Annotated in this window: 55 protein-coding genes (2 of these 55 only partly in view); 27 read left to right on the forward strand and 28 right to left on the reverse strand. The window is 69.6% G+C overall.

All coding sequences use genetic code 11. The features are described 5' to 3' along the window. Together ASD43_RS03570 and ASD43_RS03575 are read right to left on the reverse strand one after the other, a co-directional pair. Positions 1-264 carry the 5' portion of a hypothetical protein gene (locus tag ASD43_RS03570; RefSeq protein WP_056413686.1) on the reverse strand. 195 nt of this gene lie to the left of the window's left edge, so 264 of the gene's 459 nt are visible here — the first part of the coding sequence; it begins with the start codon at positions 262-264; its stop codon lies off the left edge, out of view. A 66-nt stretch (positions 265-330) separates the two neighbouring features. After that, on the reverse strand, positions 331-1,152 hold the full coding sequence (locus ASD43_RS03575; RefSeq protein WP_056413690.1) for an SDR family NAD(P)-dependent oxidoreductase: 822 nt from the start codon (positions 1,150-1,152) through the stop codon (positions 331-333). 59 nt (positions 1,153-1,211) lie between these two features. On the opposite strand from ASD43_RS03575, the gene ASD43_RS03580 reads away from it, so the two are divergent. Beyond that, positions 1,212-1,799, forward strand: a complete 588-nt coding sequence (locus ASD43_RS03580; RefSeq protein ID WP_056419008.1) for a TetR/AcrR family transcriptional regulator — start codon at positions 1,212-1,214, stop codon at positions 1,797-1,799. Here ASD43_RS03580 and ASD43_RS03585 read toward each other — a convergent pair. The 8 genes from ASD43_RS03585 to ASD43_RS03620 form a co-directional block, all read right to left on the reverse strand. Beyond that, entirely contained in the window at positions 1,783-2,472 is a 690-nt protein-coding gene (locus ASD43_RS03585; RefSeq protein ID WP_056413692.1) for a hypothetical protein, read from the reverse strand. The two genes, ASD43_RS03580 and ASD43_RS03585, sit on opposite strands and share 17 nt — an antisense overlap. A gap of 84 nt (positions 2,473-2,556) precedes the next feature. Then, on the reverse strand, positions 2,557-3,513 hold the full coding sequence (locus tag ASD43_RS03590; RefSeq protein ID WP_056413695.1) for a siderophore-interacting protein: 957 nt from the start codon (positions 3,511-3,513) through the stop codon (positions 2,557-2,559). Next, on the reverse strand, positions 3,503-4,303 hold the full coding sequence (locus ASD43_RS03595; protein WP_056413698.1) for an ABC transporter ATP-binding protein: 801 nt from the start codon (positions 4,301-4,303) through the stop codon (positions 3,503-3,505). The genes ASD43_RS03590 and ASD43_RS03595 overlap by 11 nt, the downstream gene beginning before the upstream one ends. Then, on the reverse strand, positions 4,300-5,352 hold the full coding sequence (locus ASD43_RS03600) for a FecCD family ABC transporter permease (protein WP_056419013.1): 1,053 nt from the start codon (positions 5,350-5,352) through the stop codon (positions 4,300-4,302). The genes ASD43_RS03595 and ASD43_RS03600 overlap by 4 nt, the downstream gene beginning before the upstream one ends. A gap of 26 nt (positions 5,353-5,378) precedes the next feature. After that, on the reverse strand, positions 5,379-6,428 hold the full coding sequence (locus tag ASD43_RS03605; RefSeq protein WP_396654953.1) for a FecCD family ABC transporter permease: 1,050 nt from the start codon (positions 6,426-6,428) through the stop codon (positions 5,379-5,381). 26 nt (positions 6,429-6,454) lie between these two features. After that, positions 6,455-7,486 (reverse strand): iron-siderophore ABC transporter substrate-binding protein, encoded by a 1,032-nt coding sequence (locus tag ASD43_RS03610; protein ID WP_056419015.1) that lies wholly within the window; start codon positions 7,484-7,486, stop codon positions 6,455-6,457. Between the two features lie 774 nt (positions 7,487-8,260). Further along, positions 8,261-8,464 (reverse strand): cold-shock protein, encoded by a 204-nt coding sequence (locus ASD43_RS03615; protein WP_042538190.1) that lies wholly within the window; start codon positions 8,462-8,464, stop codon positions 8,261-8,263. Positions 8,465-8,668: 204 nt separating this feature from the next. After that, entirely contained in the window at positions 8,669-9,124 is a 456-nt protein-coding gene (locus ASD43_RS03620; RefSeq protein WP_056413705.1) for an SRPBCC family protein, read from the reverse strand. A 119-nt stretch (positions 9,125-9,243) separates the two neighbouring features. On the opposite strand from ASD43_RS03620, the gene ASD43_RS03625 reads away from it, so the two are divergent. Then, positions 9,244-10,278 carry an FUSC family protein gene (locus tag ASD43_RS03625; RefSeq protein WP_056413708.1) on the forward strand — a complete coding sequence of 345 codons (1,035 nt, stop codon included), beginning with the start codon at positions 9,244-9,246 and terminating at the stop codon, positions 10,276-10,278. 174 nt (positions 10,279-10,452) lie between these two features. Here the strand turns inward: ASD43_RS03625 and ASD43_RS03630 are convergent, their stop codons facing one another. Continuing rightward, complete coding sequence (locus tag ASD43_RS03630; protein ID WP_056413712.1) at positions 10,453-10,638, reverse strand: hypothetical protein; 186 nt, start codon at positions 10,636-10,638, stop codon at positions 10,453-10,455. Between the two features lie 134 nt (positions 10,639-10,772). Here ASD43_RS03630 and ASD43_RS03635 point away from each other — a divergent pair, with 134 nt between their 5' ends. From ASD43_RS03635 to ASD43_RS03645, 3 genes are all read left to right on the forward strand, one after another. Then, entirely contained in the window at positions 10,773-11,441 is a 669-nt protein-coding gene (locus tag ASD43_RS03635; RefSeq protein ID WP_056413714.1) for a DNA alkylation repair protein, read from the forward strand. Positions 11,442-11,475: 34 nt separating this feature from the next. Next, a complete protein-coding gene (deoD, locus tag ASD43_RS03640) occupies positions 11,476-12,189 on the forward strand; it encodes a purine-nucleoside phosphorylase (RefSeq protein ID WP_056413716.1) in 714 nt (237 codons plus the stop codon). Positions 12,190-12,317: 128 nt separating this feature from the next. Then, positions 12,318-14,861 carry a DEAD/DEAH box helicase gene (locus ASD43_RS03645; protein ID WP_056413719.1) on the forward strand — a complete coding sequence of 848 codons (2,544 nt, stop codon included), beginning with the start codon at positions 12,318-12,320 and terminating at the stop codon, positions 14,859-14,861. On the opposite strand, the gene ASD43_RS03650 is transcribed toward ASD43_RS03645, so the two are convergent. Genes ASD43_RS03650 through ASD43_RS03660 form a run of 3 tightly spaced genes read right to left on the reverse strand, consistent with a single transcriptional unit; the run spans position 14,858 to position 18,080 of the window. Next, positions 14,858-16,183 carry a glycosyltransferase gene (locus ASD43_RS03650; RefSeq protein ID WP_056413722.1) on the reverse strand — a complete coding sequence of 442 codons (1,326 nt, stop codon included), beginning with the start codon at positions 16,181-16,183 and terminating at the stop codon, positions 14,858-14,860. The two genes, ASD43_RS03645 and ASD43_RS03650, sit on opposite strands and share 4 nt — an antisense overlap. After that, positions 16,180-17,154: a hypothetical protein gene (locus ASD43_RS17295; protein WP_056413725.1), complete on the reverse strand. Its 975-nt coding sequence runs from the start codon at positions 17,152-17,154 to the stop codon at positions 16,180-16,182. Before ASD43_RS17295 ends, ASD43_RS03650 begins: the two co-directional genes overlap by 4 nt. Further along, positions 17,151-18,080 carry a WcbI family polysaccharide biosynthesis putative acetyltransferase gene (locus ASD43_RS03660; protein ID WP_056413728.1) on the reverse strand — a complete coding sequence of 310 codons (930 nt, stop codon included), beginning with the start codon at positions 18,078-18,080 and terminating at the stop codon, positions 17,151-17,153. The genes ASD43_RS17295 and ASD43_RS03660 overlap by 4 nt, the downstream gene beginning before the upstream one ends. Between ASD43_RS03660 and ASD43_RS03665 the strand changes: the two genes are divergently transcribed. Genes ASD43_RS03665 through ASD43_RS03680 form a run of 4 tightly spaced genes read left to right on the forward strand, consistent with a single transcriptional unit; the run spans position 18,080 to position 22,270 of the window. Then, a complete protein-coding gene (locus ASD43_RS03665; protein WP_082539227.1) occupies positions 18,080-19,264 on the forward strand; it encodes a glycosyltransferase in 1,185 nt (394 codons plus the stop codon). The genes ASD43_RS03660 and ASD43_RS03665 overlap by 1 nt on opposite strands. Further along, positions 19,261-20,436, forward strand: a complete 1,176-nt coding sequence (locus tag ASD43_RS03670) for a glycosyltransferase (RefSeq protein WP_056413734.1) — start codon at positions 19,261-19,263, stop codon at positions 20,434-20,436. The genes ASD43_RS03665 and ASD43_RS03670 overlap by 4 nt, the downstream gene beginning before the upstream one ends. Beyond that, positions 20,433-21,449 (forward strand): hypothetical protein, encoded by a 1,017-nt coding sequence (locus ASD43_RS03675; RefSeq protein ID WP_056413738.1) that lies wholly within the window; start codon positions 20,433-20,435, stop codon positions 21,447-21,449. Before ASD43_RS03670 ends, ASD43_RS03675 begins: the two co-directional genes overlap by 4 nt. Continuing rightward, entirely contained in the window at positions 21,446-22,270 is an 825-nt protein-coding gene (locus ASD43_RS03680) for a galactosyltransferase-related protein (RefSeq protein WP_056419021.1), read from the forward strand. The genes ASD43_RS03675 and ASD43_RS03680 overlap by 4 nt, the downstream gene beginning before the upstream one ends. Before the next feature lie 15 nt (positions 22,271-22,285). Here the strand turns inward: ASD43_RS03680 and ASD43_RS03685 are convergent, their stop codons facing one another. From ASD43_RS03685 to ASD43_RS03700, 4 genes are read right to left on the reverse strand one after another with little or no spacing between them, the layout of a single operon-like run. Beyond that, on the reverse strand, positions 22,286-23,344 hold the full coding sequence (locus ASD43_RS03685) for an acyltransferase family protein (RefSeq protein WP_056413741.1): 1,059 nt from the start codon (positions 23,342-23,344) through the stop codon (positions 22,286-22,288). Further along, entirely contained in the window at positions 23,341-24,297 is a 957-nt protein-coding gene (locus ASD43_RS03690; protein ID WP_056419028.1) for a D-alanine--D-alanine ligase family protein, read from the reverse strand. Before ASD43_RS03690 ends, ASD43_RS03685 begins: the two co-directional genes overlap by 4 nt. Then, on the reverse strand, positions 24,294-25,430 hold the full coding sequence (gene alr, locus ASD43_RS03695) for an alanine racemase (RefSeq protein ID WP_056413744.1): 1,137 nt from the start codon (positions 25,428-25,430) through the stop codon (positions 24,294-24,296). Before alr (ASD43_RS03695) ends, ASD43_RS03690 begins: the two co-directional genes overlap by 4 nt. Further along, positions 25,427-26,026, reverse strand: a complete 600-nt coding sequence (locus ASD43_RS03700) for a M15 family metallopeptidase (RefSeq protein WP_056413746.1) — start codon at positions 26,024-26,026, stop codon at positions 25,427-25,429. Before ASD43_RS03700 ends, alr (ASD43_RS03695) begins: the two co-directional genes overlap by 4 nt. Before the next feature lie 103 nt (positions 26,027-26,129). Between ASD43_RS03700 and ASD43_RS03705 the strand changes: the two genes are divergently transcribed. Beyond that, entirely contained in the window at positions 26,130-26,801 is a 672-nt protein-coding gene (locus ASD43_RS03705) for a response regulator transcription factor (protein ID WP_056413749.1), read from the forward strand. Further along, complete coding sequence (locus ASD43_RS03710) at positions 26,788-27,906, forward strand: sensor histidine kinase (protein ID WP_442922195.1); 1,119 nt, start codon at positions 26,788-26,790, stop codon at positions 27,904-27,906. Before ASD43_RS03705 ends, ASD43_RS03710 begins: the two co-directional genes overlap by 14 nt. Before the next feature lie 100 nt (positions 27,907-28,006). Here the strand turns inward: ASD43_RS03710 and ASD43_RS03715 are convergent, their stop codons facing one another. After that, on the reverse strand, positions 28,007-28,660 hold the full coding sequence (locus ASD43_RS03715; protein ID WP_056413750.1) for an FMN-dependent NADH-azoreductase: 654 nt from the start codon (positions 28,658-28,660) through the stop codon (positions 28,007-28,009). A 77-nt stretch (positions 28,661-28,737) separates the two neighbouring features. Between ASD43_RS03715 and ASD43_RS03720 the strand changes: the two genes are divergently transcribed. Further along, positions 28,738-29,076 (forward strand): winged helix-turn-helix transcriptional regulator, encoded by a 339-nt coding sequence (locus ASD43_RS03720; protein ID WP_056413753.1) that lies wholly within the window; start codon positions 28,738-28,740, stop codon positions 29,074-29,076. Next, positions 29,073-29,570 carry a hypothetical protein gene (locus tag ASD43_RS03725; RefSeq protein WP_056413756.1) on the forward strand — a complete coding sequence of 166 codons (498 nt, stop codon included), beginning with the start codon at positions 29,073-29,075 and terminating at the stop codon, positions 29,568-29,570. The genes ASD43_RS03720 and ASD43_RS03725 overlap by 4 nt, the downstream gene beginning before the upstream one ends. 146 nt (positions 29,571-29,716) lie before the next feature. On the opposite strand, the gene ASD43_RS03730 is transcribed toward ASD43_RS03725, so the two are convergent. Then, positions 29,717-31,234 carry an SDR family NAD(P)-dependent oxidoreductase gene (locus ASD43_RS03730; RefSeq protein WP_056413759.1) on the reverse strand — a complete coding sequence of 506 codons (1,518 nt, stop codon included), beginning with the start codon at positions 31,232-31,234 and terminating at the stop codon, positions 29,717-29,719. A gap of 340 nt (positions 31,235-31,574) precedes the next feature. Between ASD43_RS03730 and ASD43_RS03735 the strand changes: the two genes are divergently transcribed. The 4 genes from ASD43_RS03735 (at position 31,575) to ASD43_RS03750 (ending at position 33,644) form a co-directional block, all read left to right on the forward strand. Then, the gene (locus ASD43_RS03735; RefSeq protein ID WP_056413761.1) at positions 31,575-32,639 is read left to right on the forward strand and encodes a M4 family metallopeptidase; all 1,065 of its coding nucleotides are present in this window, start codon (positions 31,575-31,577) and stop codon (positions 32,637-32,639) included. After that, entirely contained in the window at positions 32,614-32,925 is a 312-nt protein-coding gene (locus ASD43_RS03740; RefSeq protein WP_056413764.1) for a protealysin inhibitor emfourin, read from the forward strand. Before ASD43_RS03735 ends, ASD43_RS03740 begins: the two co-directional genes overlap by 26 nt. A gap of 72 nt (positions 32,926-32,997) precedes the next feature. Beyond that, complete coding sequence (locus ASD43_RS03745) at positions 32,998-33,336, forward strand: hypothetical protein (RefSeq protein WP_056413769.1); 339 nt, start codon at positions 32,998-33,000, stop codon at positions 33,334-33,336. Between the two features lie 59 nt (positions 33,337-33,395). Continuing rightward, complete coding sequence (locus ASD43_RS03750) at positions 33,396-33,644, forward strand: hypothetical protein (protein ID WP_056413774.1); 249 nt, start codon at positions 33,396-33,398, stop codon at positions 33,642-33,644. A 34-nt stretch (positions 33,645-33,678) separates the two neighbouring features. Here the strand turns inward: ASD43_RS03750 and ASD43_RS03755 are convergent, their stop codons facing one another. Continuing rightward, positions 33,679-34,734, reverse strand: coding sequence for a mechanosensitive ion channel family protein (locus ASD43_RS03755; RefSeq protein WP_056413777.1), 1,056 nt, complete (start codon positions 34,732-34,734; stop codon positions 33,679-33,681). A gap of 81 nt (positions 34,735-34,815) precedes the next feature. Here ASD43_RS03755 and ASD43_RS03760 point away from each other — a divergent pair, with 81 nt between their 5' ends. The 4 genes from ASD43_RS03760 (at position 34,816) to ASD43_RS17490 (ending at position 43,719) form a co-directional block, all read left to right on the forward strand. After that, entirely contained in the window at positions 34,816-35,553 is a 738-nt protein-coding gene (locus tag ASD43_RS03760) for a ribonuclease H family protein (protein ID WP_056413779.1), read from the forward strand. Positions 35,554-35,596: 43 nt separating this feature from the next. Next, positions 35,597-36,016: a DoxX family protein gene (locus ASD43_RS03765; protein WP_056413782.1), complete on the forward strand. Its 420-nt coding sequence runs from the start codon at positions 35,597-35,599 to the stop codon at positions 36,014-36,016. Between the two features lie 483 nt (positions 36,017-36,499). Then, a complete protein-coding gene (locus ASD43_RS03770; protein ID WP_162247484.1) occupies positions 36,500-42,034 on the forward strand; it encodes a DUF7927 domain-containing protein in 5,535 nt (1,844 codons plus the stop codon). Positions 42,035-42,144: 110 nt separating this feature from the next. Continuing rightward, a complete protein-coding gene (locus ASD43_RS17490; protein WP_056413788.1) occupies positions 42,145-43,719 on the forward strand; it encodes a helix-turn-helix transcriptional regulator in 1,575 nt (524 codons plus the stop codon). A 131-nt stretch (positions 43,720-43,850) separates the two neighbouring features. On the opposite strand, the gene ASD43_RS03780 is transcribed toward ASD43_RS17490, so the two are convergent. After that, positions 43,851-44,828 (reverse strand): SRPBCC family protein, encoded by a 978-nt coding sequence (locus tag ASD43_RS03780; protein WP_056413790.1) that lies wholly within the window; start codon positions 44,826-44,828, stop codon positions 43,851-43,853. A gap of 1 nt (position 44,829) precedes the next feature. Next, entirely contained in the window at positions 44,830-45,246 is a 417-nt protein-coding gene (locus ASD43_RS03785) for an ArsR/SmtB family transcription factor (protein WP_056413794.1), read from the reverse strand. A 404-nt stretch (positions 45,247-45,650) separates the two neighbouring features. Here ASD43_RS03785 and ASD43_RS03790 point away from each other — a divergent pair, with 404 nt between their 5' ends. The 3 genes from ASD43_RS03790 to ASD43_RS03800 all read left to right on the forward strand — a co-directional run bounded on the left by ASD43_RS03790 (position 45,651) and on the right by ASD43_RS03800 (position 47,376). Then, entirely contained in the window at positions 45,651-45,968 is a 318-nt protein-coding gene (locus ASD43_RS03790; RefSeq protein WP_056413800.1) for an ArsR/SmtB family transcription factor, read from the forward strand. 13 nt (positions 45,969-45,981) lie between these two features. Next, positions 45,982-46,191 carry a hypothetical protein gene (locus ASD43_RS03795; RefSeq protein ID WP_056413802.1) on the forward strand — a complete coding sequence of 70 codons (210 nt, stop codon included), beginning with the start codon at positions 45,982-45,984 and terminating at the stop codon, positions 46,189-46,191. Positions 46,192-46,584: 393 nt separating this feature from the next. Then, on the forward strand, positions 46,585-47,376 hold the full coding sequence (locus ASD43_RS03800; protein ID WP_056413804.1) for an IclR family transcriptional regulator: 792 nt from the start codon (positions 46,585-46,587) through the stop codon (positions 47,374-47,376). Positions 47,377-47,379: 3 nt separating this feature from the next. On the opposite strand, the gene ASD43_RS03805 is transcribed toward ASD43_RS03800, so the two are convergent. Genes ASD43_RS03805 through ASD43_RS03815 form a run of 3 tightly spaced genes read right to left on the reverse strand, consistent with a single transcriptional unit; the run spans position 47,380 to position 50,774 of the window. Next, a complete protein-coding gene (locus ASD43_RS03805; protein ID WP_056413807.1) occupies positions 47,380-48,132 on the reverse strand; it encodes an IclR family transcriptional regulator in 753 nt (250 codons plus the stop codon). 36 nt (positions 48,133-48,168) lie between these two features. After that, entirely contained in the window at positions 48,169-49,299 is a 1,131-nt protein-coding gene (gene alr, locus ASD43_RS03810; RefSeq protein WP_056413809.1) for an alanine racemase, read from the reverse strand. Further along, positions 49,296-50,774 (reverse strand): amino acid permease, encoded by a 1,479-nt coding sequence (locus tag ASD43_RS03815; protein ID WP_082539231.1) that lies wholly within the window; start codon positions 50,772-50,774, stop codon positions 49,296-49,298. Before ASD43_RS03815 ends, alr (ASD43_RS03810) begins: the two co-directional genes overlap by 4 nt. Positions 50,775-51,064: 290 nt before the next feature. Here ASD43_RS03815 and ASD43_RS03820 point away from each other — a divergent pair, with 290 nt between their 5' ends. Then, the gene (locus ASD43_RS03820) at positions 51,065-52,120 is read left to right on the forward strand and encodes a homoserine dehydrogenase (protein WP_056413812.1); all 1,056 of its coding nucleotides are present in this window, start codon (positions 51,065-51,067) and stop codon (positions 52,118-52,120) included. Continuing rightward, positions 52,117-53,526, forward strand: a complete 1,410-nt coding sequence (locus ASD43_RS03825; RefSeq protein ID WP_056413814.1) for an aldehyde dehydrogenase family protein — start codon at positions 52,117-52,119, stop codon at positions 53,524-53,526. Before ASD43_RS03820 ends, ASD43_RS03825 begins: the two co-directional genes overlap by 4 nt. Before the next feature lie 54 nt (positions 53,527-53,580). Here ASD43_RS03825 and ASD43_RS03830 read toward each other — a convergent pair whose 3' ends face one another. Further along, a complete protein-coding gene (locus ASD43_RS03830) occupies positions 53,581-54,024 on the reverse strand; it encodes an Lrp/AsnC family transcriptional regulator (protein WP_056413816.1) in 444 nt (147 codons plus the stop codon). Positions 54,025-54,138: 114 nt separating this feature from the next. Between ASD43_RS03830 and ASD43_RS03835 the strand changes: the two genes are divergently transcribed. Then, positions 54,139-55,353 (forward strand): trans-sulfuration enzyme family protein, encoded by a 1,215-nt coding sequence (locus ASD43_RS03835; RefSeq protein ID WP_056413821.1) that lies wholly within the window; start codon positions 54,139-54,141, stop codon positions 55,351-55,353. A 37-nt stretch (positions 55,354-55,390) separates the two neighbouring features. Here ASD43_RS03835 and ASD43_RS03840 read toward each other — a convergent pair whose 3' ends face one another. Next, positions 55,391-55,638, reverse strand: partial view of a class I SAM-dependent methyltransferase gene (locus ASD43_RS03840; RefSeq protein ID WP_056413824.1) — the 3' portion only. The gene runs 439 nt beyond the window's last position; 248 of the gene's 687 nt are visible here — the last part of the coding sequence; the start codon falls outside the window, past its right edge; its stop codon occupies positions 55,391-55,393.

Consider the following 55,638-nt stretch of genomic DNA (forward strand, 5'->3'; position numbering starts at 1 on the left):
GGATCCGGTCACCTGCGCGGCGAGCTCGACGATCGCGCTCTCTCCGGTCGGGTCGCCCACGCCCACGATCCGATGCGGCAGATCGATACGACCGTCTTCGCGTCTCGGCACGCAGAAGACCCGGTCATCCTGTCGCAGGAGCAGCCGGACGATGCTCATCGGGCGAGGAGGGGTGCGGCGGCGAATCACCTCGGCCCTGCCGTGGCGGGGCAGCCACGCGGCATCCGATGTCACGTGGATGACGGTCTCGTCGTCTGTGGTCACCCCGCGAGCGTAACCGCAGGATGCGGAGCGCGCGGCGAGCGCGCACGGTGAGCGAGAAGCAGCGCGTCAGGCGGTCGGGAAGCGCGGGTCGAGAGCGTAGTCCTTCTGCCGCAGGTCGAGCGCCGCGGCGACCTGGGCGGGAGCATCGTCGCCGACGAGCACGCGCAGGCGTGGGTCGTCTGCTGCGGCGACTCGGACGAGGATCACCCCCGCGGCATCCTCGGGTGCCGTGCCGCCGCTCGACTCGCCCGCAGGCCAGGGAACTTCCGTGGTGCCGAACATCTCGATCCGCTGCGCGTCGTAGGCATCCAGAGGCGAACTGAACCGCATGCTCGCATCGGCCCACTCCGTATCCAGCGCCCCCGGCTCGATCAGGGAGACGCGGATGCCGAATCTCTCGACCTCCGCCGCCATCGCCTCACTGAACGCCTCGAGGCCCCATTTGGTGGAGTTGTAGAGGCCGAGCATCGGCATCGTCCCGACGGCTCCGACCGTCGAGATCTGCACGATGTGTCCGCCACCCTGGCGGCGCATGATCGGGATGACGGCCTGGCTCAGCCACAGGGGGCCGAGCAGATTCGTGTCGACGATCGCCCGGGCGTCCTCTTCCGACGCCTCTTCGAGCGCTCCGATCATGCCGTACCCGGCATTGTTGACGAGCACGTCGATTCCGCCGAGCAGGTCAGCAGCACGTCGAACGGTCTCGTGCGCCGCATCGCGATCGCGGACGTCGAGGGTCAGCACGGTCAGCCGGTCGTGGTCAGGCAGCGCGTGGTCACCCCTGACCGTCGCCACGACGGCGTGACCCGCGTCAAGGGCGGCAGTGGTGAGCGCTCGCCCGAGGCCCCGGCTGCCGCCGGTGATGAACCATCTCTGCGGTGAAGTCATGGGAAGATCGTAGCGCGAACTGGACGCTCCGTCTCGTTTGCTCGAGTATCGTTGTGAACATGGCCCGTGAACGAACCCGCACCAAGGTGCACGCGGCTGCGCTCTCTCTGGCCGGCGAGCGTCCGGTGGCGGCGATCACGATGGAGGGGATCGCCGCACGAGCAGGAGTCAGCAAACAGACCCTCTACCGGTCATGGTCCTCGACGGGCGAGATCCTCTTCGACGCGCTCCTGGCTCGCAGCCTCGACGAGAACGGCAGGGTCACCGTGCCGAACTCCGGCGATCTCACACTCGACCTCGCGGCACTGGCGACCGGCATGATCGACGAACTGTCCGACCCCACGCAGGAGCGGCTGCTCAGAGCCGTCACCGCTGAGCTGCAGTCGGACGACGCCCTTGCCGCGCAGTTTCGAGACGCGCTGCTCGAGCCGCAGCTGAGCGGGATCTCCGAGCGCCTGCGCCAGGCGAGAGTGCCGGCCCCGGAAGACGTGGCAGAGCTGTTCGTCGGACCGATCTTCCACCGCTGGTTGCTGCGCAGCCGACCGTTCGATGCGGAATGGGTCGCCGCTCACGTCGAGCGCGTCCTGCGAAGCGCCGGCGCGCAGGGACAGTCGCCGAAGATCGGTCGACTCACTCGTAGGTCGTGAGGGCGAGGTCGATCAGAGACAGGCTGTCTCGGGGAACGACCGTCGTGCAGACGACGTTCTCCTCGACGCGGAACCCGACCGCGTAGACCAACGGATCGGTGTCGATCTGCACGCCCGGCCGACGCTCGCCGTCTACCGTGACGACGGCATCCCACACCGCCGATGGCTTCGCCTCCCACCCGCCGTCGCCGTCACTCGGCCCGTCGGGGAGCCCGAGCTCCTCGCGGAAGCCATTGCGCAGCACGTGGCTGGTGTGGTCGACGAGCTGCTGCGCGAGCGAATGCCGTTCGGGATCCGGCGATGCCTGCCAGCTGGTGCGCACCGCCTCCCACAGCATCGGGTACTTGAGAAGCTGAGCCTGCTCGATCAGCCAGGCAGGGCGACCCCACGGTGGCTCCTCCTCGAGCGAGCGTCGAGTCGCGGCATCCAGCTCGATCTCGTTGCGGGGGTCGGAGTGATCCTCCGGATGCCGCCACAGCGTGTAGCTGAAAGACACCGACGACTCCGTCACGCCTGTCGGCCCGCTGCTCTGCATGAACCCCGCGCCCGATATGCGCGTGAGCGACGGCTGCGGCCGCAGCTGGAACACGGGGAAGGCGAGATCTCGAACGCGAGCTTCGGACTCGCCCCTCGGGTCGGGGGCGTCCATCGGCACTACTCCGGCGTACTCCATCCGCCCAGTCTGACCGCTGCCGTGATCGACGTCCACCGTGAGCGCCGCAGCCGGCGGAGAACAGCACGACCCGGGCAGAAGGCCTCAGCCGCGCATGGCGACGCCGCGGCGCCAGTAGCCCATGAAGGCCACCTGCCCGCGGTCGATGCCGAGGTCCTTGACCAGGTGGCGGCGCAGCGTCGTGACGACGCCGCTCTCGCCGGCGATCCAGAAGTAGCGCTCCGCGGGAGCATCCGCCGCCGCGATGTCCTCGCCGAGACCCGAGTAGTCGGGCGTCTCCCAGAGCAGATCTTCGGACTCGATGTCCTTCACGTCGATCTCGTCGGCGGCATCCGCATCTCCGAGGTAGCCGAGCACGGCAGGGATCAGACGCACGCCGTGGGGTTCGCCGATGTCGCGGGGCAGCCAGCGCACCTCGACACCGACGGGGGCGTCGATGCGCAAGACGTCGGCGGGCGACGGAACCTCGATGAACGCGCAGCCGCGCAGGTCGCTCGGAGCGTCCTCGAGGATGCGGGCGATCGCCGGAGCGGCGGTCTCGTCGCCCACGAGCACGACCGAGGTGGCCGAGCCCGGCTCGTACTCGGCTCCGCCGTGGGCTGCGGCGGCCACACCTCGACGCGGCCCGACGAGGAACAGTTCCTGGCCCACCTCGGCCGTACTGGCCCACAGCGACGCGGGCCCGGTGAGTCCGGGAGCGAGATGCAGCACGAAGTCGACATCGATCTCGGTGCCCGCGTCGGTCACGCGAAGGTCGCGCACCGAGTAGGTGCGCATGGACCCGCGCTCGCCCTCGGGAACGGCGAGGAAGGATCCCCACCAGTCGTCGGTGTCGCGGTCGAGATCGGGCAGGATGCCGGATGCCGGCGGGAAGACCAGCTTGATCCGGGAGTCGAAGACGTCTCCCGGCGTGGCGAACTCGAACAGGTCGTCGCCCCCGAAGGTCACGCGCACGAAGTTCGGCGAGACCCGGGCGACGCCGCGCACCTCGGCACGCGCCAGCACGTAGGTGGGGCGTTCGGTGGTGGTCTCAGCGGACATGGTGCCTCCCGATAGGTGTGACCATCGGCTTTCCGGAGACCGGATCCGTGGTGATCTGATTGGCGAGGTCGAAGACCTCTTCGACGAGCTGGGCGGTCACGACGTCCTGCGGAGCACCGGTGGCGTGCACCCTGCCCTCCTTCATCGCGACGAGCTCGTCGGAATAGCGCGCGGCCAGGTTGAGGTCGTGCAGCACCATGACGATCGTGGTGCCGCGCGAGACGCTCAGATCGGTGAGCAGGTCGAGCACCTCGACCTGGTGTGCGACGTCGAGGAACGTGGTCGGTTCGTCGAGGAGCAGGATGTCGGTCTCCTGCGCGAGCGCCATCGCGATCCAGACGCGCTGGCGCTGACCACCCGAGAGCTCATCGACACTGCGGTCGGCGAGCTCCGTCGTGCCGGTCGCGGCGAGAGCATCCGCCACGACCTCGTAGTCGTGCGCGCTCCAGCGGGCCAGCATCTTCTGGTGCGGATGCCGGCCGCGACCGACCAGGTCGGCGACGGCGATCCCCTCGGGGGCGACCGGCGACTGCGGCAGGAGCCCGAGAATGCGCGCGACCTCCTTGGTCGGACGCGCGTGCACGGACCTGCCGTCGAGCACGATCTGCCCATCGGTGGGCGACAGCAGGCGGGCGAGCGCACGCAGCAGGGTCGACTTGCCGCATCCGTTCGCCCCGACGATCGTCGTGATCTTGCCCGGAGCGATCGCGAGGTCGAGCCCGTCGATGATCGTGCGGTCGCCGTAGGCGAGGGTGACGGACTCTGCCGTCAGGGTGTGCGCCTCGGTCACAGGGAACCTCCCGAGCGGTTGGTGCGGATGAGCAGGTAGATCAGATACGGGGCGCCGAGCACTCCGGTGACGACGCCGACCGGGTAGCGGTCGCCGAACGCGAACTGCCCCAGCAGGTCGCCGCCCAGCACCAGCACCGCGCCGATGAACGCACTGGGGACCAGCAGGTTCGCACCGGGACCGGTGATGCGGGCGGCGATGGGTCCTGCCATGAAGGCGACGAACGCGATGGGTCCGGTCGCCGCGGTGGCGAAGGCCAGCAGCGCCACCGCGCCGAGGATGTACAGCAGTCGCGTGGTGTTGACCCGCACGCCGAGCCCGGAGGCCGAGTCGTCGCCCAGCTGCATCGCGCCGAGGGCGCGCCCCTGCAGCAGCATGAGCGGCACGATCACGACCGATGCGAGGGCCAGCGGCATCACTCGTTCCCAGGAGGCGTTGTTCAGGCTGCCGGTGAGCCACTGCATGGCCGTCTGGATGTCCCAGCTCGCCGCCCGCGACAGCACGTACGAGATCACGCTCTGCAGCATCGCGGCGACACCGATCCCGATGAGGATCAGGCGGGTGCCGGCGAAGCCGTTCTTGATCGACAGCAGGTAGATGACCCCCGCCGTCACGACCGCGCCGGCGAGGGCGAACAGCGACACGAGGGGCCCGTCAAGTGACAGCACGACGATGCCGACGACGGCCGCGGCACCCGCGCCGTTCGAGATGCCGATGATGTCGGGGGAGGCGAGCGGATTGCGCAGCAGTGTCTGGAACGACACACCCGCGATGCCGAATGCGAAGCCGGCGAGGATGGCGAGAATCGCCCGGGGCAGCCGCAGCTCGCCGACCGTGAACGATGCGCCGGGCACGGTGTCGCCGAGGATGACGCGGATCACCGCATCGAGCGGATAGAAGGTGTTGCCGATCATCAGCGCGGTGGTGAAGAGCGCGACAAGCAGAGCGCCGAGCACGATCGTGGCGACGGAGTGGCGGCGATGGCGCGATCGACGTCCGGCGATGATCGCGTCGACCTGGGCGCGGGCATCGTCGGCGCCCGGGGTCATCGGGGCGGCGGGGCGGTCGATGGTGCTCACAGTTCACGCACCTTCTGGCGGCGGACGATCCAGATGAAGAACGGGGCGCCGATGATCGCAGTGATGATGCCGACCTGGATCTCCTCCGACGACGGGGAGATCACGCGGCCGACGACGTCGCTCGCGAGCAGGAGCGCGGCTCCGGCGACGGCCGAGAACGGCAGCAGCCAGCGGTGGTCGGTGCCGATCAGCATCCGGCACACATGCGGGATGACGAGGCCGACGAACCCGATCGGACCGGCGATCGCGGTGGCCGCGCCCGCGAGGATCACCGCGCCGACGGCCGACATCAGCCGCGTGCGGAACACGTGCTCGCCGAGGCCCTTCGCCATGTCGTCGCCGAGCGCGAGGGAGTTCATGCCGCGTGCGCTGAGGAAGCAGATGAGCGCCCCGAGCGCGAGCACGGGTGCGGTGATCGCGATGCGCGGCCATTCCGCGCCCCCGACTCCGCCGATCTGCCAGGACTGGAACGACTGCAGCAGATCGACGCGGGGCAGCATGACCGCGCTGATCAGAGAGGCGAAGGCGGCGGAGGTCGCCGCCCCCGCGAGCGCGAGCTTGAGGGGGGTGGCGCCCCCTCTGCCGAGCGACCCGACGGTGTAGACGAACACGGCGGCGAGGGCCGCGCCGAGGATCGCCAATGCCATCTGGCTGTACGCGTCGGTGAGGCCGAGGAAGGCGAGTCCGATCACGACGGCCAGTGACGCTCCGTTCGAGACGCCGAGGATGCCGGGGTCGGCGATCGGGTTGCGGGTGACCGCCTGCATGGTCGCGCCCGACAGCGCGAGGGCCGCGCCGACAAGGATCGCGAGCAGCGTGCGCGGGAGGCGCTTGATGATCGCGGCCTGGGCGAGCGTGTCATCCTGACCTGCGAGCGCGGCGAAGACGTCGTCGATGCTCACCGCGCGCACGCCGAAGCAGATCGACAGGACGCAGAGCACGAGCACGACGCCCACTCCGACGAGCAGCCAGAGCGAGCGCGCCCACGCCGGGCGCCGCAGGTCTGCGGTGCCCGGCGTGGGGAGGGTGACAGCGGTCACGGGGATTCAGTGCGCGAAGGTGACGCCGAAGGTCACTTCGTGAACGGCGACGCCAGCAGGGCGAGGTAGTCCGACAGACCCCACTGGATCGACAGCGGCGACGGGTTCGCCGATGCGGCGAGCGGAGTCGAGTTCGGGAGGATGACGACGTTGCCGGCGGCGACGGCCGGGATCTTCGACAGCAGCGGGTCGCCCTGCAGCATCGCGAGCGTCGAGTCGTCGCCGTACGTGACGAACACGTCGACGTCGTCGAACTTGTCGGCCTCCTCGGCGCTGACCGTGAGCGAGAACTCGTCGCTGTCCTCGTTGTCCTCGACGAGCTTCGGCAGCGGCAGACCGAGGTCGTCGTGCAGGTAGCCGGGGCGCGTGTCGACGGCCGTGTAGTAGCCGACCTGGCTGAGGTCGCTCGGGTCGAGGTAGGCGAACAGCACCTTCTTGTCCTTGAGTGCGGAGTTCTCGTCGAGCGCCTTCGCGGCGTCGGCGTGCAACTCCTCGATCAGGGCCTCGCCCTGCTCTTCGAGTCCGAGAGCCTTCGAGTTCATCTCGATCATCTCGTCGACCGGGGTGCCCCAGGCGACCTCAGGGTAGGCGACGACCGGAGCGATCTTGGAGAGGGTGTCGTACTCCTCCTGCGTCAGGCCCGAGTATGCCGCGAGGATGACGTCGGGGTTCGTGTCGGCCACGGCCTCGTAGTCGATGCCGTCGGACTCGTCGAACAGCACGGGTGCGTCGGCGCCGAGCTCGTCGAGCTTGTCCTCGACCCAGGGCAGGATGCCGTTGTCGTCGTCATCGCCCCAGGTCGCCTTGCTCATGCCGACCGGCACGATGCCGAGGGCCAGCGGCACCTCGTGGTTCGCCCAGGCGACCGTCGCGACGCGCTCGGGCTTCGACTCGATCGTGGTCTCGCCGTACACGTGCTCGATCGTCACGGGGAAGGCGCTGTCGTCGGCGGGGTTTCCACCGGCCGAGTCCGACGCATTGTCGTTCGAGGAGGTCGCGCAGGCGGTGAGGCCGATGGCGAGCGCCGCGGCGACACCGGCGGCGAGGAGACGAGAGGTGCGCACAGGCATGCCCTTCGGGTTGGCGTGGGGGTGTGCGGCGCGAGAGCGCCGGGCTTTGGTAAGCCTCGCCTAATCTAACAGATTGTTAGGCGACCCTCATCTCGGTATTCTCCTGTCGCGCTCCTCCTTCGCCTCCGCGCCGGGCGGCTCAGCATCCAGATGCCGAACTGATCCGGCACCGCTCTGGCGAGCGGCGTCGAGCGGGGCCAGTTACGCATCGCGCTGCTGAGCGGGGCCAGTTGCGCACCTCGCACGGGCGAGTCGGATGCCGAACTGACCCCGTCCAGCATCCAGATGCCGAACTGACCCCGCACCGCGCCCGGAGTCGGGCGGGATCGAACGGGGCCAATTGCGCACCGCGGGATCGAGCGGCGTCGAGCGGGGTCAATTGCGCACCGCGGGATCGAGCGGGGCCAGTTGCGCACCACGAACGGGCAAATCGGATGCCGAACTGACCCCGCCCAGCATCCAGATGCCGAACTGACCCCGCACCGCGCCCGGAGTCGGGCGGGATCGAACGGGGCCAATTGCGCACCGCGGGATCGAACGGGGCCAATCGCGCACCGCGCTGCCGAGCGGCGTCGAGCGGGGTCAATTGCGCACCGCGGGATCGAGCGGGGCCAGTTGCGCACCGCGAACGGGCAAATCGGATGCCGAACTGACCCCGCCCAGCATCCGGATGCCGAACTGACCCCGCACCGCCCCAAAACCCCAGGGGCATAGAAAAACCGGCCGGATCCGTGAGGATCCGACCGGTTTCAGGAAGCCTATGCGCGCTCAGAGAGCGCGGATGTTCGCCGCCTGCATGCCCTTGGGGCCACGCTCAGCGTCGAATTCGACCTTCTGGTTCTCACGGAGCTCCTTGAAACCGGAGCCGGTGATTGCCGAGTAGTGGGCGAAAAGGTCGTCCGTGCCGTCATCGGGAGCGATGAAGCCGAAGCCCTTTTCCGCGTTGAACCATTTCACAGTGCCAGTGGCCATGTGTTTTCTACTTTCTGTTTTCAAAACGGCCGCTTACGCGACCCGCGCCGTGCCGGAACGTCCGACATACGCGCATGCTCAACGTATCACGGCTCCCTGACCATCCGCCCGAAAACGTCACTTCTTCTGCACGACTCCCGCTCCGGACAGCACGAGGCCCGGGCGGAGATGCGAGATCTCCGCCCGGGCCTCGGGTCTCGTCGCTCAGGCCTCGACGTCGCCGCGCCATGAGCCGGTCTCGGCTCCGCGCTTCTCGATGAACTCCTTGAAGTTCTTCAGGTCCTTCTTCACCGCGTGCGAGCCCGCGCCGACCAGCGAGCCGACCTTCTCGAGGAGCCCCTCGGGCTCCCAGTCGATCTGCACGGTCACCCGTGTCGTGAGCTCCTCGAGCTTGTGGAACGTCACGACACCCGCGTGCTCGGTGTCGCCGCCCACGCTCTTCCACGCCACACGCTCGTCGGGGTGCTGCTCGGTGATCTCCGCGTCGAACTCGCGCGTCGCTCCGCCGACCTTCACGACCCAGTGGTTGTGAGTGTCGTCGATCTGTGTGATGGACTCGACCTCGTCGAGGAACTCCGGGAAGCTCTCGAACTGGGTCCACTGGTTGTACGCGATGTCGACCGGAACGTGGACGTCGATGGTCTCGATGATCTGCCCCATGGGATGCTCCTCTGCTGAGTCGTCGTTCGTGTCCTTCTATTCAGCGCGAGAGGCCGGGTCTTCGCGACGGGGTTGACAGACCGACGGCGAAGGGGCGCTTCCCGAGTAGCGTTGACGATATGCGCATCCATGCCGCGATCCGCGCCTCGAAGCGCTCACCCCTTTTGCAGGTGGTGAAGTCCGCCGCGGCCACGATCGCCGCGTGGATGCTCGCGGGCTGGGTGGTGCCGGGGCAGCTGCCGGTGTTCGCCGCGATCGCGGCCCTGCTGGTCGTGCAGCCGAGCGTGAACCAGTCGCTGTCGAAGGCGCTGGAGCGCAGCATCGGCGTCATCGTGGGGGTGCTGATCGCCGTCGCGCTGGGGCTGCTGCTCGGGTCGCCCAGTTGGATCGTGCTGCTCGCCATCGTCGTGGCCATGCTCGTGGCCTGGGCACTGCGGGCGACCCCGGGCACCGGCAACCAGGTCGCGATCTCGGCGATGCTCGTGCTGGCACTGGGCTCGACCCCCGACTATGCGATCGCCCGCATCCTGGAGACCCTCATCGGGGTCGTCATCGGCATCGTCGTGAACGCCCTGATCGTGCCGCCCGTGCTCGTCGCCCCCGCCCGCCGTGATCTCGGACTGCTCGGCAGCGAGCTGGCCGCGAGCCTCGACCGGCTCGCCGACGCGCTGCCCGAGCCGCAGGCGCCGGCGAAGCTGCAGGAGCTCATGCTCGAGGCCCGACTGCTGCGTCCGATGAAGGACGTCGCGGAGGCCTCGATCGCTGCCGGCGAGGAATCACTGACCCTGAATCCACGGCGCTCGACCCACCGCGAGGAGCTCGTCGAGATGCGCACGCTGCTCGAACGGCTCTCACCGATCGTCACCCAGACGATCGGGATGACCCGCGCCTACTTCGACCACTACGACGACTCGATCGGACAGGAACCCGCGGTCGCGGCGATCGCCGAGCAGTTGCGCCGGGCCGGTCACGACGTGCGGCTCGCGGTGCAGATCGCCGACGTCTCCCCCGAGCCCGAGGCGCTGACCTCGGCGATCCCCGCGCTCACGGCGCCGCTGGTGATCCGCCCGCCCTCGTCGATGCACTGGATCCTCATCGGCTCCCTCATGGAGGACCTGCGTCGCATCCGCGGGGAGCTCGTCGAAGAGGAGTGAGCGCGGGAGCGCGGGAGCGCAGGGGCGCGGGCGCGCGGGGAGCGTGGGAGCGGGGGAGCGTGGGAGCGCGGGCGCGCGTTCACAACTCAGCACAGACGGCTGCTGCAAGCCCTTTCCGGGCAATCCCGGGGCTCGCCACGGGATTCATGCTGAGTCGTGAACGCGAACTCCGGGTCAGTCGGCGTCGGGGTCGTCGGCGAGCACGTCGCCGTCGTCGTCCGAGGCAGGTCCGGACGGGGCGGCCGTGGGCTCACCCTTGTTGTCCTCGGTGCCGAGGTTGTCGTTCTCCTCCGCACCGGGCGACGGCTCGCTGCTGATGTCGGTGCGGTCGGTGCTGATGTCGTCTGTGTCGCGGTTCACGGGCGTCCTCTCGTCGGCGTCGGTGTGCGGTGTGCGGTGCACGTGCAGGCGAGAGTACGGCGGTGCGGGCGACCGAGCCCGGGCCTTGACAAGGCACCCTGAGCCTTGGCATGGCTCGGGCCTATCCTGGTCGCATGTCGGACATGACCCTCGCCGAGGCCCTTGCTGAGCTGGCCGCCCTCGAGGATCCGAAGATGCGCGCCGCGAACGAGAAGCGCGGCGACGACCACGGCATGAATCTCAGCCGACTGCGCGGCGTGGCCAGGCGCATCAAGACCGATCATCTGCTCGCGACGGAGCTCTGGGCGACGGGCGAGACCGGCCCTCGATTGCTCGCCCTGCTGATCTGCGCTCCGAAGCGGTTCACGGCCGACGAACTCGACGCGATGCTGCGCCAGACCCGTCCGCCCAAGGTCAACGACTGGTTCGTGAACTACGTCGCGAAGAAGTCGCCGCTCGCCGACGAGCTGCGATGGCGCTGGTTCGACGACGCCGACCCGACGGTCTCCGCAGCGGCCTGGTCGCTGACGACGGTACGGGTGGCGAAGGATGCCGAGGGCCTCGACCTCGACCATCTTCTCGATCTGATCGAGCGTGATCTGAAGGACGCCCCCCGGCGCCTCCAGTGGTCGATGAACGAGACGCTCGCGAACATCGGCATCTTCCACCCCGAGCTGCGGGCCAGGGCCCTCGAGATCGGCGAGCGCCTGCAGGTGCTCGCCGACTACCCGACCGCGCCCGGCTGCACCTCGCCCTTCGCTCCCGTATGGATCGGCGAGATCGTACGACGACGCGAAGGCTGAGCATCCTCATCGATCGGCCTCGTACGCTGGGTGCATGAGCACGCACATCGCCGCACAGCCCGGTCAGATCGCCCCCATCGTCCTGTTCCCGGGTGACCCGCTGCGCGCGAAGTGGATCGCCGAGACCTTCCTCGATGACGCCGAGCTCTATTCCGAGACCCGCGGGATGCTGGGGTTCACCGGCACCTGGGAGGGACACCGCGTCTCGGTGCAGGGCTCGGGCATGGGCCAGCCGTCGATGGCGATCTACGCGAGCGAGCTGTTCGAGGAGTACGGCGTGCAGACGATCGTCCGGGTCGGCTCGTGCGGCGCCCTGACGGAGAAGCTGAAGGTGCGCGACATCGTCATCGCGAACGGCGCGTGCACGGACTCCGGCATCAACCGGGTGCGCTTCCACGGGCTCGACTACGCTCCCGTCGCGGACTTCGGCCTGCTGCGGGCGGCGGTCGAGGCGAGCGAGGCCGAGCCCTCGGACTCCGCCGTGCACGTGGGACTGCTCTTCTCGAGCGACCAGTTCTACAGCACCCGGCCGGAGCTGACGGCGCCGTTCGTGCAGCACGGCGCACTGGGCGTCGAGATGGAGGCGGCCGGCCTGTACACCCTCGCGGCGTTCCACGGCCGTCGGGCCCTCGCGATCTGCACGGTCTCCGACCACATCGTCACCGGCGAGCAGACCACCGCGCAGGAGCGGGAGCAGACCTTCGGCGACATGATCCGCATCGCGCTGCGCGCCGCGACCTCGGTCTGAGCCGTTCGCGATTCAGCATGAGATCTCGCTGATCGCTCGAATCCCCGTCATCTCGGCTGCCTCCGACGGTTCCGTGCTGAAGACGGAACAAGGTTCGCGCGTGCCGGAGATGGGATGATCGACAGACCATGCCTGCGATCCTCGACCCGACCACACTGACCGACGGATCCGATGCGGATGCCGTCTACACGGCGTTCGTCGAATGGGCGGAGTCCACCGGCATCAGCCTCTACCCGGCGCAGGACGAGGCCGTCATCGAGATCGTCTCGGGCCACAACCTGATCCTCTCCACCCCCACCGGCACCGGAAAGTCGCTCGTGGCGGTCGCCGCGCACTACGCCGCCCTCGTCCAGGGACGCCGCTCGTACTACACCGCACCGATCAAGGCCCTGGTCAGCGAGAAGTTCTTCGCCCTCGTCGACGTGTTCGGCGCCTCGAACGTCGGCATGATCACGGGGGACTCGTCGATCAATCCCGACGCGCCGATCATCTGCTGCACGGCCGAGATCCTCGCGAACCTCGCACTGCGTCACGGCGCGGATGCCGCGGTGCACCAGGTCGTCATGGACGAGTTCCACTTCTACGCCGACCCCGACCGAGGATGGGCCTGGCAAGTACCGTTGCTCGAACTCCCGCAGGCGCAGTTCATCCTGATGTCGGCGACCCTCGGCGATGTGTCGCAGCTCTCGAGCGATCTCACCCGGAGGACGGGCCGCGAAACGGCATCGGTCACCGGCGTCGAGCGCCCGGTCCCCCTGCACTACTTCTACGAGACGACCCCGATCCACGAGACGATCGATGACCTGCTCGGCACCGGACAGGCGCCGATCTACATCGTGCACTTCTCGCAGGCCGCAGCGATGGAGCGCGCCCAGGCGCTGTCGAGCGTCAAGGTCGCCACGCGGGAGCAGCGCGATGAGATCGCGGCGCTGATCGGCGGGTTCCGCTTCACGACGGCGTTCGGCAAGACGCTCTCGCGGTTCCTCCGCGCGGGCATCGGCGTGCACCATGCGGGCATGCTGCCGAAGTATCGCCGCCTGGTCGAGCAGCTCGCGCAGCGCGGTCTGCTGCGTGTGATCTGCGGCACCGACACGCTCGGGGTCGGCATCAACGTGCCCATCCGCACGGTGCTGCTCACGGCCCTGACCAAGTTCGACGGCACGCGGATGCGGCAGCTCAGCGCCCGGGAGTTCCACCAGATCGCCGGACGGGCGGGACGCGCGGGCTTCGACACCGCCGGCACGGTCGTCGCGCAGGCACCCGAGCACGAGTCCGAGAACGTGGCCGCCGTCAAGAAGGCCGGCGACGACCCGAAGAAGAAGCGCAAGATCGTGCGCAAGAAGGCGCCGGACGGCTTCGTCTCGTGGGGAGAGCCGTCGTTCCGCAAGCTGATCGACGCCGAGCCCGAGACCCTGACCTCGCACATGCAGATCACCAGCGCCATGCTGCTCAACGTGATCGGGCGCGGTGGTGACGTCTTCGGCAACGTGCGGGCCCTCGTCTACGACAATCACGAGCCCCGCGCGCGTCAGCGCGAGCTGGCCATCCGTGCGATCGGCATCTACCGGACCCTGATCGAGTCGGGTGTCGTCGAGCAGACGGATGCCGGCGAGATCCGCCTCACGGTCGACCTGCAGCCGAACTTCGCCTTGAACCAGCCGCTGTCGCCGTTCGCTCTCGCGGCGTTCGACCTGCTCGACCCTTCGGGAGGCTCAGGGGCCCAGGAGGGGACGACGGGCACCGGCACCGGGTCGTACGCCCTCGACATGATCTCGATCGTGGAGTCGACGCTCGACGACCCCCGCGCGATCCTCGGCCAGCAGGAGTTCCAAGCACGCGGCGAGGCCGTCACCGCCATGAAGCGCGAGGGCATCGAGTACGACGAGCGCATGGAGCTGCTCGAGGAGATCACGTATCCGAAGCCGCTCGACGAGCTGCTCAGCGCGGCGTTCGAGACGTTCAGCGCGGCGCAGCCGTGGATTCGCGACTTCGAGCTGCATCCGAAGTCCGTCGTGCGCGACATGTACGAGCGGGCCATGTCGTTCGGGGAATATGTCGCGTTCTACAAGATCGCCCGTTCGGAGGGCGTGGTGCTGCGCTACCTGTCCGACGCCTATCGCGCCGCGTCGCAGACGATCCCCGAAGAGGCCAAGGACGAGGATCTGCGCGACCTCATCGAGTGGCTCGGGGAGCTCGTCCGCCAGGTCGACTCGAGCCTGCTCGACGAGTGGGAGACCCTTCGTCTCGCTCCGCTCGCTCAGGGACCGGACGGCGATGACAAGCCCATCGTCCCGCCGGCCCCCAGGCGGCTCACCACGAACGTGCGCGCGTTCCGCACCCTGGTGCGCAACGAGCTGTTCCGCCGGGTGCAGCTCGCCGCGCGCGAGGACGTGGATGCTCTCGCCGAGCTCGATCCGTCCTTCGGTGCCGCCGCGTGGTCCGACGCGCTCGACGGCTACTTCGCCGATCACGACGAGATCCTCACCGGAGCGAACGCTCGCAGCTCGCAGCTGCTGCTGCTGACGGAGGGCGGGGCGGAGTGGACCGTCCGGCAGATCCTCGACGACCCGGCGGGGGACCACGACTGGGGCATTTCGGCCACCGTCGATCTCGCCGAATCCGACGAGCAGGGTGCCGCGGTCGTGACGGTGACGGGCGTCGACCGCCTCTAGCAGAAGGACTCGGCGCCGCCCCACCCGCCGACCCAGGCCTCGACCCGTGGATCGGCTCGCAGCGCGTGCACGCCGACCGCCGGCATCCGGGCGGTCTCGAATCCCCGCGAGTCACCCCAGCGCTCCGCGCGACGCACCGCACGGCGCGACGTGAGCACCCCCAGCGACGAGCCGTCGTCGGCCGTCAGCTCGACCGACCCCACGTCTCCCGCGCCGAGGCGGCGCACGACGTCGACGATCCACGCCGGATCGAGCACGACCACCGGACGCTCCAACAGCCAGGTGACCCGAGCATCGACACCGGCGCTCTCGACCCCGGCGCTCGGGCCGGTGCTCGCGACGACGGCGCGTGGATCCCCCTGCAACACGTCAGGCACCGCGTCGAGAACGAGCCGGGCGCGCGGCAGGGCGCCCCACAGCGAGTCTGCCGCGATGAACAGGGCGGCGGCGGAGTGGTCGCCCTGCACGCGCACGACGAGGTCGGCCGCGCCTGACCACACCGCACGCGGCGCCGAGCCCGGCACCGGGATCGCCGCCTGCAGGCGCAGGGTCTGGGCGTTGGCCCGATCCATCCCCGACCCGTCGCGATCCGCCCACTCCGGTCCGTCGTGCCACGCCACCGCGTCAGGCACGTGAGCGAACACCGCTCCGGCCCGCCACATGCGGTGCGCCCACTCCCAGTCCTCGCCCCCATAAGAGGTGAACGACTCGTCGAAGCCCCCGACCTCGTCGAACAGTCGTCGCGAGCAGCCGATCACGGCGCCGATCACGAACCGGTACGACCGGTCGTCGGCGTCGAGCAGATCGCGGCTCCTCGCGTACTCCTCCGCCAGCCACGCGGGCTCGGCCAGCTCGCGCCCCCGGGCCGCTTCGACCACGGGGACGTCGACGGGCAGGTCCGAGAAGTCGGCGTGGCGACGGCGCCCCACGGTCACCGCCTCGGGCAGCAGCGCGGGGAGCCGGGAGAGCGCGCGCACGTACCCGGGCTCGGGAGCGGTGTCGGCGTCGACGAAGCACAGCACCTCGCCGCTGCTCGCTCGCACTCCGAGGTTGCGCACCGCAGCGAGCCGGAAGCCCCGATCCTCCTGACGGACGAGGATCACGCCCTCAGGCACGTCGACGGCGCCGGGCGACCCGTCGTCCGCCACGACGACCTCGAGCAGATGGCGAGGGTAGTCCTGGGCGGCGAGCGCGTGCAGGGTCCTGGCGAGTTCCGCGGGCTGGTCGAAGTGCGACACGATCACCGACACGAGTGGGAGGGGGTCGGGGCGGTGGCCGTCCCTGGCATCCCACCGGTTGCCGACGACCCAGGGCTGTGTCACCGCTGCCCCCGCTCCCAGACGCGCAGGTAGGCGTCCGCGACATCCGCGCGCGAGAGCGGAAGCCGCTCGAGCCCGTGCCAGGTGATGCGGGGCAGCCCGACGGCCCGGCGCACGGCCTCCGCGAGATCGGTCGCGTCGACGGGGGAGAGAGTGCCCGGGCGCAGCGTCGCCATCTCGTCGATGTAGCGGTTGCGCACCGCGACCGGGCGCCTGCCCCACCCGATCCAGGAGGCGAGCGAGCCCGATGCGGAGATGTGCCGGTGCGCGATGACGGGCACCGCCACCGCGCGACCGCGTCGGGCGATCTCCCGGTCATCGAGCCAGCCGGTCACCTCGACCTCGACGCCGAGATCCGCCGCCCGTCGGACGAACGCGTCGAGGTCGGCGGCGTGCCCGTCGGATGCACGTCCGAGCACCGTCATCCTCGTCATCCCGGCGGTGGCGGCAGCCTGCGCGGCCTCATCGTGCCCCTTGCCGGGGTAGAAGTAGCCGAGCACCCCGAGCGACCCGTCGGACGACTGCTCCACAGCATCCGCCTGCAGCTCGACGGGCAGCGGGATCGCGGTGGCCGGGCCCGTCCACACCCCCTCCTCCTGCAGCAGCGCGCGCTCGTGCTCGCTGTTCACCGTCACGCCGGTCGCGGTGGCCGCGACGAGGGCGTAGGCCCGGCGTCTGCGGCGCAGGTTCCGCTCACCATCGGATTCCTGCGGCAGATCGTGCAGCGTGACGCTGATCCGGAGCCTGCGGGCGAGGGCCCCGAACGTGCGCGACGCCTCTTCGGGAGAGTCGCCCCACAGACGATCGGTGAAGTGCGCATGCACGGCGGTCCCCTCGGCCAGGCTCGTGAGCGCCGGCGGGTCGACCGTACGGACCTCGTCGCTCCGCTCGCGGATCGCCGACGCGAGCTCCCTGGCGTACACGGCGACGCCGTGATCTCCGGGGTGGACGAGCAGCAGCGGCACCCCGGTCACGCCTCGCGCCAGACGGCGACGAGCGGAGCCAGACGGTCGACCGCGGCAGCGACGAATGCGGGATGCGCGGCGTACCAGGCCTCGTGGGCATCGCGCACCTCTGCGTCGTCGAGCATCTCGCCCTCGACGATCCACTCCGCGCGCGGGTCGTCGGGCAGCGACCAGGCCTCGACCACCTCGGGGGCGAGCGGCGCGCGCACGGCATCGAGCAGGGGTCGTCCCGGATCCACCGGTCCCCCGTCGGCGCCCAGCGCCTCGAGCACCCGGGCCCCGAGGGGCAGCCAGATCGCGTTGCCCGGGTGGTTGACGGTGCGGGCGTGGTCGGCCGTCACGGCGTCGTACAGGTCGGCGACACGCACGTCGGTGGTGAGCTCGCGCGTGCGCAGCACGTCGACCGACGCGCGGCCGATCTGCCGGACGGACGCCGGGGGCAGGGATCGAGCGACGGGGATGCCGGCCACCGCCGCGAGCGTGCGGATGTCGTGATAGGCGACGAGGGGCGGCTCCTCCTCGACACCGGGGACGCGGATCGCGGCCTGGAAGGGGTGCAGCCCCGCGAAGCGCACCGGCGGCACCGTCAACACGCGCGCGGCGGTCGCGGCGGCGACCTGGCGGGTGCCGAGCGGCAGGTCGTGATAGTCGTCACGCACCGGCTGGGTCACGACGGTGTGCGCGGACGCGACCAGCTCGTGCAGGCGGGCGGCGTCCTCTGCCGTCATCTCGTGCACGGGCGGCACCCGCACGTAGCGGCGCTCGGGAGCATCCATCACGAGTCGCAGCGACTCCGCCTGGCAGTTGCCGAGCACCACCCCGAAACTCTCCGGCAGAGGGAGCAGACCATAGAACTCCCCGTAGTGCATCCGGCGCCCTAGCACCGCCGACCCGGAGGGCGCAATGGTCGTGACGTCGGGGGGAGGAGGGTTCATTGTTCGAACGTATACCTCCCTCCTTTTCTGCCTCACCCCGTTGCATTCCGGCGCCTCCGCCCCCTTCGATTCGTGTATTCAGAGCGCTCAGCTCTGCAAGGAAGACCTCCATCGGTACAGTCACCGCCCCCATCCGCGTCGCCTCCATCCCTGCCGCGCACCCCTACATCCACGCGATCACCGATCCGCAGCTCGTCCGCGTCCTTCCCGACCCCCCGGTGCCGGGAGCGCCCGCCGGGCAGTGGTGGCCGCCGGTCGCGATGACGCCGGAGTGGCTCGCCGCGCATGCGCGCGACTACGACGTGCTGCACGTGCATTTCGGACTCGAGTCCTTCTCCCCAGACCAGGTGCGCGCCGGCCTCGACGCCGCCCGTCTGGCCGGCCGCCCCGTGATCTTCACGGTGCACGATCTCGACAACCCGCAGCTGATCGATCAGGCGCCGTATCGCGAGCTGCTCGACGTGATCGTCCCCGCAGCCGACCGCCTGGTCACGCTCACCGACACGGCGGCGGCCGAGATCGATCGACGCTGGCAGCGCTCGAGCCTGGTGGTGCCGCACCCGACGCTCACCGCGGGCACCACCCCGCCCGCACGTCGCCGCGACGACGGCATCCGCGTCGGCATGCACCTGCGCGATCTGCGTCCGAACATCGACGCCGAGCGTGCCGTCCAGGCGATGGTCGACGCCGCGCAGCTGCTCGACGGGCTCGAGCTCCGCGCACGGTTCGAGGTGCTGATGAACGAGCGGGTCCGCGACGACGAGGCCGCCGCGCGCGTGGTGGCGGCCGCACGGGACGGCGCGGCGGTGCAGGTGCGTCGGACCCCGTATCTCAGCGATGCGGACGTCGAGCAGTGGCTGAGCGGCCTCGACCTGTTCGTGCTCCCGTACCGCCACGGCACCCATTCGGGGTGGGTCGAGCTCTGCTACGACCTGGGGGTCCCCGTGGCGGGAACCGACGTCGGGCACATCCGGTCGCAGCATCCGTCGGAGTTCTCCGTCATCGATCTCGACGACCCTCGCACGCTCGTCGACGCGGTGACGTCCGCCCGCGCGACAGCGGCCGTGCTCCCGGACGACGGCCGGCTCGCGCGGCGGCGCTCGGAGCGCCTCGCGGAACGACAGGCCGTGCGCGACGCCCACGCGCGCCTCTACTCGACCGTGATGGCCGAGGTCTCGGCATGAGCGCGGTGCAGCGTCTCCGCGTGCTGGTCGTCGCGCCGGAGCGGCATCCGCTCCGCCAGCCGCACGCGGGCGGACTGGAGGCCGTCGTCTGGAACCGGGTGCGGTGGCTGCGCCGCCGAGGCCACGACGTCGAGCTGTGCGCCGCCGAGGGGTCGGACTTTTTGGGCAGCACGGCCGACTTCCTGCTGCCGAGTCCGCGCTGGGAGCGCGCAGGCGACGTCTCCGACTCCGACAACCCGGTGGGACACCGCCGACGGATGACGGACGCGTTCGCGCGCGTGCAAAGACGGCTCGCCGATCCCCGCAGGCGCGTCGACGTCGTCGACAACCACAGCCTGCACAGCGATCCCATCCTGTGGAGCCGCGATTCGGGCGTCCCGGTCGTGACGACCCTGCACACACCGCCCCTCCCCGAGATGGTGAAGGCCGCCCGCTCGCTGCCGGGTTCGGCACCGCACCGGTTCCTGGCGGTCAGCCAGTACACGGCACGCGCGTGGTCCGCAGAGGGCGTCGATGCCTTCGTGTTCCCGAACGGCGTCGACAGCAGCCACTGGCGTCGGGGCCCGGGCGGCGACGGCTGGGTCTGGTTCGGACGCATCGTCCCCGAGAAGGCCCCGCATCTCGCGATCGAGGCCGCTCGTCGGGCCGGTGCACGGCTGCGGATCGCGGGCCGCATCGGCGACCCGGAGTACTTCGCACGCGAGGTGCAGCCCCGCCTCGGTGACGGCATCGAGTATCTCGGCGCGCTGCGACAGCCTGAGCTCTGCGAGCTGGTCGGCGCCTCGTCGGTCGCCCTGGTGACGCCCGTGTGGTCCGAGCCGTTCGGGCTCGTGATGGCCGAGGCCCTGATGACGGGCACTCCCGTCGTCGCCTTCGATTCGGGCGGTGCGAGCGAGGTTCTGGCGGGACTCCCGGGATGCACGGTCGTCCCCGCCGCCGACGTGGACGCCCTGGCGCGGGCGGCCACCGCGCTCGCGCACGGCTCGCAGTCCGCGACGATCCGTGACCATGTGCGTGCCGGAGCCGCGGCCCGCCACTCGGTCGCTCGGCGGCACCGCGAGATCGAACGCGTGCTCGCGATGGCCGCCCAGGGCGTGGGCCGTGCGGACGAGCCGATCGACACCGGCGAGGCGATCCGGACCGGCGACGTCGTCGAGGCGGTCGGCGCATGATCGGCTGGTACGTGCATCACCACGGGTGGGGTCATGTGACGCGGATGCAGGCCATCCGCCCGCACCTCGTCGACGACGAGGTGACGGTCTTCTCGAGCCTGCCGCGCCCCGACGCCCTCGACGAGCGGACGACATGGGTGCGGCTGCCGTCGGATTCCGACCCCGTGACCGGGTCCGACGGAGTGCGCCGCGAGGCCCACGAGCTCGGAGATGTCACCGCGGGCGGTGCGCTGCACTGGGCACCGATCGCCCACCCCGGCCATCAGCAGCGCCTGGCGATCATCGCCGAGTGGATCGCGCGCACCCCGGCGTCGGCGTTCGTGGTCGACGTCAGCGTCGAGGTCACCGCCTTCGTCCGCCTCCTCGGCGTGCCTACGGTCGTCTTCGCGCAGCCGGGCGACCGCACCGATTCTCCGCATCGGCTCGGTTACGACGTCGCCGACCGGATCGTGGCGCCCTGGGCGGACGGCACGATCGATGCGCGGGAGCTCGCCGATCGCGACGAGCACGTGCGCCGTGTCGGGGCGATCTCGCGATACGACGGCCGCGCTCGCACGGGGGACCACGACGACGATGCTCGCCGCGTGCTCTTCCTCAGCCGCACCCTCGACCCCGCACGTCTCGCGGAGACCATCCGTCTGCTCAGCTCGCGCGGCTGGACCGTCGAGTCGGCCGGGGCCGGCGACGACGACCGCGTCGACGACGTGTGGCCGCTCCTGTGCCGGGCGACCGTCGTCGTGAGCGCGGCAGGTCAGAACGGCGTGGCCGACCTCGCGGCGGCGGGCGCACATGCGGTCGTGCTCGCCCAGGACCGCCCCTTCGGGGAGCAGGAGCACACCGGCCGCGTGCTGCAGGAGCAGGGCTACGCCTGCACGGGATGGGCGGACTCGTCGCCCGCCGAGGTGGTGGAGCTCGTCGAGCGGGCCGCCGGATCGACCCCCGACTGGGGCGGATGGGGCGTCACGGGTGCGGCGGCGCGGGCCGCCGCCGCGATCGAGGGGGCGGCGTCATGAGCACACGGATCGGCGTGATCACCCCGGCATCCGAGAACCGTCTCGCGCACCTGCATCGCCAGCGCCGCTTCCTGCGCGAGGTGACGCCGCCGGAGCTCGAGGTCGTGCGCGTGGAGGCGTGGCTCGACCACGCCGAGCCTCCCGCCTTCGACGGCGCCGTACACGTCCACGTGCCTCCGGGATCCGACGGCATGCGCGTCGGCGCCGCACGCAATGCGGCCGCCGAGAGGGCGCTCGCGGAGGGCGTCGACCTGCTCGTCTTCCTCGACGTGGACTGCCTTCCGGGGCCCCGCATGCTCGAGCGCTACGTGGAGGCCTCGCGCACCCACCCCGACGGACTGCTCTGCGGACCCGTCACGTATCTCGAGAGCGTCCAGCGACCGTCATCCCCCGACGATCTCGCCTCGACCACGCGGCCGCATCCGGTGCGCCCGAGCCCCGCGGACGGCGTCGTCGAGACGGCGGCCGCTGCGGATTACGACCTCTTCTGGTCGCTGTCTTTCGCCCTCACCCCGACGACATGGCGACGACTGGGCGGGTTCGACGAGCGGTACCAGGGCTACGGCGCGGAGGACACCGACCTCGGCCGTCGGGCGCGGTCGCTCGGCATCCCGCTGCACTGGGTCGGCGGCGCTCATGCGTATCACCAGTGGCATCCGGCCGGCACGCCGCCGTGGCGCCATCTCGACGACATCCTCCGCAACGGGGCGCTGTTCGCCGACCGCTGGGGCGAGTGGCCGATGGGCGGCTGGATCGACGAGTTCGTGCGGGCCGGAGCCGTCGAGCCGCACGAGGGCGGCTACCGCCGCACGACAGTCTGACGGAGAGCCCCGATCTCATCGGCGACCGGGGGTCCGCGGGAAGCGCAGAGGTCGACGTCGCGAGCCGATCGTGACGGCCCGCAGCGGGTCGAAGAGCCAGCCCAGACGCGCCCGCACGAGCAGCGCATCCGCTGCCAGACAGCTCACGATGACGACGGCCGTGAGCACGATCGGCCAGACGACCTCCACCGCCGGGGTCGTGATCCAGCCCAGGCCACGGAGGTCCCCGTCGATGAGTGCGAGCGGGATCATGTGGATCACGTAGATCGGCAGCGTCCGCTGACCGATCCACCGCAGCGGGCGCGCGATCGCCCCCGCACGTCGGTCGAGCAGCGCACAGGCCGCGACGCCGACGGCGACCGCGATCATCGCCAGCAGTGGCCAGACGCCCGGCCACTGGCGCATTCCGAGGATCCCGACGGTGCCGACAGCGCCGATATATGCCCCTCCGAGCATGAGAGTGCGAACGGGCCCGGATGCCGCGGCGAACCGCTCGATGCTCGACCGCAGCCGAAGGCCCGCGAGAAAGAAGAACATGTTCTGCACGAGCTGCCACAGGTTGCCCAGATCCGGCACGAGTCCCGCGCCGGCGATGGCGGCGATCACGAACGCGACGGGCAGCACCACCCTGGTCGGCACCCGACGAACCAGCCGCGCGATCACCAGGTACACCGCGAGGGCCAGCAGGTACCAGAGGTTCGTCGGGCTGATCGTGAGCTGCGCGAGCAGCTGCCATCCGTTCTCCGCCCTGGCCGTGTCGAAGTCGGGCGTCCACGCGAGCACGATCGTCTGGATCACGACCCAGATCACGTAGACACCGGCCAGTCGCCCCGCGCGGCGACGCCACGAGAGCCCGGCCGGCGCATTCACGGCGCCTCCGGCGAACATCCCCGAGATCAGGAAGAACAGCGGCATCCGCAGCGGGAGCAGCTGCGCGTTGAGCGTCGCCCACGCGCCGGTGATCGGCCCCGCCCCCTCGACCCCGATCGCGTGCTTGGTCACGACGTGCCACAGCACCACCAGGATGATGCAGACGCCCTTCGCGACATCGGGCCAGCCGACGCGAGCGGTCACCGCCCCGGCACCTCGGCGGCACGCACGAGGCGCGACACCAGGTCGACATACGACACGTCGGCCGCCGCGAACATCCGCGGCACCTGGGATGCGGGGGTGAGCCCCGGCATCGTGTTGACCTCGTTCAGCACGGGTCCCTCGGCCGTGAGGAAGAAGTCCATGCGGGCGACACCGCCGCATCCGAGGGCGTCGAACATCGTCACCGCCGCCCGCGTGAGGCTCGCGCGGTCCGCGGTCGACAGCACGGCCGGCACGGTGAACCGCGCGCTGCCGTCGTACTTCATGGCGGTGTCGAAGAGCCCGGCCGCGTGGATCTCGAGCGGCGGAGCGGCCCAGCGCACCCCGCCGTCCTCCCGGATCACCGCGACGTCGATCTCGCGCCCGTGCACCACCTCCTCGACGAGGATGCGGCTGTCGAATCGCGCCGCCTCCTGCAGCGCAGCCCCGAGCTCACCTTCGTCCCGCACGAGCGAGACGCCGTGGCTCGAGCCCGCAGACACCGGCTTGACGACCACCGGGCCGTCGAACTCGGCATCCCCGCAGTCCGCCGCATCGATCACGCGCCCGCGCGCCGTGCGCAGTCCCGCAGCCTCCGCGACGAGTTTGGTGACCCACTTGTCCATGCCGACGGCTCCCGCCCGAGGCCCCGACCCGACCACTCGCACGCCCGCCAGCGCGCACAGCGCCGCGAGCACGCCGTCCTCCCCCATCGCTCCATGCACCGCGGGGAATACGACGTCGACCTCTGCGATCAGCCGCATCGCGAGAGCGAGGGAATCGGCGGCGGTGGCACCCTCCGCGACGCCCGCCACCTCCCAGATCCCCTCGCGCGAGATCGTCACCGTGCTGACCTCGTATCCTCCGACAGCGAGCGCCTCGGCGACCCCCGCGGCAGAGGCGAGCGAGACCTCATGCTCGGAGTTCTGCCCTCCTCCGACGACCAGCACCCTCATGCGATCGCCCTCTCGACCCGCGCGCCGATGCCCGTGACGATCGTGTGCGGGATGCTCTCCGCCCATCGCGCCCACTCCTGCAGGCTCGGCACCGCCCCGCCCTCCGGTCCGAACACCACGGCGGTCGCGCCCCGCGGCACGCTCAGCTCCCCCGTGTCGACGACGATCTGATCCATCGACACCCGTCCGACGATCGGGCAGCGGATGCCGTCGATCGCCACGCTCGCCCCCGCCGACAGCTCGCGGGGGATGCCGTCGGCATACCCGACCCCGATCACGCTGAGGTGCGTGGCGCGCTGTGTCACGAACGCACCGCCGTACCCCACGGGAGTACTCTCGGGCACGATGCTGCTGTGCACGACGGATGCCGTCAGTCGCGCCGCTCCTCTCAACGGCACGGTCTCGGACGGGTCGATGCCGACGAGTCCCGCGCCGACCCGCACGAGATCGAAGTGGGTCGCAGGGTCGGTCAGAGTGCCGGACGTCGCGGCCAGGTGCACGAGCAGCGGACCGAACCCGGCGCGCAGCACGGCATCCCGAGCCTGATGCATCCGCAGCACCGCGGGGGCGTTGAGAGCAGGGTCGCCGGCGTCGGCGCGCGGCAGGTGCCCCATGACCCCGACGACCTCGATGCTCCCCCGGCCCGCGCGTGCCCGTCGAAGGAGCTCCGCCCAGTCCTCCAGCGGCACCCCGCCCCGCGACATCCCCGTGTCCATGTGCAGGTGCACGCGCACGCGGCCCGCAGCGAGCGATGCGGCGTCGGCGATGAGCTGTCGCAGCTCCTCGACCGATCCGACGGCGATGTCGACGCGATCGGCGATCGCCCGTGCGGCGTCGACGCCCGACGGGTTGAGCCACGCGAGGATCGGCACCGCGATGCCCGCGCGGCGCAGCTCGGCGGCATCCTGCGCATCCGTCACACCCAGCCACTCGGCGCCCGCGTCGAGCGCCGCGCGGGCGACCGTGACGGCTCCGAGGCCGTACCCGTCGGCCTTCACGACCGCCATGATGCGGGCGTCGGTCGCCGACCGCATCCGCTCGACGTTGGCCGCGACGGCCGAGGGGATCGTGCGCAGAGTGGGCGCATGCAGGCGCGAGAAGGTGAGGGGCGGGGTCGTCAGTGTCGTGGTCATCGCTGGGTCCTCGGGTCGGCGGTGGGGTCGTCGTACATCAGCGGGCAGCCGTTGGCCACGGCGGCGGGGCGCAGCTCGAAGTGCCAGCGCTCGTTGGCATAGATCTGGCAGAGTCCGAATTCGGCGCCCCGCCGCGACAGCCAGTCCTGCGCGGCGAGAGGTCCGAGGTCGACGGCGTCGCCCGACACGTGCTCGGAGTTCTCGGGAGTCGCCACCCACCGCGCGGCCTCCTCCTCGGATCCGTACTGATCGACGGCATCCTGGCGCAGCACCTGCTGATACGCGGCCGACCGCCAGCCGCTGTTCACGTGCATGTCCACACCGTCCGTCGCGGCCACGGTGGCCGCCGCGCGCACGGCGGTCAGCAGGTCGGCGTCGAGGTTCGTCACCGCCGGGGTCTCGTCGAACACCGAGACCTCGCCCTCGGCACGGATCACCCCGTCGGCCTCGGTGAGCGATGCGGCCGAGGGCGCGGCAGCGGCCGCGAGCGACTGCTGACCGATGAGGAAGACCGCGCCGACGAGGGCTGCGGCGACCAGTGCGACGCCGAGCAGCGCGGTGAGGCGATGACGGCCGAGGGTGGAGCGTGTGTTCATGCGACTCAGTCAACGAGCGCAGCTGTTGCGACACCGTATGCCGTTTTGCATACGCTCGCGATATCTCCGGATGCGTAAGCTCTGAGCACATGGGAGTCCTGCCGTGCGCGTGCTGATCGTCGAGGACGAGCCGTACCTCGCGGAGGCCGTGCGAGACGGGCTGCGCCTCGAGGCGATCGCCGCCGACATCGCCGGCGACGGCGACACGGCCCTCGAACTGCTCGGCGTCAACTCCTACGACCTCGCGGTGCTCGACCGCGACATCCCCGGTCTCTCAGGAGACGACGTCGCCCGCTCGATCGTGGCGTCGGGCAGCGGCATCCCGATCCTCATGCTCACCGCGGCCGACCGCCTCGACGACAAGGCCACCGGGTTCGAGATCGGCGCCGACGACTATCTGACCAAGCCCTTCGAGCTGCGCGAGCTCGTGCTGCGGCTGCGCGCCCTCGACCGCCGGCGTCAGCGGGCGCGACCGCCCGTGCTCGAGGTCGCCGGGCTGCGACTCGACCCCTTCCGTCGCGAGGTCTTCCGCGACGGAAGGTACGTCGCCCTCACTCGCAAGCAGTTCGCGGTGCTCGAGGTGCTGGTCGATGCGGGCGGCGGCGTCGTCAGCGCCGAGCAGCTGCTCGAACGCGCCTGGGACGAGAACGCCGACCCCTTCACCAACGCCGTGCGCATCACCGTCTCGTCGCTGCGCAAGCGTCTCGGCGAGCCCTGGCTGATCCTCACGGTGCCGGGCGTCGGCTACCGCATCGGGGCGGATGCCGATGGCTGACCAGGTCAGGCCGCGGCGGCGCCGCGGCCTGAGCGCGCGCTGGAAGCTCACCCTGAGCTACGCAGCCGTCGTCGTGGTGTCCGCGGTCGGACTGCTCGCGGCGGTCGCCGCCTATCTGCTGCGCTACGTGCCGGAAGTCGTGAGGGTGACCGAGTCGCACGTGCCCAACCGCTCCGAGCTCATCCGCGCGTTCGTCCCGGCGGCGATCATCATGCTGCTCGTGCTGCTCGCCATCGGCCTGCTCGGGGGCTGGCTGATCGCGGGACGGATGCTGGCGCCCCTCGACCGCATCGGGCGCGCCGCGCAGCTCGCCGCGCAGGGATCCCTCTCGCATCGCGTCGCGCTCGAGGGACAGCGGGATGAGTTCCGCGATCTCGCCGATGTCTTCGACTCGATGCTGGAGCAGCTCGAGGCCCACGTCGCCGAGCAGCAGCGGTTCGCCGCCAACGCCTCGCACGAGCTGCGCACGCCGCTCGCGATCTCGCAGACGATGCTCGAGGTCGCGCGCAATGACCCCGAGCGCGATGTCGATGCGCTGATCGACCGACTGCACGAGGTCAACACGAGGGCGATCGAGCTGACCGAGGCCCTGCTGATGCTCAGCCGCGCCGAGCGGCGGATGTTCACCCGCGAGCCCCTCGAGCTGTCACTGCTCGCGGAGGAGTCCGCCGAGACGCTGCTCCCCCTCGCCGAACGGCGCGGGGTGACGATCGATACGGGCGGCGACACGGCGAACGTCCTCGGGTCGCCGGCCCTCCTGCAGCAGCTGATCACCAACCTCGTGCACAACGCGATCGTGCACAATCTGACCGCCGACGGGACCGTGACCGTGCGCACGCACGTGCTGCCGGAGGCCGTCGCGCTGGTGGTCGAGAACACCGGGCAGGTGCTTCCCGCCCATCGGGTCGCGATCCTGGCGGAGCCGTTCCAGCGGGGCTCCGAGCGCACCCGCGACGACGATCACGGGGGCGTCGGGCTCGGGCTGGCCATCGTGCACCGCATCGCGCAGGCCCACGACGGATCGCTCGTGCTCACGGCTCGCAGCGGCGGCGGGTTGAACGTGACGGTGTGGCTGCCGCATCCGTTCCCCGGTCCGCTCGCCTGATCCCGGCGGCCCGCACCGGATGGCTGACGTCCGCACGCCTGGCTGCCCGTCGACGCCTGCGGGGTCAGCCATCCGGGCGTCGGTCCGCCATCCGGGCCGGTCAGGCGACCCGGTCGCGCAGAGCGGCGAGTTCGCGACCGTAGACGCGGGCCGATTCCTCGGCGTTCTCCTTGAGCTCCCGGGCGGTGTCGGCGAAGGCGTCGAGCGCCGGGTTGACGCCGACGAGGGTGAACGGACGCTCGACGATGCGCAGGTCGAGGCCCCAGACGTCTTCGAGCACGCGGCGGAGCCATCCGGTCGAGTGGTCCCAGCCCTCCTTGGGCGTTCCGGGCGCGTAGTTGCCCCCGAGCACGGTCACGAGGGTCGCCGGCTTTCCGCGGAGAGCGGTGCCCTGCGGGTCGATGCGCGGGTCGGTGTAGGCCAGGTCGAACCAGGTCTTGAAGTGCTGCGAGACGCCGTAGTTGTAGAGCGGCACGGCGAACAGCAGCGCATCGGCGCCGATCAGCTCGTCGGCGAAGGTGGTGGCGAGGGCGCGCGCCGCACGCTGAGCGGGAGTGCGCTGGGCCTCGTCGACGAAACCTCCGGTCACGGCATCCGCCCATGCCGTCGCCGGCACCGGGTCTGCGGCCAGGTCGCGGCGCGCGACCGTGGAGTCCGGGTGCGATGCGGTCCACTCGGCTTCGACGAGGTCGGCGAGCGCACGGCTGGCGGACGACGCGGGAAGGATGCTGGCATCCAGACGGAACAGGGACATGAGACTGCCTTTCGTTTGCGTAGTCACTCCGTTTTTCTTAGCGACTCGCGTTAACGTAGCACAGGTAGGATGGTCGCATGGCTGAGATCGACGAAGAGCGTCACGTGTGCGACGCCGCCGTCACCCTGGCCTTCAGCGTGCTCGGTAAACGCTGGAACGGCATGATCGTCTCCTCGCTCGGCGGCGGCCCGTCGACCTTCGTCTCACTGCGTCGCGGAGTCGCCGGCATCAGCGACACCGTGCTCTCCGACCGCCTCGCGGAGCTCGCCGATGCCGGCCTCGTCTCCCGCGCCGTCGACCCCGGACCGCCCGTCGCGGTCTCGTACGCCCTCACCGACAGCGGGCGCGGGCTGCTGCCGATCCTCGATCAGCTCGGCACCTGGGCGTCGGAGAACCTCGAGATCCGCGAGCGATGACCGCCCCTCAGGCACGACGACCGCGCCGCGCCTGGTGGATCCTGCTGGCTATCGGCGCGCTGGTCCTCCTCGGCGCTGCCGCGCTCGCGTTCAGCCCCGGTCTGCGCCTCGCGCCGCCCGTCGCCTTCGGCGAGGAACTCACGGTCGACCTCAGCGAAGGCGATCATGCGATCTACGTGACCCCGTCGGACCGGTGGAGCGACATCGAGTGCACCGGCACGTTCCCCGGCGGCGGCGAGCTGATGCTGAGGCCGGACATGCTGCAGCAGGCGATCGCGGTCCCCGAGGCCTGGGATGCGCAGGGCAGCTTCTCGCTGGGCGTCGCCTCCCCCGGCACGATCACGTGCGACGGCCCGGTCGCCGACGGGCAGTTCACCGTCGGACCGGTGGTGTCGTTCTTCACGGTCGTCGGCGCGGTACTGCTGGCCATCCCCGGCATCCTCCTGGTGATCGCCGGCGCAGTCGTGGCGGTCGTGCAGGCGCGGCGCCCGTAGGTGGCCCGCGCCGAACGTTCACTTGGCTGACCGATTCCCGCCCGGCCGACCGATGCGACCCGTTCAGTCGGCCATCCGGGGATTCGTCAGCCAGACGGCCGCGCTCAGACGGCCGCGCTCACGCCGCCGCCCTCACGCCGCCGCGCTCACCAGGGGCTGGGCTCGTAGTCCTTCAGGAAGACGCCGTGGATGTCGTCGCCCGCCTCGCCGCGCACGATCGGGTCGTACACGCGAGCCGCTCCGTCGACGAGGTCGAGCGGGGCGTGGAAGCCCTCCTCGGCGAGGCGCACCTTCGTGTAGTGCGGCCGCTCGTCGGTGATCCAGCCGGTGTCGACGGCGGTCATCAGGATGCCGTCGGTCTCGAGCATCTCGCCGGCGCTCGTGCGCGTGAGCATGTTCAGGGCGGCCTTGGCCATGTTCGTGTGCGGATGCCCCGGGCCCTTGTACCGGCGCGAGAACTGGCCCTCCATGGCCGAGACGTTCACCACGTACTTGCGATGCGCCGACGACGCGGCCATCGATGCCCGCAGCCGGCTGATGAGCAGGAACGGCGCCGTCGTGTTCGCGAGCTGCACCTCGAGCATCTCGAGGGGATCGACCTGATCGATCGACTGCACCCAGCTGTTCGTGCGGTTGACGTCGGGCACGAGCCCGCCGGCATCGATCGCGGTGCCGTCGGCGTGCTTCTCGAGCGACGACGACCCCGGGGCCATGGCCAGCCGGGCGAGGTCTTCGGCGGTCAGCGCCTGGCCGCCCTGCTCGGCGACGGTTCCGCCGAGGGCTGCGACCGACAGCAGCGGGTGCGCATCGACGGACGCCTGCAGCGCCTGCGGATGCGGGTCGACGGTGTGACCGAAGGTCTCCATCTCGGGCAGCGGTCCGTCGGGAAGCGGCTGCAGCTCGGCATCCGCCAGCAGCGAGTACGAGCCGGGCGAGCGGCGCACGGTCTGCGCGGCGTTGTTGATCAGGATGTCGAGGGGCCCCTGCGCGGCGACGGAGTCGGCGAGCCCGATGACCTGGGCGGGGTCGCGCAGGTCGATGCCGACCACGCGCAGCCGGTGCAGCCAGTCGGCCGAGTCGGGCAGCGCCGAGAACCGCCGCACGGCGTCGCGCGGGAAGCGCGTGGTGATCGTCGTATGCGCGCCGTCGCGCAGCAGCCGCAGCGCGATGTGCATGCCGATCTTGGCGCGCCCGCCGGTGAGCAGTGCCCGCTTGCCGGTGAGGTCGGTGCGCGCGTTGCGCTTGCCGTGGCTGAAGCGCGCGCAGTCGGGGCAGAGCTGGTGGTAGAACGCGTCGACCACCGTGTACGGCTGCTTGCAGATGTAGCAGTTGCGGGGCTTGAGCAGCTCGCCCGCGATCGGGGCGTCGACGACGCTGGTCGCCAGGTCATGGCCGCGGGTCTCGTCGTCGATGCGGTCGGGCGCACCGGTGGCGGTGCGGGCGACGACGGCCTTGTCGGCCTCGGCGATCGCATCGCGGATCTCCTTGCGGCGTACACGCTTGACGGCCTTGAACATCGCGGCGGTCGCGTGGCGCACGGCGACGAAGTCCGGATGCTCGTCGTCGATCGCGTGAAGCTCCGAGAGAACCCGCAACGTGGTGGCGAGGTCTTCGGGGTCGATGCCGGCACCCAGGTCGGAGGTGGCGTCGGGTGCGTCGGTCATTGTGCTGATTTTACGCGAGATCCCGGGGTGCGTTCCTGGGAGCCCGGGGCGGCTCGGCCGGTCGCCGTTCAGGACTCAGCATGGATGCGCAGGCTCGTCGGCCGACACTGCGGAAAAGCGGGGTCGACGAGCCCGGACCTGCCCGGTCGTGCTGAGTCCTGAACGGGGCGCTGCCGGGACTGTGCGGCCGTGGCGTGCGGTGAACGGCGCCTGCGACGGCCGGATGCCGGGAATGCGGCCGCCGCAGGCGCATTCGACCTGCCGGCGCACGCGCGAGTCGACTTCGCGGAAGGCCCGGGATGCCCGGGCGAACGTCGGTTCCCCGGCGTAGGGTCTGACCATGAGCAGCCACATCGCATGCCCCGGAGTCGTCCCGTCCTACCTGCTCGCGCGTCTGGCCGAGTCGGGCCGCTACCCGCGAGCGGCCGCCGCCGCCCGTCAGACCCTGACCGCGGGCAGACCCCCGTTCCGCGCCCGCATCGATCTGTCGATCGACGAGAACGGCGACCTGGTCGCCGAGCTCTCCGACGCCCCGAACCGCACGATCAGCGATGCCGGCAACACGCATACTCTCCCCGGCGCGATCGTGCGCGGCGAAGACGACGAACCGGTCGCCGATGCCTCCGTCAACGAGGCGTTCGACGGGCTCGGGGCCACGTTCGAGATGCTGCTCTCGGCCTTCGGCCGCAACTCCCTGAACGACGCCGGAGCTCCGCTCGACGCCACCGTGCATTACGGCGTCGACTACGACAACGCCTTCTGGGACGGCGAGCGCATGGTCTTCGGCGACGGAGACGGCGAGGTGTTCGTGGGTTTCACGGCCTCGACCACGGTCATCGGGCACGAGCTCGCGCACGGCGTCGTGCAGTACACCGCGAACCTCGAGTACCAGGGCCAGCCCGGCGCGCTGAACGAGTCGATCGCCGACGTCTTCGGCGCTCTCACCGAGCAGTTCCTCCTCGAGCAGAGCGCGGCGGAGGCCACGTGGCTCATCGGCGCAGAGATCTTCACCGATGCGGTCGAGGGCAGCGCTCTGCGTTCGATGATCCAGCCGGGCACCGCCTACGACGACGACGAGCTCGGCAAGGATCCGCAGCCGGATCACATGAGCGGGTTCGTGCGCACGACCGAAGACAACGGAGGGGTGCACATCAACTCCGGCATCCCGAACCGCGCCTTCGCCCTGTTCGCGATCGACCTCGGCGGCAATGCCTGGGAGACGGCGGGCACCGTCTGGTACCGAGCGCTCACCGGCGGTCTCTCGAGCACCGCGAACTTCGCGGATTTCGCCGATGCGACGGTGGCCGCGGCATCCGCCATCGACGACGCCACGGGTGCAGCCGCTCGACGCGCGTGGACGACCGTGGGAGTCTATGCAGATGAGCGAGTCCCCTCCACCGACTGATGCGCAGGTCGTGGTCGCGGTCGTGCGCACGGGTGGCATCGCCGGCATCCGGCGGCAGTGGCGGGTCCAGCCCGATCCTCCCGACAGCCACGACTGGATCGCGATGATCGAGAGCTGTCCGTGGGATGCCGACGACGATGCCGCGTCGGGAGCTGACCGCTTCGTCTGGCTGATCCGCGCGCGCACGCCCTCAGACGAGTACGAGCGCGAACGCGAGCTGTCCGACTCGCAGCTCGACGGCCCCTGGCGAGCGCTCGTCGACGCCGTGCGCGCGGCATCCGACTGAGCCCTCGGCGCGCGCGTCGACAGATGCGACCCGCGGCGACGACGCATCATGGAACGACACGAAAGGGACCCCATGCCGACGACCGAAGAGGCCACACGTCTGCTGCAGCTCTCACGCGACGCGTTCGACCGGGGCGATGCCCTGCTGCACCTGCAGACCGAGGTCAGCCGCCTCACCGGCCAGCCGTCGTCGTGGGGCTCCGCCGAGAACGACTTCGTGAGCGACGAGCACGTCGGCTACTTCCTCAGCGAAGTGGAACGCATCGGCTGGCGTCTCGAGCACACCGCCTACACCTTCGTGGAGTCGGGCGCGACGACCTCGGCACGCATGCTGAGCACCGGCACCGGTGTCGTCAATCACGGCCACGTCGCGGGGTACTTCACCTTCCGCCGCATCACCCCCTCCGCCTGAACCGAGCAATCCGACGTGAATCGCCGCATCGCGCCGCGGCACGGGTCAGAATGGGGCACATGGGACTTTTCCAGCAACGACCCGAAGAGCAGGAGAACGAGTGGGTTCTGCCCTCGGAGCCCCTCGAGCGTCCGGAATCCGAGGTGCTCGACGCGGCTCCGACCGTCGATCCCCTGTCGATCGGTCTGGGCCTGGGACCCGGCGCCTCCGTGAGCTCCGTCGCCTTCCCCGTGGCACCGCCCGCAGCGGAGGCATCATCGATCGAGAACCGCGAGCCGGAGCCCGAACCCGACTCCGACGAGGACTGACTCCGAGGACTGACTCCGCGGCCCGCGCGTCGAGTCAGTCGGCGTCGCGCGCAGCGCCCATATCGACGCGCGTGCGAGGCAGCGCCTCGGGATGCTCGCGCTGCAGCCAGCCGATCATCTTCTCCCGCACCTCGCAGCGCAGTGACCACTGGTCACCCGAGTCCTTGGCCGACATCACCAGACGCACGGTGACGACACCGCCCTGCGCGTCGGTCACCACCGCGTCGAGCGAACGGCCGTCCCAGGCCGACGACGCCTCGACGACGCGCGCGAACTCGGCACGCAGTTCATCCATGGGCACCCGCCAGTCGAGATCCAGGTACACGGTGCCGAGGATCTTGTCGGATCTCCGCGTCCAGGTCTCGATCGGCGTCGTCGTGAAGTAGCTGCACGGCACGACGAGCCGCCGCTCATCCCAGATGTAGACGACGACGTACGAGAGGTTGATCTCGCCGATCCGTCCCCACTCCCCCTGGATGACCACGACGTCGCCGACCTTGATGGCATCGGTGAAGGCGACCTGCACGCCGGCGATCAGGTTGCCGAGGATCGACTGCGCGGCAAGGCCCGCGATGATGCTGACGATACCGGCGGACGCGAGCAGGCTCGTGCCGACCGCGCGCATCTCGGGGAACGTGAACAGCACCGCGCCCAGTGCGAGAACGGCGATCGTGACGAGCACGAGGCGATGGATGACGAGCAGCTGCGTGCGGCGACGACGCGCCTCGGGTCCGACGAGCGCGCTCTCCTCACGGTCGATGAGCCTCTCGAAGCCGAACGAGGCCGAGGCGGCGACGAGCCAGGACCCGGTGACGATCGTGGCGATCAGGAAGAGCCTCGAGACGGCCGGCCACCAGTCCTGCGCTGCGGGCTCGGTGACGGACAGGGCGATCCAGACCGCCGACACCGCCGCCGTCACGATCATCGCGTTGCGTATCCGTCGGGCGAGATCACGCACCCACGGCACGCGACGACCGATCAGGCCGGCGACCAGCGCCAGCACCACGAGCGCGGCCGCGGCGACGACGATCGCGACGCCGAGGGCCGCCGTCGTGCCGATCCAGGAATCCCAGGTGAAGTCGGAAGGCATCCGACCACACTATGCCGCGGCCCCGCAGCCCACGAAAAGAGCGCGACGGGCGGTGTCGCCCGTCGCGGCTACGGTGGAGGGATGACGATCACCGCCGCCGCAGACGGCTCCGCCCTGGGCAATCCCGGCCCCAACGGCTGGGCCTGGTACATCGACGACGACAACTGGGCGGCGGGCGGGTCCCCGCACGGCACGAACAACCAGGGCGAGCTGCGGGCCGTGCTCGAACTGCTGCAGGCCACGGCCGGCATCTCCGAGAAGCTGGTGATCGAGTGCGACAGCCGCTACGTGATCGATTCGGTGACCAAGTGGATGCCGGGGTGGAAGCGCAAGGGCTGGCGCAAGTCCGACGGCGGTCCGGTGCTCAACCGCGACCTGCTCGAGGGCATCGACGAGGCGATCCGCGGACGCGATGTCGAGTTCTCCTGGGTCAAGGGCCACGCCGGTCACCCGCTCAACGAAGCGGCCGACGAGCGCGCGAATGCCGCCGCCAAGGCCTACCAGGCGAAGCAGGAGCCGCGCCGCGGACCGGGCTTCACGATGGCGACGCATGCCGGCGCGGCCGCGGCGGCATCCGCTCCGATCGCGGCCGCCGCGACCCGCGACGCCGATGCCCCTGCGGCGTCGCCGACCGTGACGACGACGATCGCCGAGCCGCTCTGGGCCGAGACATCCGATCTGCTCGACAGTCTGTACGCCCCCGTCGACGATCCGATCGAGGTGCGGCTGGCGCTCTCGAGCGACGAGCATGCCCGCCTGCGCGACCGCGCCGAGGCGCAGGGCATCTCACTCGAAGAGGCACTCCGCCGCCTGATCTGACGTTCTCGATGCTGCGCTGAGACGCGCCGCGTACACTCGCACCATGTCGAAGAAGAATGTCGCACGCACGGTCGGTCGGATCTTCCTCGGTTCCTTCCTCGTCTTCGCCGGCGTCTCGCATCTGACCTTCGCGCGGGACGAGTTCCAGGCGCAGGTGCCCGACTGGGTGCCGCTGGATCCCGACGTGACCGTTCTCGCCTCCGGCGTCGTGGAAGTCGGGCTCGGCGCGGCTCTGCTCGTCGCGCGCAAGCGCCGAGGGCTGGTCGGAGTCATCACGGCACTGTTCTTCCTCGCCGTCTTCCCCGGCAACATCGCCCAGTGGGTGGAGCACCGCGACGCCTTCGGGCTCGACACCGACACCAAGCGCTTCGTGCGCCTGTTCTTCCAGCCGGTGCTGATCGCCCTCGCCCTGTGGTCGACGCGGCGCCCACGCGCTCGGGGCGGCGATCGATCCGCTCCCTGACCGCGGAGCAGCGCGTCGGCGAGAGCCGCGCATCAGCGACACGGAAGACCGGTCGGTTCCCGAGGAACCGACCGGTCTTCCGTCGTTGTGGGCGGAGGACCGCGAGCATCCGCCCGCGAGGAGGGTCGTGGGCGTGTCGGCCGCGATACAGGTGAAAACAAGGGTGAATCAGGGCACCCGAACTATGGATCCGCTGAGAACCGGCCGCCCCGACATGTAACTTGCAGAAAACTCGCCACCGTCGCGTGGGGGTATTTCGTCGCAGTTCTCACACGGTCTCTTCACCCCGTGTGAATGGGAGAACCCACGTGTGAGCACCTGGGTGAGCAAAGGAAACCGATCACCATGGGTCGAACCCGTACTGATTCAACGCGCGGTCTTCTCCGCAGGTGGCGCGCGATCGCGATGGGCGCTTCGAGCTTGCTCGTGGGAGGGATGCTCGTCGCAGGAGGAGTTCTGACGGCACCGCCCGCCGTGGCAGCGGTGAACGATCCCATCTCCTGCGGCCAGGTGTATGCCCTCGACCAGAGCCCTGACGCCAACGGTCTGCACAACATCTACAGCATGAACACCGCGACCGGGGCCCTGACGCGCAACAACACCCTGACGTACGCCGGCACGCACAACGCTCTGGCGGTCGACGGCGAGGCCGGACTGTTCTGGCTGGCCACCCAGCAGCCAGGTCAATCGACCGCGTTCGTGACCAGTGTCACCGCGACGACCGGAGCGGTGGCGAACTACCCCGTCACCCTCACCGGTCTTCCCGCGACCAGCGGTGGCATCGTCATGGGCGCCTTCAACGCCGCCACCGACATCTACTACTACGGAGCCGTCGCCGATTCGACGCTCTACATCTACGGCTTCAACCGCGCCACCGACACCCCCATCGCCGGGATCGTCGCCAGAGTCCCCCTGGGCGCGGGGAACAACGGTGACTTCGCCTTCGACAACGCCGGGCGTCTGTACATCGTCAGCGCGGGCCTGCTGCTCTCGGTGAACGAGACGATCCCCACGACCGGAACGGCGACCGGCGCACTGCTCACCACGACGAGCATCGCCTCGCCTCCTGCCGGGTCGCTCGGTTCGATGGCGTTCGGCGGCGACGGGCTGCTGTACCTCGCAGGCATCCCCGACGGCGGCACCGACCGGGTTCGCTACGCGGTCAACCCCAGCACCGGAGCGACGATCAACACGATGACGATGACGCCGACGACGAACACCGTCGCCGACTTCGGCTCCTGCGCGTCTCCGAACGTGGTGCGCGTGGTGAAGGACCTCCCCGGTGGCCGTGTGGTCGCCGGCGACCAGTTCACCGTCTCGGTCACCGGCGGAGCCATCTCCCAGGGCAACACCGGCACGACGCAGGGCTCGGACTCGGGCGTCCAGGGCGCTCCCGCCGAGGTGGCGGGTCCGGTGATCGGTACGCCCGGTCAGACCTACACGATCACCGAGGCGGGCTCCAACGGCACGATCCTCGGCAACTACACCAGCACGTGGAGGTGCGTGGATTCCGTCAGCGGACGACAGCTCGCACAGGGGAGCGGATCGTCGGGAACGTTCGTCATGCCGAACAACGGCTTCGCGGGCTCCGATGTGCTCTGCACGTTCTCCAATGCGGCGACGCCACCTGATCTGGCGATCACGAAGAGTTCCGACGCGTCGGCGGATGCGCGGCCCGGCGACGTCGTCACCTACACGGTGACGGCGACGAACACCGGCACGGGCGCGTACACCGACGCGAACCCCGCTGTGGTGTTCGACGACCTGTCGAAGGTCATCGACGACGGCGCCTACGGCAACGACGCGGCCGCCAGCCGTCCGGGCGCACTGACCTACACCAGCCCCCTGCTGTCGTGGCGCGGTGCGCTCGGCGTCGGCGAGTCGGTGTCCCTGACCTACAGCGTGACGCTGGGCTCCTCCGGCGACGGCACTGTGCGCAACGTCGCCTGGCAGCCGAACGATCCGAACACCCCCGTCACCCCGGCGTGCGATCCCGCAGACGCTACCGGCAACGACCCGGTCACCGGTGAGGCGTGTGCCGCGGTGACGGTGCTGCTTCCGCGCCTGACCATCGAGAAGTCGGCGGACCGCACCGAGCTGCCCGCGGTCGGCGAGACGGTGCAGTACACGATCACGGTCCGGAACCCGGGCCCGGGTGCGTACACGGCCTCCGCCCCGGCGAGCGTCACCGACGACCTCTCCAACGTGCTCGATGCCGCGGACTACAACGGCGACGCCACAGCCTCGACGGGCGCGGTCACCGTGACGGACAGCACGCTGTCGTGGTCGGGAGCGCTGGCTGCGGGCGCCGAAGCCACCATCACGTATTCCGTGACCTATACCGGCGCGGGAGACATGAACCTCCGCAACCTGGCATGCGTCCCCGACGAGGATGTCGCTCCCGGAGCACCCGCGTGCGACGTCGTGCAGATCCCCGGATCGGGCCTCACCCAGTGGAAGCAGGTGCGGGCGTCGGCGACGCCGACCGTCGCCGGCACGGTCCTCACCTACACCCTCTTCTTCAAGAACGACGGAGCGGCTGCAGCGACGGTCGACGCCACCGATCACCTGATCCACGTGCTCGACGACGCGGACATCGCGAGCGAGCCGACCTCGGCGAACCTGACGGCTGTGCGCACCGGCGACGAGATCGCCATCACCGGGAGCGTGGCGCCCGGCGCGACGTACACCGTCACCTATCAGGTCGTCGTCCGCGCCGATGGGCAGCGCGGTGACAGCGTGGCCGCGAACTTCCTGCTGACGACCGGGGAGGACCCGCCCACCGACCCGGACTGCGACCCGGACGACACCCAGCTCCCGAACTGCACCAGCACCCCGATCACCGGCATCAGCTACACGAAGAGCGTCGCCGCGTCGGCGAGTCCTGTGCAGTCGGGGACGGAGCTCACGTACACCATCACGATCACCAACACCGGTGCGACGACGGCAGCGGTGAACCGAGACGACGATCTCAGCGGCGTGCTCGATGACGCGACCCTCGTGGGGAGCCCCGAGTCCGACACCGACTCGGTGACGCTCGACGGGCCGACCGAGGGCATCCTCGAGCTGCGCGGCACGCTGCCGCCAGGCGACACCGCCGAAGTCACCTACACGGTCGAGGTCAAGCCGTCGGGTGAGCGTGGCGACAACCGCTCGGACAACTTCCTGGTCCCCCCGGGAACGACCCCGCCGGCGGAGTGCGACCCCGCGACCGAGCAGTGCACGACGACACCGATCGGCGGATACACCGTGTCGAAGGCGGCGAGTGTCGCGACGGTCCTGCCCGGCGGCGTCGTGACGTACTCCGTCACGGTCACCAACACCGGCTCGGTGGCGTACACGGACGATGCCCCTGCGACCTTCTCCGATGATCTCTCCGCGGTTCTCGACGATGCCTCGTACAACGGCGACGTCTCCGCCGGAGGGACGGTCGCCGGCGAGACGCTGTCCTGGTCCGGTGCGCTCGACGTGGGCGCCATGGTCACGGTGACCTATTCGGTCACGGTGAACGACCCGACGACGGGCGACGACGCTCTGAAGAACCGGGTGACGCCGACCGGCCCCGGAGGCGAGTGCGATCCGGACGCGACATGCGTCACGGAGACGCCGGTGTCCTCGTTCACGGTCGCGAAGGCCGCATCGGCCGACACGGCGATGCCCGGTGCCGTCGTCACGTACACGATCACCGTCACGAACACCGGAGCGGTGGCCTACACCGACGCGGCGCCGGCATCGTTCACCGACGACCTCTCGGCGGTGCTCGATGACGCGACGTACAACGCCGACGCCTCTGCAGGTGCGGCACTCACCGAGACGACCCTGTCGTGGTCGGGCCCCCTCGGCGTCGGAGAGACGGTCGAGGTGACCTACTCGGTCACCGTGAACGACCCGATCACGGGCGACCAGAACCTCACCAACACCGTCGTCCCCGACGCACCCGGCGGATCCTGCGGCGAGGGCGATTGCGGAACCACCACGCCGGTCGCCTCGTTCACCGTCGACAAGACCTCCAGCGCCGCGACGGCGATGCCCGGTGACACCGTCACCTACACCGTCACCGTGACCAACACCAGTGCCGTGCCCTACACGGATGCCGATCCGGCGTCCTTCCGGGACGACCTCTCGGCGGTGCTCGACGATGCCTCGTACAACGACGATGCGACGAACGGAGCCACGCTGTCGGGCACGACCCTCACGTGGTCCGGCCCCCTCGCTGCGGGGGCGAGCATCGACATCACCTACTCGGTCACGGTCGACAAGCCTGTGACGGGCGACTTCGTGCTCCGCAACGTCGTCACCCCGACCGGACCCGGAGGGTCGTGCGCGACCGCCTGCGAGACGACGACGCCGATCGGCTCCCTCCGTGTGGAGAAGTCGACGGATGCCACCGCCGTCCTGCCCGGAGACGTCGTCGAGTACTCCATCACCGTCACCAACACCGGACAGGTGGACTACACCGACGCGCAGCCGGCATCGTTCACCGACGATCTGTCGCAGGTGCTCGACGACGCCGCTTACGACGGCAACGCGGTGAGCACCAGCGGGGCCGGGGTCTCGTACGACGAGCCGACCCTCACCTGGGCTGGTCCGCTCGCGGTCGGAGACACGGTCACCGTGACCTACTCGGTCACCGTGAACGACCCGGCGACAGGCGACCAGACGCTCGAGAACGCCGTCGTCACCCCGCCCGGCATCGGCGGGAACTGCGAACCGGGCTCGACGGACCCCGCGTGCATCGCGAACGTGCCCTCCGGGTCGTTCACGGTCTCGAAGTCCGCACAACCCGACTCGGCGCTGCCGGGTGACGTGGTCACCTACACCGTCACCGTCACGAACACGGGTGAGATCCCGTACACGACGGAGAAGCCGGCGTCGTTCACCGACGACCTCTCCCGCGTGCTCGACGACGCCGCCTACAACGACGACGTCTCGCCGGGCGGCGCGGTCAGCGGAACGACACTCACATGGTCGGGACCGCTCGCGGTCGGCGAGGTGCGAGAGGTGACCTACTCCGTCACGGTCGATGACCCGGTGACCGGGGACTTCACTCTCCGCAACGTGGTCGCCCCCTCCTCCCCCGGTGGCGAGTGCGTCGAAGGACAGTGCATCACCGACACTCCCATCGCCTCCTACACGGTCGTCAAGCAGGCGGACGTGGACGATGTGCCCCTCGGCGGCACGGTCGACTACTCGATCACGGTGACGAACACCGGTCAGGTCGCCTATACCGACGATACGGCCGCGTCCTTCGCCGACGACCTGAGCGAGGTGCTCGACGATGCGACCTACAACGGGGACGCCACCGGCGGCGCGATGGTCGACGGCGACGCGCTGAACTGGAGCGGACCGCTGGCCGTGGGCGAGTCGGTGACGATCACCTACTCGGTCACCGTCAACGCGCCGGCGACCGGCGATGGCAACCTCCGCAATGCGGTGATCCCCGATGGTCCCGGCGGCGGATGCGCGACCAGCGACGGGTGCATCACCGACACTCCGGTCGCGGCGTACCACGTACGCAAGACGGCATCGACAGCCGTCGCCGTCGTCGGAGACACCGTCACGTTCACGATCGCCGTGACCAACACCGGACAGGTGGCGTACACGACGGAGCGTCCGGCGACGTTCACCGACGATCTCAGCTCGACGCTGAAGATCGCGACGTTCAACGACGACGCGACCGGTTCGGCCGTCTACACGCGGCCGGTTCTCTCCTGGGCAGGCGAGCTGGCACCGGGCGAGACGGCGACGGTCACCTACTCGGTCACAATCCGGCAGGTAGGCGAGATCCTCAACGTCGTCGTCACTCCCGACGGATCCGGTGCCAACTGCATCCCCGGCTCGAGCGACCCCGACTGCCGGACGCAGACGACCATCGTGCCTCCGGGCCTGGCCACCACCGGCATGGCGCTCTGGATGACCGCTCCCGTCGCGGGACTGGTGCTGCTCCTCATCGGATACGGCCTGATCCGACGGCGCAACGGCCGGCGCGATGACGCCGAGGCGATGGAACCGGCCTGACAGCGAGCGGGTCCGATGGCAGCCGCATGTCATCGGGCCCGTTCTTCGGGGGAGATAGGCCTGTCCGGCACGGATAGGCTGCGAAGTGGGATAAGGAACGGGGCGAGAACGTGGCGCTGAGATCCGAATCGTTGCGCATCACGATGGATGCGCTGATCACCGCTGAGGCGTGGGAGGACCTCGTCTCGTTCATCCAGGGCAACTGGACAGAGCTGCTCGCACAGGATCCGATGTCGGCCAGGGAGGCGCTCGAGGCCCTGCCCGATGAGGTTCTGGTCGCTCACCCCCGCGCCTCTCTGGCGAAGGGCTACCTCGACCGCATCGCCCCGGGAGATCACGCGCACACGATGCGGTTCCGCAAGGCGACTCCCGCGGGTCCACCGCGCGGCGTCTTCGATGAGCTCGTGCAGTTGAGCATCCGGGCGACGGCGCGACGCGCCAGTGGCGAGTACGACGCCGCCGAGAAGATGGCCCGCGAGGCGCGAGAGCTCCTCGACGCGGCGGAGTCCTCGGACCGCGAGCAGATGCAGCAGGCACTGCCCGAGATGACCTACGCCTGGGGCTACGTCCGTGAGCTCGCCGGGGATCTGGACGGCGCCAGACGGGAGTTCGTCGACAGCTACGACATCGCCCTGATGATCGATGATCAGATGGGCCGCGCACGAGCGGCGGGAGCGCTGGCCTGGGTCGACGCACTGGCCGGCAGAAACACCGAGGCACGCGCGTGGCTCGCCCGCCTGCCCGAGATCGGCGATGCGTGGTGGGCCGGGCGCAGCATCGTGCCGGCGCAGCTCGCGGAGGTCATGCTCCTGATCGGCACGTTCGAGTTCGACGAGGCACGTCGAGTCCTCGCGCAGATCGATCTGCGTCCCGCCCGTGAACGCTGGCCGGCCCACAAGCTCCTCAGCGCGCTGCTGGTCGATTCCCACGTGGATGCGGTCACCATCCTCGCCGAGATCGATGCGGCCTCGGCCGCGATGCCCGACGAGCGCGCCGAGCGAGGAGAGGGCGCGGCCTTCCTCGCCATCGCCCGACACAGACTGCTCGCGAAGCTGGGTTCGCAGTCCGCCGCACGTCTCGAGCTGAACGGCGTCGTCGTTCCGCCGTCATCTCTCGGCGCGAAGATGATCGAGCTCTGGAAGATCGCCGATGACGCCAGATCCGGTCGCGTCGAGCGCGTCGAGCGCTCCGCCACCGCTCTGACGCTGTCGCCGGCCGCGTCGCCCTGGGTCATGGTCGCGGCGCTCGCGCTCAAAGCCGGCGCGGAGTCGTCTCTCGGCGTGCCGACGGCGTCGAGGACGTGGGAGTCAGCGGTGGCGCTCGCCAACCGGGAGCACCTCTACAGCGCGCTGGCGGTGGGAGACGGTCGCGAGATCCCGACGCTGATGCAGAGCAGTTCCGAGTCCCTCCCTCCGGAGATCGCCGCACACATCCTCCGCACCGCCGGATCCCGGGTGCACGACCCGTTCCTCGCGCTCACTCCGCGAGAGCACGTCGTGCTGGCCGCGCGACTGCGCGGACTGACGGTCGGGGAGACCGCGGAGGCCGTCTTCGTGTCGGTGAACACCGTGAAGACGCAGCTCAGGACCGTGTATCGCAAGATCGGCGTCACCACCTTCTCGCAGTTGAAGCGCGCCGCCAGCATGCACGGCTACATCCCCCTCCCGCAGGACGACGGGGGCTGAATCGTCCTGGCGCGCGGGGCGGCGCTCGAGCCGCTCCATGACCCCGACTCCGACTCCGGAGAAGCGCACCAGAACGCGGAAGACCGGCCGATCCCTTCAGGGAACCGACCGGTCTTTCGGCGTCTCACCCGTCAGACGGCAAGCAGCTCCCGCTCGAGGCGTGCGTACGACGTCTCCATGCCCTCGGCCATGCCGGTGGCGAGGATCATGTCGCGCGTCTCCTTGTCGGGGTACTCGATGTAGAGGGTGATGAGAGTCGCCCCGTCCTCCTCGTAGAGGTTCAGGTCGTTCAGCGTCTCGACCGGCATCCCGATCATCCGCTCCGTCTGCACCGACCGCCGCGGGGCGTCGATCAGCAGCGCCTCCCCCTCGAACCCGAACGGCTCCCCCTCGGTGTCGCCGACCGGCGCCCAGGAGGTGCGATAGCTCTGCCCCACCTCGGTGGCGACGGTGACCTCGGTCATCTCCCACCCATCGGGCCCGAGCAGCCACTGCTTCATGAGGTCGGGCTCGTTGTGAGCGCGCCAGACCAGCTCGCGCGGCCCTTCGACGAGGCGGGTGATGCGCACGTGCACGTCGTCGAGGAGCGCGACCTGCGTGCCCTTGCCCTGCGCGTAGTCGCGGAGGTCCTGCAGCACGGCGTCCATCTGGCTCATCGCCATGGTGGTCCCCTCGATCGCGCCCATCGCGATGAGCTGCTCGAGCGCCTCGGCCGACGCGAAGTGGCTGGTGTTGACCATGCGCGTCCCTTCGGCGGTCTGCTCGAAGGTGAACGTCATGCGCATGGAGGGCAGGTCGGGGTTCGGATGCCCGTCGTCGTCGGCGAACGCGTCGATGACCGCGAAACCGTGCGGTCGGTCGATCTCGAGGAACTCCCAGGTGCCTGCCGCCTTCTCGCCGCGGGGCCCATGCATCGTGTAGTCCGCGCGGCCGCCCACCGTCTGATCCCACGAGGTGAAGGTCGCGGGCCATCCGGGGGGACCCCAGAAGCGCTCGAGCTGACGGGGGTCGCTGTACACGTCCCACACCCGCTCGACGGGCGCCGCGAGGTCGGCGATAACCGTCATGGTGAGGTTCTCGGTATCGGTGATGACGTCGGTGACAGGCATATCAGTCTCCTTCTCCAGTGGTCGTGCGGGTGCTGTCTTCGGTGGTCGTGCGGGTGCTGTCTTCGGCGGTCGGTCGATCTGCCGGCGCCGCGGCCAGCAGGTCGTCGAGCCGGGCGATGCGCGACCGCCACAGCTCTTCGTATCGGGCGAGGAGCGCCCTGGCACGGGCGATCATCTCGGGATTCGCGCGGACGAGCCGCTCGCGCCCCTCGGCGCGCTTGACGATGAGATCGGCGGCCTCGAGCACGGACACGTGCTTCTGCACCGCCGCGAACGACATGTCGTATTCGGAGGCGAGGGTCGAGACGGACTGCTCCCGCTCGATCGTCCGGCGCAGGATGTCGCGTCGGGTCGACGTCGCCAGTGCGTGGAAAACACGGTCGACCTCCGCTTCGCTCAGTTCTCTTTGTGCAACCATTTGGTTGTACGTTATTCCTGAGTGGAGTGGATGTCAAGAGATCGGTGAGAATCGCGTCTCTAGATCTGACTAGCCCCTTTACTTCGGACTACACGAGGGTGAACCGGACCGAGTCCGATCTGAAGCAGAGCGCTGGGGCCACCTCCGCCCGGATTGGCGATGAGCCAGCGGGGACCGCGGGGACAGTCGGATCGTCAGGTGGACTCTGGGCGAGTCGCGCTTCCCCAGCACCACCACAGGCACCCGGCCGCAAACGATCGAATACGGTAGCTCGTCGCCCCGTGGAGGCATTCGACAACTTCGTGCCAACTTCGGCGGGACAGGCGCCGGTCGCCCCAGACGCTCTTGATCGCCGAACCTTGCATGTGTAATGTTTTTGTTACAGGTGCATACGAGAGGCATGAGTGAATATCGAGCAGTTAGCCGCGACGCTGGCAGCGATCGCGAGTCCGCAGCGGCTACGGATCCTCGCGACGCTTGCCGATGACAGGCTGCACGTCAGCGCGCTTGCTCGACGCGTGGACATGAGCCGCGCACTGCTCTACATGCACCTCACCAAGCTCGAGGCCGCCGGTTTCGTCGTCGGCGGGCTGGAGCTGAGCGCGGACGGCAAGGCACTGAAGTACTTCGAGGCGACGCCGTTCGTGCTCACCATCGACCTGCCGACCATCAGCGCAGCAGTGGCGCTGTCGCCGATCTCATCCACCGACGAAACAGACTGAGAAGAGAACTGACATGGAATACATCCCCTGGTTCGCGTGGATTGCGATCGCCGGAATCATCTGTTGGGGAGCGATCTCTATCGCCCGAGAGATAGGCGGGCGCAGGCGACTCATGCAGGCGCTCGACGGTCAAGCCTCCTCGAATCGCGCGCTGCTCGACACGCTCGGGAGCATCGACTCTCGCCTTGATGCGATTGAGAAGACCCTCACCGACATCCCGTAGTGGCACCGTCCATAGGCGATCGTTTTCGGTGTATCGGGGGATGCGGTGTCAGGGGGGTCCCAGAGTCGTGTTTTGGAGTCTTGTGGGTCTACGGTCGACGTCATCGACCTCCCGACGGACCACTGGCCGATGTGGAGCCGCGCGGGCGCCCTCGCAGCGGTCATTCGATCAGCGGTCGCGCGGTCCAGCGCCTGCGCGCAGACGGCTGGCTGACGGCTCGATGCAACGGAGCCACTGCGCCCCGGCCGTCCGGAAGCCGTGGCCGCGCTCAGGAGCCGCTGTGGAGTTCGACGGACGCGGGGTCCGTAGTCGTCGGCGAATGCGTGGTGGGGTGTCCGCGTCTGCACATCGGGAAGAGGCATGAGTGCGCGCCCGCAGCGGTAACCTCGTGGCATGCCCCCCGCCACGCCCAGACGGCCCCTCTCGAGCAGCATGGGTCGCGGACTGGATGTCCTCGCATCCGTCGCCGCCCTGACGCGTGATCTGCGGCCGGCCACGGTCAGCGGAATCGCGGAGGCACTCGGTCGCGAGCGTTCGCAGGTGTCGCGCACGCTGGCGACGCTGCATCGCTCCGGGCTCGTGAGAAGGAACGCCGACCGCTCGTTCACCCTCGCGTGGGGCTGGTACGCCGCCGCCCAGGAGCTGAGCGCTCGGCGTCTTCGCACCCACGGCCAGGTGGTGCTCGACGAGCTGTCGTCGCACCTCGGCGAAGCCGCGTTCCTCAGCGTCCTGCAGGGAGATGCCACGCTCACGACGTTGGAGAGCCTGCCCTCCGATTCTCGGATGATCGGATCGTGGATCGGACGCGCCTACCCGGCATACTGCAGCGATGCCGGACGTGCGACGCTCTGGGACGCGCCGGCCGAAGAGATCCGCGCCGTCTTCAGCTCGACCGACTTCGCGGCGCAGGGACCGAACACCCCCTCCTCGATCGACGACTTCCTCTCGCGGCTCGACGAAGATCGTCGCCGCGGCTTCACCATCGTCGACCAGGAAGCCGAACCCGGTCTCTATTCGGTCGCTGCTCCCGTGTGGGACTACCGCGGCGAGGTCGTCGCCGCGATGCAGGTGATCGGAACGCGCGACGCGATGCGGGAACGCACCACGTCATGCGGTGACGCATGCGCCCGAGCAGCCGCCGAGCTCTCGCAGGAACTCGGCGCTCCCGCATCCGTGACCGCCTGAGGTCTAATCGCTGCTCGCCGCAGCGCTGAGCTCGCCGGCGAACTGGGTGAGGAGCGCGCGCGTGTCGCGAGTGGCGCCCTTGCGCCGGTGCCTGCCGCGAACCGCGAGTGACGCGATGACCTCACCCCTGTGGCGGATCGGGAGGGCGAACTCGTCGACACCCTCGTCGTACTCCTCCGCCGCGGCGATGAGCGCGTCCGCGCGGTCTCGCTCCAGCAGCGCGCGCACGTCGTCCGTCGACCGGGCGGCCGTCGGGCCGCCCACGCCGACGAACTGCACATCGTCGAGCAGCTCCTCGAGCTGCTCGGGAGTGTGGTCCCACAGCAGCGCTCTGCCCGCACCGGTGCACCAGATGGGCGTCACAAGCCCTTCACGGAGGGAACGATCGACCCCGTCAGCCGACCTCTCATACCTCAGCAGCACGCCCCGCGGCCCGTCGGCGATCGTTATCAGCGCATTGACGCCGAGTTTCGAGGCGAGCACCCGCAGAGCGGCCCGCGATCTCCGCAACCAGGGCGCGTTGAGAACGGCAGCGGTGCGGAAGAACTCCGACCCTGCCGAGAACAGCGCATCATCGTCGCGACTGAGGAGCTCTCGTGCGCGCAGCTCCTGCGTGAGCCGCGAGACCCGGCTGCGCTCGATCCCGGTGGCCTCCGCCAGACGGGAGGCATTGAGTCCGGGACGAGCGCGGCGCTCCTGGGAGACCGCGACATCGAGAAGCTTAAGACCCTGCACGAGAGAGGATGAGGCCGCCATCGTTCCTCCTTCGCGCGGGTCGATATCACGGCAATCCTATCCGGCGGTGGCCACGGCACGACGAGGCAGAAGGCGCCCCCAGGCGACGTAGAGATCGGCAGCGATGTGACCGTGCGACCGCTCGACATCGGCCGGGGCGATCACCTCGTCGCCTTGCCGGCCGAACAGCACCACCTCGTCTCCCGGCGCTGCGCGAGGGATGCGGGAGACATCCACGAGAAAGCTGTTCATCGCGATCCGATCCACGATAGGGGCGCGCCGACCCCGGATGAGCACCTCGCCGGTGCCGCTCAGACTGCGGTGGACTCCGTCGGCGTAGCCCAAAGGGATCAATGCGAGACGCGCATCGTGATCGAGGCGGTGCCAACGGTCGTATCCGACTGTGCTTCCGCCCCGGTAGCCGTTGATCGCCGCGATCCGCGACACGACCCGCATGGCAGGACGCAGCGCGCCGCCGAATGTGTCGGAGTCGCCGTACAGCCCCGCGCCGATGCGCACGAGGTCGAACCGAGACTCGGGCACCGTGAGCGCCGCGAACGTGGTGGCGCAGTGCCGCGCGACCCGCGCACGTGAGCGTCTTCCCGCGAGCACCTCCTGGGTCTCCTCATCGAATCGTGCCGTGCCGTCGGTCACGTCAGTCACGTCCTCGCACGGAAAGTGCGAGCACAGGCCGACGACATCCAGCTGCGGATCAGTGAGAACAGCGGTCACGGCATCCGTTGCCCCGGCCTCACCGAGGTCGATCCCGTCGCGACCGAGCCGCGTCGAGTTGAGCGACAGGTGCGTGCGCACCCGGACGCCGCGCGCTGCGGCGATCGCGCTCACGATCCGCGCGTGCTCGACTCCACCGATCCATTCCTCGACATCGAGTCGGATGCCGTCATCGATCTCGTCCCGTCCGGCGGGGCGCACGCGCATCAGGCGTCCGGCGAATCCTGCTGCGCGGACGGCAGCCGCATCGTCGTTCGAGGCGACTCCGATGATCGTGATGCCCTCCGCGACGAGCAGCGGCACGACCAGGTCGATCCCGTGGCCGTAGGCGTCGGCCTTCACGACCGCGCAGAACTCGACCTTCTCGCCGAGCTCTGCGCGGATGGTGACGACGTTGTGGGCGATGGCGTTCTCGTCGATCTCCACCCACCCCGCCGCGGATGCGGACGTCGTCACGCCTCGACGGATTCGGCCTCGTGATCCTGCGAGACGTCACGCGCGCCCTTGCGGCCGTGACGCCACCAGAAGTACAGGTAGCAGGCCCCGACGAAGGGGATGCCGAAGTAGAGTGCGGCCACCTGGTTCGGGTCGAATGCGATCGCGACGATCGAGATGAGCAGCAACGAGAACGCGACGATGGGCAGCGCCGGATAGAGCGGCGTGCGGTAGGCCAGATCCTGGACTCGACCCCCCTCGCGCACGAACGTGCGGCGATGGAAGAACTGCGACGCGACGATCGACATCCACACCGCGACGACCGCGAAACCGGCGATCGACACCAGAACCAGATAGACCGTCCCGGCTGCCATCACGCTGGTGAGCAGCGAGACCAACCCGATGAGGATGCTGACGCTCAGCGCGATGAGAGGCACCCCGCGCCGGGTGAGGCGGGTGAACGCCTTCGGAGCGTGGCCTTCCTCAGCGAGTGAGAACAGCATCCTCGCGCACGAGAAGAGTCCGCTGTTGCCCGCCGAGAGGAGCGCCGTGATGATGACGAAGTTCATGATGTCGGCGGCGTAGGGGACTCCGACGTACTGGAAGACGTCGACGAACGGGCTGCTGGTGACGCTGGCCTGGTCGTAGGGGAGGATCGCGGCGATGACCGCGATCGCGCCGACGAAGAGCACCACGAGTCGCAGCACCGTCGAGCGCAACGCGCGCGGAATGTTCTTGGCGGGGTCCTTGGTCTCGCCGGCGGCGACACCGATCAGCTCCGAACCGCTGAACGCATAGAAGACGGCGAGGGCGGTGACGATCACGCCGCTGAATCCGTTCGGGAAGGGTCCAGCGGGAGTCTCGAAGTTGCTGAAGAGCAGTGCCGGCGGATGCTCGGGCGACAGCGGCGTGACCCCGAAGATCGCCGCACCGCCGAGTACGATCAGGCCCACGATGGCGACGACCTTGACCAGCGAGAACCAGAACTCGGCCTCACCGAACACACGAGCCGAGATCGCGTTGAGCAGGAACAGGACCGCGGCGAAGATGAGGCACCACAGCCACACCGGAACTCCGGGGAACCAGCGCTGCATGAGGATGCCGGAGGCGGTGAACTCCGACCCCAGGGCGACGACCCAGCACAGCCAGTACAGCCAGGCGGTCGTGAAGCCGGTCGCGGGTCCGATCGACCGGGACGCGTAGATGTGGAACGCTCCGGAGACGGGGTAGGCGACGGCCAGTTCGCCGAGGCACGCCATGACGAGATACACGACGAACGCACCGATCAGGTACGCGATGATCGCGCCGAGCGGACCCGCCTGCGAGATCGTGTAGCCGGAGCTGAGGAAGAGGCCGGAACCGATGACTCCGCCCAGCGCGATCATGATCAGGTGTCTGGCGTCCATCGTCCGCTGTAGACGCCGAAGTGGCACTTGGGTCGCCGTCGTGTTCGGCAGGACGTTGGGGAGGGACTTCTCCCCGGGAAGAGGCGTCATCGGAACTCTCAATCGGATTGTATGTGCATCATAGCCACAGCAATGTGTAAATGAAGCAATATTCGGGTGTCTGCGGGGACACTATCCCCTCCGCGAACGGCGCCACAAGAGCCGAACGCCGGAATCTCTCCCGCAGAGGCCACCTCCGACAATCCGGCCGGGAAGCTGCCATTCCGCCAGGGTCCCCTGCGGTTCTGACAGGCGCGCACCGACACAACCCGCGCTGAGGATGGACTCGTGTCCGCCGGCGACGACGCCCGCGACAGCCCACGGAAAGAAGGAGAACCCCGGTGACTCACCACGACCTCGCCCTCATCGGCTTCGGAGGCGTCAACCGCGCCCTCGCCGAGATCATCCGCGACCGGGGCTCCGACCTCGCCGACGATCTCGGCTTCACCCTGAGAGTCGTGGCGATCACGGATCTTCGGTTCGGCTCCCTCATGCAGGCGGACGGCATCGACCTCGCAGCCGTGCTCGCGATGACGGGAGATGCCACATTCGCCGGGATGCCGGGAGGAGACGCCGATCCCCGCAACGACCACGTCATCCGCACCACGACGGCAGGCATCATCGTCGAGGCGACCTACACGAACCCGATCGACGGCGAGCCCGCGATCTCGCACGTTCGCGCTGCCCTCGAAAGCGGCAAGAGCGTCACGACCACCAATAAGGGCCCGGTCGCGCTCGCGAGCACCGAGCTCAATCGTCTGGCCGAGGCGAACGGAGTGAGGTTCGAGTACGAGGGCTCGGTCATGAGCGGCACGCCCGTGCTGCGGCTGGCGCAGCAGACCCTCCAGGGCCTCCGCATCACCCGCATCCAGGGGATCCTCAACGGCACGAGCAATTTCGTGCTCGGTCAGATGGAATCGGGGAAATCTCTCGAGGATGCCGTGGCCGAGGCACAGGCGCTCGGCTATGCGGAGGCCGACCCCACCGCGGATATCGAAGGCTCGGATGTCCAGCTGAAGGTCGTGATCCTCGCCAACGAACTTCTCGGTGCCGAGATCACGACCGCTGACGTCTCTCGCGTCGGCATCAGCGGGATCACCGCGAGCGACGTGATCGCCGCAGCGGCGGCCGGAGAGCATTGGAAGCTCCTCGGCACGATCTCGCGCGACGAGTCGGGCGCAGTGACGGCATCCGTCGAGCCCCTCTCACTGGCCGCCGACCACCCCCTCGCGGGGATCTCGGGTGCGACCAACGCGATCGCGTTCACGACCGACCTGCTCGGCACCGTCACGATGTCGGGCCCCGGTGCCGGCCGCCTCGAGACGGCCTACGCGCTGCTGTCGGACATCATCGCGATCGACGCCCAGCAGGCGGCGCTCGCCGGAGCGGTGCGATGAGCGCACCCACCATGGAGGCCCCCGCGGCTCAGGCGCCCCTGCTGGAAGTGCTCGACCCATACAACGGAGAGGTCATCGCTCGCCTCGCGCAGCATTCGGTCGACGACGTCGACGAGATCATGTCGCGCGCACGGGTCGGCGCCTCGCTCTCGCGCGATCTGTCGCGGTTCACTCGGCACCAGGTCCTCGATCGCGCAGCGCGGATCCTCGAGGCGAGGGCGGAAGAGGCCGCGACGCTCATCGTCCGCGAAGCGGGGAAGACGATCACTCAGGCGCGCAAAGAGGTGAAGCGCGCCGTGACCACGATTTCGCTGTCGGCTGAGACCGCACGTTCCTTCGACGGCGAGGTCATCCCCTTCGATGCCTACGAGGGCTCCGCGAATCGTCGCGGCTGGTACACACGCGAACCGCTCGGAGTGATCCTCGCGATCACGCCGTACAACGATGCTCTCAACCTCGTCGCCCATAAGATCGGCCCGGCGATCGCCGGCGGTAACGCCGTCATCCTCAAGCCGTCGCAGTTCACTCCCCTGACCGCGCGCTTCCTCGTCGAGGTACTGCGGGACGCCGGGCTCCCCGACGAGATCATCACGGTCGTGCATGGAGACCGGCAGGTGGCACAGGCGCTCGTCGCCGTGCGCGACATCCGCATGGTGTCGTTCACCGGCGGATTCGCCACCGGTGAAGCCATCGCCCGCATGGCGGGCCTCAAGAAGCTGGCGATGGAGTTGGGCGGCAACGCGCCCGTGCTGGTGTTCGCGGATGCCGACATCTCGGCCGCCGTCGGGGCCTGCGTGTCGGGCGCCTTCTGGGCCGCGGGGCAGAACTGCGTCGGCGCTCAGCGCATCCTCGTCGAGCGTTCCGTGTACGCCGAGTTCCGCGATCGCTTCGCCGCGCGCACCTCTCTGCTTCGAGCGGGGGACCCCCGCGAGCAGGCGACCGATGTGGGTCCGATGATCTCGGTCGCTGCGGCGACGCATGCGGAGCGGGTGGTCGACGATGCCGTGCGGTCGGGGGCTCGCGTGCTGGCCGGTCACCGGCGAGACGGCTCGGTGTACTGGCCGACCGCGCTCGAGAACGTCCCGCCGACGTGCGAGGTCTGGATGAAGGAGGCATTCGCCCCCGTCGTGGTGCTGACGCCGTTCGACACCGAGGACGACGCCATCGCCGAGGCGAACGGCATCGAGTACGCGCTCCATGCCGCGGCGTTCACGTCGGACATCACCCGCGCGCTGCGAGTCGCGGAAGCGCTCGACGCCGGCGGGGTGATGATCAACGACTCCTCCGACTACCGCATCGACAGCATGCCGTTCGGCGGCTCGAAGTACGGGAGTATGGGCCGCGAAGGGGTGCGCTTCGCCTACGAGGAGATGACCCAGCCGAAGGTCACCTGCATCACCACCTGAGATCTCCTCGCGGAGGGTGGGGGTCCGTGGGGGATGCCCTGCCCCTCCGCGAGGTCAGAGCCGGTCGACCACCCGCGTCAACGACACCGCAGTCACGGTGTTCGAGACGCCGGGCAGCGCGGCGAGCGTCTCCCAGATCTCGCCGATCCGATCCATCGACTCGGCCTCCAGCGTCACGAGCAGGTCGAAGTCGCCCGAGAGCACGTCGCAGCGACGCACCTCGGGGATCTGAACGATCTCGGACACGACGCTGCCCCCGCGCATCCTGTCACTGCGGTAGACCATCACGACGGCTGACACCGCGGACCCGCCGGCGCGCCCGGCGACGACCGTATAGCCCCCGATCACGCCCTGTCGTTCCATGCGCTCGATGCGCTGCTTGACCGCGTTTCGCGACAGGTGCACCTGGGCCGCGAGTGCCACCAGAGGGATGCGGGCGTTCTCCGTGAGCGCGGCGAGGATGAGGCGATCGATCTGATCGAGATGGAGTCGCTCCATCGTGACCTCCCGGAAGTGGTGCGCTTGTTGTGCATCATAAGCAATTGCGCATGCCTATTATGCATCATAGTGTGGTGGTGGCGCCGAAGCCCGGTGCGCACCAAAGGAGTCACTATGAACCCTCGCCCCGACCGCAAGGATCTGCGCACGCTGTCCGACCTCAGCCTGGCCGTGCACGCGGGCAATGTGCTCGATTCGACTCTGGCGCTGCGCACGCCTCTCGTGATGGCGAACTCCTACCAGCTGCCCGACGATCCGAGCGAGATCAGCTGGTCAGCCACGGCACCCGGGCTGTACACCCGCAACACAGGGGTCAACCAGGCGGCTCTCGAGCAGAAGCTCGCCGCGCTCGACGGTGCCGAGGACGCGGTCGCGCTGGCCTCCGGGGTCGCCGCACTGCATGCGGTCTTCTTCACCCACGTGCGCGTCGGCGACCACGTCGTCGTGAGCGATGTCGTATACGAGGCCACCTGGCGCCTGTGGACCGAGCTGCTGCCGCAGCGGTACGGCCTCGAGGCCACGTTCGTCGACATCACCGACCTCGATGCCGTGCGCGCCGCGATGCGTCCGGAGACACGGCTCGTGTGCATCGAGGCGATAGCGAACCCGACCACGAAGGTCGCCGACGTGAGCGCCGTCGCCGAGATCGCCCACGCTGCGGGTGCCATCCTGATGGTGGACTCCACTTTCTCGCCACCGCCGTTCTACCGCCCCATCCTCGACGGCGCCGACCTGGTCGTGCACTCCCTCACCAAGTACCTCAACGGCCACGGTGACGCCATGGGAGGCTCCGTCTCGGGGCGGCGCGATCTGATCCAGCAGATCAAAGCGGATGCCATGGTCGACGTCGGCGGCATCATCTCGCCCTTCAACGCCTGGCAGATCCAGCGCGGCACCGTCACGCTGCCGCTGCGCCTTCGCCAGCACTTCTCGTCAGCATTGCGGATCGCCGAGATGCTCGAGGCGGATCCGCGGGTCGAGTACATCTACTATCCCGGTCTCGAATCGCACCCCGACCACGATCTCGCCGTGCGCCAGTTCGGCGGGCGCGGCTTCGGGGGGATGATGGCCTTCGCCGTCGCGGGTTCACCCGACGTGCAGAACCGGTTCGTCGCGAACCTTCGATTGATCACGTCCGGATTCTCGCTCGGCCATGACGATTCGCTCATCGTGCACACCGGCACCGACGGCGGCCGAGTAGCCACCTACCCGGCGCCATTCCGAGAGTTCGGACACCTGCGTCTCTCTGTCGGCCTCGAGGACACCGACGATCTGGTCGCCGACCTCGCCGAAGCTCTGGATCTGACGTTCGGACGCGACCCGCGATAGCGTCCGAGACCGTCGGCGACCGCCACGCGGATCTCGGTCAACGCGGGACGTCACTGGCGGACACAGTCGCGGCCACCGCCACGATGTGACCGCCCTTGCGCTCGACCCGTCGCACAGCCGAGGGCTCGAGCGCGTCGCGCTCGAGCATCCGCCACGGCCGGGCGGAGATGTCGGCTCCGCCCGTCGCGCAGGCGAGGCGGGCGAGCGGCGAAAGCACCCGCCAGAAGCCGTGCGGCGGCTGCATGTCGACGATGCACACGCGCGCGCCGGGGCGCAGAGTCGCCA

The organism is Microbacterium sp. Root553 (assembly GCF_001426995.1).
Classification (GTDB): domain Bacteria; phylum Actinomycetota; class Actinomycetes; order Actinomycetales; family Microbacteriaceae; genus Microbacterium.

What these genes read in the sequence shown, in the direction of transcription:
- ASD43_RS03735 (WP_056413761.1), top strand. Translation starts at nt 31,575, where the DNA reads ATGAGCAGCCACATCGCATGCCCCGGAGTCGTCCCGTCCTACCTGCTC.
- ASD43_RS03830 (WP_056413816.1), bottom strand. Translation starts at nt 54,024, where the DNA reads ATGGAGCGACTCCATCTCGATCAGATCGATCGCCTCATCCTCGCCGCG.
- ASD43_RS03750 (WP_056413774.1), top strand. Translation starts at nt 33,396, where the DNA reads ATGGGACTTTTCCAGCAACGACCCGAAGAGCAGGAGAACGAGTGGGTT.
- ASD43_RS03760 (WP_056413779.1), top strand. Translation starts at nt 34,816, where the DNA reads ATGACGATCACCGCCGCCGCAGACGGCTCCGCCCTGGGCAATCCCGGC.
- alr (WP_056413744.1), bottom strand. Translation starts at nt 25,430, where the DNA reads ATGACCACGACACTGACGACCCCGCCCCTCACCTTCTCGCGCCTGCAT.
- ASD43_RS03745 (WP_056413769.1), top strand. Translation starts at nt 32,998, where the DNA reads ATGCCGACGACCGAAGAGGCCACACGTCTGCTGCAGCTCTCACGCGAC.
- ASD43_RS03765 (WP_056413782.1), top strand. Translation starts at nt 35,597, where the DNA reads ATGTCGAAGAAGAATGTCGCACGCACGGTCGGTCGGATCTTCCTCGGT.
- ASD43_RS03580 (WP_056419008.1), top strand. Translation starts at nt 1,212, where the DNA reads ATGGCCCGTGAACGAACCCGCACCAAGGTGCACGCGGCTGCGCTCTCT.
- ASD43_RS03785 (WP_056413794.1), bottom strand. Translation starts at nt 45,246, where the DNA reads ATGGTTGCACAAAGAGAACTGAGCGAAGCGGAGGTCGACCGTGTTTTC.
- ASD43_RS03600 (WP_056419013.1), bottom strand. Translation starts at nt 5,352, where the DNA reads ATGACCCCGGGCGCCGACGATGCCCGCGCCCAGGTCGACGCGATCATC.
- ASD43_RS03805 (WP_056413807.1), bottom strand. Translation starts at nt 48,132, where the DNA reads ATGGCGGCCTCATCCTCTCTCGTGCAGGGTCTTAAGCTTCTCGATGTC.
- ASD43_RS03795 (WP_056413802.1), top strand. Translation starts at nt 45,982, where the DNA reads ATGGAATACATCCCCTGGTTCGCGTGGATTGCGATCGCCGGAATCATC.
- ASD43_RS03835 (WP_056413821.1), top strand. Translation starts at nt 54,139, where the DNA reads ATGAACCCTCGCCCCGACCGCAAGGATCTGCGCACGCTGTCCGACCTC.
- ASD43_RS03625 (WP_056413708.1), top strand. Translation starts at nt 9,244, where the DNA reads ATGCGCATCCATGCCGCGATCCGCGCCTCGAAGCGCTCACCCCTTTTG.
- ASD43_RS03740 (WP_056413764.1), top strand. Translation starts at nt 32,614, where the DNA reads ATGAGCGAGTCCCCTCCACCGACTGATGCGCAGGTCGTGGTCGCGGTC.
- ASD43_RS03725 (WP_056413756.1), top strand. Translation starts at nt 29,073, where the DNA reads ATGACCGCCCCTCAGGCACGACGACCGCGCCGCGCCTGGTGGATCCTG.
- ASD43_RS03645 (WP_056413719.1), top strand. Translation starts at nt 12,318, where the DNA reads ATGCCTGCGATCCTCGACCCGACCACACTGACCGACGGATCCGATGCG.
- ASD43_RS03585 (WP_056413692.1), bottom strand. Translation starts at nt 2,472, where the DNA reads ATGGAGTACGCCGGAGTAGTGCCGATGGACGCCCCCGACCCGAGGGGC.
- ASD43_RS03825 (WP_056413814.1), top strand. Translation starts at nt 52,117, where the DNA reads ATGAGCGCACCCACCATGGAGGCCCCCGCGGCTCAGGCGCCCCTGCTG.
- ASD43_RS03575 (WP_056413690.1), bottom strand. Translation starts at nt 1,152, where the DNA reads ATGACTTCACCGCAGAGATGGTTCATCACCGGCGGCAGCCGGGGCCTC.
- ASD43_RS03710 (WP_442922195.1), top strand. Translation starts at nt 26,788, where the DNA reads ATGCCGATGGCTGACCAGGTCAGGCCGCGGCGGCGCCGCGGCCTGAGC.
- ASD43_RS03800 (WP_056413804.1), top strand. Translation starts at nt 46,585, where the DNA reads ATGCCCCCCGCCACGCCCAGACGGCCCCTCTCGAGCAGCATGGGTCGC.
- ASD43_RS03690 (WP_056419028.1), bottom strand. Translation starts at nt 24,297, where the DNA reads ATGAGGGTGCTGGTCGTCGGAGGAGGGCAGAACTCCGAGCATGAGGTC.
- ASD43_RS03730 (WP_056413759.1), bottom strand. Translation starts at nt 31,234, where the DNA reads ATGACCGACGCACCCGACGCCACCTCCGACCTGGGTGCCGGCATCGAC.
- ASD43_RS03815 (WP_082539231.1), bottom strand. Translation starts at nt 50,774, where the DNA reads ATGACGCCTCTTCCCGGGGAGAAGTCCCTCCCCAACGTCCTGCCGAAC.
- ASD43_RS03700 (WP_056413746.1), bottom strand. Translation starts at nt 26,026, where the DNA reads ATGAACACACGCTCCACCCTCGGCCGTCATCGCCTCACCGCGCTGCTC.
- ASD43_RS03720 (WP_056413753.1), top strand. Translation starts at nt 28,738, where the DNA reads ATGGCTGAGATCGACGAAGAGCGTCACGTGTGCGACGCCGCCGTCACC.
- ASD43_RS03635 (WP_056413714.1), top strand. Translation starts at nt 10,773, where the DNA reads ATGTCGGACATGACCCTCGCCGAGGCCCTTGCTGAGCTGGCCGCCCTC.
- ASD43_RS03660 (WP_056413728.1), bottom strand. Translation starts at nt 18,080, where the DNA reads ATGAACCCTCCTCCCCCCGACGTCACGACCATTGCGCCCTCCGGGTCG.
- ASD43_RS03670 (WP_056413734.1), top strand. Translation starts at nt 19,261, where the DNA reads ATGAGCGCGGTGCAGCGTCTCCGCGTGCTGGTCGTCGCGCCGGAGCGG.
- ASD43_RS03675 (WP_056413738.1), top strand. Translation starts at nt 20,433, where the DNA reads ATGATCGGCTGGTACGTGCATCACCACGGGTGGGGTCATGTGACGCGG.
- ASD43_RS03590 (WP_056413695.1), bottom strand. Translation starts at nt 3,513, where the DNA reads ATGTCCGCTGAGACCACCACCGAACGCCCCACCTACGTGCTGGCGCGT.
- ASD43_RS03780 (WP_056413790.1), bottom strand. Translation starts at nt 44,828, where the DNA reads ATGCCTGTCACCGACGTCATCACCGATACCGAGAACCTCACCATGACG.
- ASD43_RS03680 (WP_056419021.1), top strand. Translation starts at nt 21,446, where the DNA reads ATGAGCACACGGATCGGCGTGATCACCCCGGCATCCGAGAACCGTCTC.
- ASD43_RS03715 (WP_056413750.1), bottom strand. Translation starts at nt 28,660, where the DNA reads ATGTCCCTGTTCCGTCTGGATGCCAGCATCCTTCCCGCGTCGTCCGCC.
- ASD43_RS03755 (WP_056413777.1), bottom strand. Translation starts at nt 34,734, where the DNA reads ATGCCTTCCGACTTCACCTGGGATTCCTGGATCGGCACGACGGCGGCC.
- ASD43_RS03620 (WP_056413705.1), bottom strand. Translation starts at nt 9,124, where the DNA reads ATGGGGCAGATCATCGAGACCATCGACGTCCACGTTCCGGTCGACATC.
- ASD43_RS03615 (WP_042538190.1), bottom strand. Translation starts at nt 8,464, where the DNA reads ATGGCCACTGGCACTGTGAAATGGTTCAACGCGGAAAAGGGCTTCGGC.
- deoD (WP_056413716.1), top strand. Translation starts at nt 11,476, where the DNA reads ATGAGCACGCACATCGCCGCACAGCCCGGTCAGATCGCCCCCATCGTC.